The sequence below is a fragment of the Microbispora sp. H10949 genome (assembly GCF_014161435.1).
In the GTDB taxonomy this organism is placed as follows: Bacteria; Actinomycetota; Actinomycetes; order Streptosporangiales; family Streptosporangiaceae; genus Microbispora; species Microbispora triticiradicis.
Window position 1 is genome coordinate 114,697 of sequence record NZ_JABBWZ010000005.1, and the last position, 56,165, is coordinate 170,861.

General features: G+C 71.0%; 54 protein-coding genes (2 of these 54 only partly in view). 30 read left to right on the top strand and 24 right to left on the bottom strand.

Annotation, left to right across the window (positions count from 1 at the left end):
• A protein-coding gene (locus tag HHX40_RS13980; protein ID WP_182880934.1) for an SDR family NAD(P)-dependent oxidoreductase crosses the window boundary here: on the top strand, positions 1–35 show its 3' end. 694 nt of this gene lie to the left of the window's left edge; the window shows 35 of its 729 coding nt (coding positions 695–729); its start codon lies beyond the left edge, outside the window; the stop codon is at positions 33–35.
• Positions 36–231: 196 nt separating this feature from the next.
• Here the strand turns inward: HHX40_RS13980 and HHX40_RS13985 are convergent, their stop codons facing one another.
• The gene (locus HHX40_RS13985) at positions 232–522 is read right to left on the bottom strand and encodes a hypothetical protein (RefSeq protein ID WP_182880935.1); all 291 of its coding nucleotides are present in this window, start codon (positions 520–522) and stop codon (positions 232–234) included.
• A 733-nt stretch (positions 523–1,255) separates the two neighbouring features.
• On the opposite strand from HHX40_RS13985, the gene HHX40_RS13990 reads away from it, so the two are divergent.
• Entirely contained in the window at positions 1,256–1,741 is a 486-nt protein-coding gene (locus HHX40_RS13990) for a hypothetical protein (RefSeq protein ID WP_182880936.1), read from the top strand.
• 916 nt (positions 1,742–2,657) lie between these two features.
• Here the strand turns inward: HHX40_RS13990 and HHX40_RS13995 are convergent.
• Together HHX40_RS13995 and HHX40_RS14000 are read right to left on the bottom strand one after the other, a co-directional pair.
• Positions 2,658–3,743, bottom strand: a complete 1,086-nt coding sequence (locus HHX40_RS13995; protein WP_182880937.1) for a diacylglycerol/lipid kinase family protein — start codon at positions 3,741–3,743, stop codon at positions 2,658–2,660.
• A gap of 29 nt (positions 3,744–3,772) precedes the next feature.
• The gene (locus HHX40_RS14000; RefSeq protein ID WP_182880938.1) at positions 3,773–4,168 is read right to left on the bottom strand and encodes a DUF3224 domain-containing protein; all 396 of its coding nucleotides are present in this window, start codon (positions 4,166–4,168) and stop codon (positions 3,773–3,775) included.
• Positions 4,169–4,393: 225 nt separating this feature from the next.
• Between HHX40_RS14000 and HHX40_RS14005 the strand changes: the two genes are divergently transcribed.
• Positions 4,394–5,131: an ATP-binding protein gene (locus HHX40_RS14005; RefSeq protein WP_182880939.1), complete on the top strand. Its 738-nt coding sequence runs from the start codon at positions 4,394–4,396 to the stop codon at positions 5,129–5,131.
• A gap of 30 nt (positions 5,132–5,161) precedes the next feature.
• Here HHX40_RS14005 and HHX40_RS14010 read toward each other — a convergent pair whose 3' ends face one another.
• A complete protein-coding gene (locus HHX40_RS14010; protein ID WP_117409627.1) occupies positions 5,162–5,611 on the bottom strand; it encodes a universal stress protein in 450 nt (149 codons plus the stop codon).
• Positions 5,612–5,765: 154 nt separating this feature from the next.
• Here HHX40_RS14010 and HHX40_RS37675 point away from each other — a divergent pair, with 154 nt between their 5' ends.
• From HHX40_RS37675 to HHX40_RS14025, 3 genes are read left to right on the top strand one after another with little or no spacing between them, the layout of a single operon-like run.
• A complete protein-coding gene (locus HHX40_RS37675; RefSeq protein ID WP_310738092.1) occupies positions 5,766–6,701 on the top strand; it encodes an ABC transporter ATP-binding protein in 936 nt (311 codons plus the stop codon).
• Between the two features lies 1 nt (position 6,702).
• Positions 6,703–7,476 carry an ABC transporter permease gene (locus HHX40_RS14020; RefSeq protein ID WP_182880940.1) on the top strand — a complete coding sequence of 258 codons (774 nt, stop codon included), beginning with the start codon at positions 6,703–6,705 and terminating at the stop codon, positions 7,474–7,476.
• Positions 7,476–8,276, top strand: a complete 801-nt coding sequence (locus HHX40_RS14025; protein WP_117409625.1) for an ABC transporter permease — start codon at positions 7,476–7,478, stop codon at positions 8,274–8,276. The genes HHX40_RS14020 and HHX40_RS14025 overlap by 1 nt, the downstream gene beginning before the upstream one ends.
• Positions 8,277–8,349: 73 nt before the next feature.
• Here HHX40_RS14025 and HHX40_RS14030 read toward each other — a convergent pair whose 3' ends face one another.
• Entirely contained in the window at positions 8,350–8,820 is a 471-nt protein-coding gene (locus HHX40_RS14030; RefSeq protein ID WP_310738093.1) for a MarR family transcriptional regulator, read from the bottom strand.
• A 93-nt stretch (positions 8,821–8,913) separates the two neighbouring features.
• Here HHX40_RS14030 and HHX40_RS14035 point away from each other — a divergent pair, with 93 nt between their 5' ends.
• From HHX40_RS14035 to HHX40_RS14045, 3 genes are all read left to right on the top strand, one after another.
• Positions 8,914–9,933 carry an NAD-dependent epimerase/dehydratase family protein gene (locus tag HHX40_RS14035; RefSeq protein ID WP_220499108.1) on the top strand — a complete coding sequence of 340 codons (1,020 nt, stop codon included), beginning with the start codon at positions 8,914–8,916 and terminating at the stop codon, positions 9,931–9,933.
• A 155-nt stretch (positions 9,934–10,088) separates the two neighbouring features.
• Entirely contained in the window at positions 10,089–11,537 is a 1,449-nt protein-coding gene (argG, locus tag HHX40_RS14040; protein ID WP_117409622.1) for an argininosuccinate synthase, read from the top strand.
• A 96-nt stretch (positions 11,538–11,633) separates the two neighbouring features.
• Positions 11,634–12,344, top strand: a complete 711-nt coding sequence (locus HHX40_RS14045; protein WP_220499109.1) for a helix-turn-helix domain-containing protein — start codon at positions 11,634–11,636, stop codon at positions 12,342–12,344.
• A 96-nt stretch (positions 12,345–12,440) separates the two neighbouring features.
• Here the strand turns inward: HHX40_RS14045 and HHX40_RS14050 are convergent, their stop codons facing one another.
• The 5 genes from HHX40_RS14050 to HHX40_RS14070 all read right to left on the bottom strand — a co-directional run bounded on the left by HHX40_RS14050 (position 12,441) and on the right by HHX40_RS14070 (position 15,740).
• Positions 12,441–12,839, bottom strand: coding sequence for a VOC family protein (locus tag HHX40_RS14050; protein WP_117409620.1), 399 nt, complete (start codon positions 12,837–12,839; stop codon positions 12,441–12,443).
• A 205-nt stretch (positions 12,840–13,044) separates the two neighbouring features.
• Complete coding sequence (locus HHX40_RS14055; protein ID WP_182880943.1) at positions 13,045–13,362, bottom strand: DUF952 domain-containing protein; 318 nt, start codon at positions 13,360–13,362, stop codon at positions 13,045–13,047.
• Complete coding sequence (locus tag HHX40_RS14060) at positions 13,359–13,967, bottom strand: TetR/AcrR family transcriptional regulator (RefSeq protein WP_182880944.1); 609 nt, start codon at positions 13,965–13,967, stop codon at positions 13,359–13,361. The genes HHX40_RS14055 and HHX40_RS14060 overlap by 4 nt, the downstream gene beginning before the upstream one ends.
• Positions 13,968–14,098: 131 nt before the next feature.
• The gene (locus HHX40_RS14065) at positions 14,099–14,422 is read right to left on the bottom strand and encodes a DMT family transporter (RefSeq protein WP_138460682.1); all 324 of its coding nucleotides are present in this window, start codon (positions 14,420–14,422) and stop codon (positions 14,099–14,101) included.
• Between the two features lie 91 nt (positions 14,423–14,513).
• Positions 14,514–15,740 carry a cytochrome P450 family protein gene (locus HHX40_RS14070; RefSeq protein ID WP_182880945.1) on the bottom strand — a complete coding sequence of 409 codons (1,227 nt, stop codon included), beginning with the start codon at positions 15,738–15,740 and terminating at the stop codon, positions 14,514–14,516.
• A 105-nt stretch (positions 15,741–15,845) separates the two neighbouring features.
• Between HHX40_RS14070 and HHX40_RS14075 the strand changes: the two genes are divergently transcribed.
• On the top strand, positions 15,846–17,003 hold the full coding sequence (locus tag HHX40_RS14075; RefSeq protein WP_182881260.1) for a TetR/AcrR family transcriptional regulator: 1,158 nt from the start codon (positions 15,846–15,848) through the stop codon (positions 17,001–17,003).
• A gap of 238 nt (positions 17,004–17,241) precedes the next feature.
• On the opposite strand, the gene HHX40_RS14080 is transcribed toward HHX40_RS14075, so the two are convergent.
• Positions 17,242–18,270 (bottom strand): LacI family DNA-binding transcriptional regulator, encoded by a 1,029-nt coding sequence (locus tag HHX40_RS14080; RefSeq protein WP_182876804.1) that lies wholly within the window; start codon positions 18,268–18,270, stop codon positions 17,242–17,244.
• A 442-nt stretch (positions 18,271–18,712) separates the two neighbouring features.
• Between HHX40_RS14080 and HHX40_RS14085 the strand changes: the two genes are divergently transcribed.
• The 5 genes from HHX40_RS14085 to HHX40_RS37680 all read left to right on the top strand — a co-directional run bounded on the left by HHX40_RS14085 (position 18,713) and on the right by HHX40_RS37680 (position 27,052).
• Positions 18,713–20,785, top strand: a complete 2,073-nt coding sequence (locus tag HHX40_RS14085) for an alpha-galactosidase (RefSeq protein WP_310738136.1) — start codon at positions 18,713–18,715, stop codon at positions 20,783–20,785.
• Between the two features lie 5 nt (positions 20,786–20,790).
• Entirely contained in the window at positions 20,791–21,753 is a 963-nt protein-coding gene (locus tag HHX40_RS14090; RefSeq protein WP_220499110.1) for a carbohydrate ABC transporter permease, read from the top strand.
• 10 nt (positions 21,754–21,763) lie between these two features.
• Positions 21,764–22,654 (top strand): carbohydrate ABC transporter permease, encoded by an 891-nt coding sequence (locus HHX40_RS14095; RefSeq protein ID WP_182880946.1) that lies wholly within the window; start codon positions 21,764–21,766, stop codon positions 22,652–22,654.
• A gap of 49 nt (positions 22,655–22,703) precedes the next feature.
• Positions 22,704–24,071: an ABC transporter substrate-binding protein gene (locus HHX40_RS14100; RefSeq protein ID WP_182880947.1), complete on the top strand. Its 1,368-nt coding sequence runs from the start codon at positions 22,704–22,706 to the stop codon at positions 24,069–24,071.
• Between the two features lie 260 nt (positions 24,072–24,331).
• On the top strand, positions 24,332–27,052 hold the full coding sequence (locus tag HHX40_RS37680; protein ID WP_182880948.1) for a CBM35 domain-containing protein: 2,721 nt from the start codon (positions 24,332–24,334) through the stop codon (positions 27,050–27,052).
• A 52-nt stretch (positions 27,053–27,104) separates the two neighbouring features.
• On the opposite strand, the gene HHX40_RS14110 is transcribed toward HHX40_RS37680, so the two are convergent.
• The 3 genes from HHX40_RS14110 to HHX40_RS14120 are packed head-to-tail and all read right to left on the bottom strand — an operon-like array spanning position 27,105 to position 29,896.
• On the bottom strand, positions 27,105–28,433 hold the full coding sequence (locus HHX40_RS14110; protein ID WP_182880949.1) for a hypothetical protein: 1,329 nt from the start codon (positions 28,431–28,433) through the stop codon (positions 27,105–27,107).
• Positions 28,434–28,442: 9 nt separating this feature from the next.
• Positions 28,443–28,946, bottom strand: coding sequence for a hypothetical protein (locus tag HHX40_RS14115; RefSeq protein ID WP_182880950.1), 504 nt, complete (start codon positions 28,944–28,946; stop codon positions 28,443–28,445).
• A 26-nt stretch (positions 28,947–28,972) separates the two neighbouring features.
• Positions 28,973–29,896, bottom strand: coding sequence for a copper resistance CopC family protein (locus HHX40_RS14120; protein ID WP_259403622.1), 924 nt, complete (start codon positions 29,894–29,896; stop codon positions 28,973–28,975).
• Positions 29,897–30,095: 199 nt separating this feature from the next.
• Here HHX40_RS14120 and HHX40_RS14125 point away from each other — a divergent pair, with 199 nt between their 5' ends.
• Entirely contained in the window at positions 30,096–31,184 is a 1,089-nt protein-coding gene (locus HHX40_RS14125; protein ID WP_182880952.1) for a radical SAM protein, read from the top strand.
• Between the two features lie 117 nt (positions 31,185–31,301).
• On the opposite strand, the gene HHX40_RS14130 is transcribed toward HHX40_RS14125, so the two are convergent.
• Positions 31,302–32,537, bottom strand: a complete 1,236-nt coding sequence (locus HHX40_RS14130) for an iron-containing alcohol dehydrogenase (protein ID WP_182876811.1) — start codon at positions 32,535–32,537, stop codon at positions 31,302–31,304.
• On the opposite strand from HHX40_RS14130, the gene HHX40_RS14135 reads away from it, so the two are divergent.
• Entirely contained in the window at positions 32,536–32,700 is a 165-nt protein-coding gene (locus tag HHX40_RS14135) for a hypothetical protein (protein WP_182880953.1), read from the top strand. The two genes, HHX40_RS14130 and HHX40_RS14135, sit on opposite strands and share 2 nt — an antisense overlap.
• Here HHX40_RS14135 and HHX40_RS14140 read toward each other — a convergent pair.
• From HHX40_RS14140 to HHX40_RS14165, 6 genes are all read right to left on the bottom strand, one after another.
• Positions 32,676–34,136, bottom strand: coding sequence for an NAD-dependent succinate-semialdehyde dehydrogenase (locus HHX40_RS14140; protein ID WP_182880954.1), 1,461 nt, complete (start codon positions 34,134–34,136; stop codon positions 32,676–32,678). The two genes, HHX40_RS14135 and HHX40_RS14140, sit on opposite strands and share 25 nt — an antisense overlap.
• A gap of 286 nt (positions 34,137–34,422) precedes the next feature.
• Positions 34,423–35,499, bottom strand: coding sequence for an ABC transporter ATP-binding protein (locus tag HHX40_RS14145; protein ID WP_182876814.1), 1,077 nt, complete (start codon positions 35,497–35,499; stop codon positions 34,423–34,425).
• Positions 35,499–36,566 (bottom strand): ABC transporter ATP-binding protein, encoded by a 1,068-nt coding sequence (locus HHX40_RS14150; protein WP_111697793.1) that lies wholly within the window; start codon positions 36,564–36,566, stop codon positions 35,499–35,501. Before HHX40_RS14150 ends, HHX40_RS14145 begins: the two co-directional genes overlap by 1 nt.
• Positions 36,566–37,477, bottom strand: a complete 912-nt coding sequence (locus HHX40_RS14155; RefSeq protein WP_182880955.1) for a carbohydrate ABC transporter permease — start codon at positions 37,475–37,477, stop codon at positions 36,566–36,568. The genes HHX40_RS14150 and HHX40_RS14155 overlap by 1 nt, the downstream gene beginning before the upstream one ends.
• Positions 37,477–38,427: a carbohydrate ABC transporter permease gene (locus tag HHX40_RS14160; RefSeq protein WP_111697791.1), complete on the bottom strand. Its 951-nt coding sequence runs from the start codon at positions 38,425–38,427 to the stop codon at positions 37,477–37,479. Before HHX40_RS14160 ends, HHX40_RS14155 begins: the two co-directional genes overlap by 1 nt.
• Complete coding sequence (locus tag HHX40_RS14165; protein ID WP_208758935.1) at positions 38,424–39,821, bottom strand: sugar ABC transporter substrate-binding protein; 1,398 nt, start codon at positions 39,819–39,821, stop codon at positions 38,424–38,426. Before HHX40_RS14165 ends, HHX40_RS14160 begins: the two co-directional genes overlap by 4 nt.
• A gap of 425 nt (positions 39,822–40,246) precedes the next feature.
• On the opposite strand from HHX40_RS14165, the gene HHX40_RS14170 reads away from it, so the two are divergent.
• From HHX40_RS14170 to HHX40_RS14195, 6 genes are all read left to right on the top strand, one after another.
• Entirely contained in the window at positions 40,247–40,993 is a 747-nt protein-coding gene (locus HHX40_RS14170) for a GntR family transcriptional regulator (RefSeq protein WP_138460689.1), read from the top strand.
• An 88-nt stretch (positions 40,994–41,081) separates the two neighbouring features.
• Positions 41,082–41,651 carry a DJ-1/PfpI family protein gene (locus HHX40_RS14175; protein ID WP_138460690.1) on the top strand — a complete coding sequence of 190 codons (570 nt, stop codon included), beginning with the start codon at positions 41,082–41,084 and terminating at the stop codon, positions 41,649–41,651.
• Positions 41,652–41,670: 19 nt separating this feature from the next.
• Positions 41,671–42,492, top strand: a complete 822-nt coding sequence (locus HHX40_RS14180; RefSeq protein WP_182880956.1) for an alpha/beta fold hydrolase — start codon at positions 41,671–41,673, stop codon at positions 42,490–42,492.
• 227 nt (positions 42,493–42,719) lie between these two features.
• A complete protein-coding gene (locus tag HHX40_RS14185) occupies positions 42,720–43,481 on the top strand; it encodes an ABC transporter ATP-binding protein (protein ID WP_182880957.1) in 762 nt (253 codons plus the stop codon).
• Positions 43,469–45,313 (top strand): FtsX-like permease family protein, encoded by a 1,845-nt coding sequence (locus HHX40_RS14190; RefSeq protein WP_310738094.1) that lies wholly within the window; start codon positions 43,469–43,471, stop codon positions 45,311–45,313. Before HHX40_RS14185 ends, HHX40_RS14190 begins: the two co-directional genes overlap by 13 nt.
• A gap of 120 nt (positions 45,314–45,433) precedes the next feature.
• On the top strand, positions 45,434–46,189 hold the full coding sequence (locus HHX40_RS14195) for a phytanoyl-CoA dioxygenase family protein (RefSeq protein ID WP_182880958.1): 756 nt from the start codon (positions 45,434–45,436) through the stop codon (positions 46,187–46,189).
• 116 nt (positions 46,190–46,305) lie between these two features.
• Here the strand turns inward: HHX40_RS14195 and HHX40_RS14200 are convergent, their stop codons facing one another.
• A complete protein-coding gene (locus tag HHX40_RS14200) occupies positions 46,306–46,761 on the bottom strand; it encodes a helix-turn-helix domain-containing protein (RefSeq protein WP_182873347.1) in 456 nt (151 codons plus the stop codon).
• 124 nt (positions 46,762–46,885) lie between these two features.
• Between HHX40_RS14200 and HHX40_RS14205 the strand changes: the two genes are divergently transcribed.
• The gene (locus tag HHX40_RS14205; protein WP_111697786.1) at positions 46,886–47,065 is read left to right on the top strand and encodes a hypothetical protein; all 180 of its coding nucleotides are present in this window, start codon (positions 46,886–46,888) and stop codon (positions 47,063–47,065) included.
• Positions 47,066–47,082: 17 nt separating this feature from the next.
• On the opposite strand, the gene HHX40_RS14210 is transcribed toward HHX40_RS14205, so the two are convergent.
• Positions 47,083–48,306, bottom strand: coding sequence for a L,D-transpeptidase (locus tag HHX40_RS14210; protein WP_310738095.1), 1,224 nt, complete (start codon positions 48,304–48,306; stop codon positions 47,083–47,085).
• 541 nt (positions 48,307–48,847) lie between these two features.
• Here HHX40_RS14210 and HHX40_RS14215 point away from each other — a divergent pair.
• Positions 48,848–49,942 (top strand): hypothetical protein, encoded by a 1,095-nt coding sequence (locus HHX40_RS14215; protein ID WP_182880959.1) that lies wholly within the window; start codon positions 48,848–48,850, stop codon positions 49,940–49,942.
• Between the two features lie 16 nt (positions 49,943–49,958).
• On the opposite strand, the gene HHX40_RS14220 is transcribed toward HHX40_RS14215, so the two are convergent.
• Complete coding sequence (locus tag HHX40_RS14220; protein ID WP_182880960.1) at positions 49,959–52,205, bottom strand: ATP-dependent RecD-like DNA helicase; 2,247 nt, start codon at positions 52,203–52,205, stop codon at positions 49,959–49,961.
• A gap of 77 nt (positions 52,206–52,282) precedes the next feature.
• Here HHX40_RS14220 and HHX40_RS14225 point away from each other — a divergent pair, with 77 nt between their 5' ends.
• The 5 genes from HHX40_RS14225 to HHX40_RS14245 form a co-directional block, all read left to right on the top strand.
• On the top strand, positions 52,283–52,507 hold the full coding sequence (locus tag HHX40_RS14225) for a hypothetical protein (RefSeq protein WP_182880961.1): 225 nt from the start codon (positions 52,283–52,285) through the stop codon (positions 52,505–52,507).
• Positions 52,491–53,357, top strand: coding sequence for an MEDS domain-containing protein (locus tag HHX40_RS14230; protein ID WP_182880962.1), 867 nt, complete (start codon positions 52,491–52,493; stop codon positions 53,355–53,357). The genes HHX40_RS14225 and HHX40_RS14230 overlap by 17 nt, the downstream gene beginning before the upstream one ends.
• Positions 53,350–54,153: an STAS domain-containing protein gene (locus HHX40_RS14235; RefSeq protein WP_182880963.1), complete on the top strand. Its 804-nt coding sequence runs from the start codon at positions 53,350–53,352 to the stop codon at positions 54,151–54,153. Before HHX40_RS14230 ends, HHX40_RS14235 begins: the two co-directional genes overlap by 8 nt.
• Positions 54,154–54,370: 217 nt before the next feature.
• Positions 54,371–55,057 (top strand): ArsR/SmtB family transcription factor, encoded by a 687-nt coding sequence (locus tag HHX40_RS14240; protein WP_182880964.1) that lies wholly within the window; start codon positions 54,371–54,373, stop codon positions 55,055–55,057.
• Positions 55,054–56,165, top strand: partial view of an MFS transporter gene (locus tag HHX40_RS14245; RefSeq protein WP_182880965.1) — the 5' portion only. The gene runs 274 nt beyond the window's last position; only the first 1,112 of its 1,386 coding nucleotides appear in the window; it begins with the start codon at positions 55,054–55,056; its stop codon lies off the right edge, out of view. The genes HHX40_RS14240 and HHX40_RS14245 overlap by 4 nt, the downstream gene beginning before the upstream one ends.

The window sequence follows — 56,165 nt, forward strand, 5'->3', positions numbered from 1 at the left end:
GCGACCGCCCCGAGGCGACGTTCAGCGCCTTCTAGTAGGACGGGGAGCTGCCAGGGGTGCAGGTGATGGCCGAGGGCGGCTCGGCAGCGCGCCGGGCAGGGCGGCCGACGTCAACGACTGACCCGGCACCAGGAGAGCGACGAATGCCGCCATAGCCCGGCGGCCTCAGCTCTTCCTGGCCTTCCAAGGAGGTTTCTTATACCCAACAGAATCCACCTTCTGTCCGGTATGTCATTCTTCATCCGCTTTGTCTCTGACGGCTGACTCCATGGAGACGATCAGCAACGCATTGCCCAGCTCGGCGACCAACGCGATCGTTTCCTCATCCGGCTCATATCCGAGGTTGATGCGGATCCCGACCTTGTCCGGCAACGTGACGCCGCGTTCCTTCAGCCAGGCCTGCCAGGCATATCCGTCGATGAGCTGCTGGATGACCGAGGCGACCTTTTCTCGGCCGGTCCGTTCGGCGAGTCTATTTTCCGCGTCGAGGATGCGCGGGTCGACGTCGGGCTGGTCGTGCATGCGTTCTTCCTTGCCCTGGTGCTCCCGTCCAGGTCGCCCGCCCCGCCGGGCTCCCGGTTCTCGGACGGTATCCCGAGAAAGCCTGTTAGGGAGCTATTTGTGCCTTTTACACGGCTTCGCCATCGTCCCCTTCGTGCCTCATCCGCATGGTGGTCAGCTCCATCAGCGACATGGCGAGGAAACTCACCGCCCGATCCAGGGCACGGTGCGCCCGCTCCCAGTCAGGCTCTTGCACGTGCGCACCGCCCGACCCTGCACGAGATGGCCGACGCGGTCGAGCAGGGCTGGGACGGGTGGGGCCAGGCATGCGGGTCGTCGGCCGGCTCCCGCGGAGGCCCCGGGCGCGTACTCGTCCTCCGGCCTCGCCGCCAGGCGTCCCCGTGTTGAAAGTTTCACCAACACCGTCGCGCGAACGACTGTGATGACGCGGATGCGACCGCCACATCGCACGGCGTCCCATGGCCTGCGACCGGCCTGTTGATCCGCGGGGCGAGGTCGCCGCCTCTTTACGGGCTGTGCGGAAACCGCGATGCACCGCTTGTTTCGGAGGGCGGTGCTCCATAGAGGTCTGTCCGGTCCATTGCCACTGTGTGATCCTCCCCTCGAGAAGACTTACCCTGCGGCGTCTCCGGCGCCTGGCCCGCGCTCCGGATTGCCACCGGCGGGAGGGAGAGATGGCGGGCTGGCACTCCGGTGAGATCTCCACAGTCAACGGCGCGAAGAAAGGGACCCCATGATTGCTGGCAACCTGATCCGCCGGGCGCTGGCGGTCGGCACGATGCTGGCCACCACCGCCGCGATGGTCGTGACCACGCAGCAGCCCGCCGCCGCCTCAGCCCTGACGCTCAACGGCACGGTGGACTGCCTCAACGTCAACTACTCCGGCGACACCCGGGACTGGTACGCCTCGTACGTCGCGGTCAGCTCCTCGCCTCCTTCATACAGCGTGACTGTGCCCTACAGCTCGATGGTCGCGAACCCGGCGAACCACTCGTGGTCGTTCACGATCAGCCTGCCCGGCGGCAGCACCTCGGTGAGCGTGTCGGCCATCTGCAGCGGCGGTCACCAGGCCGACCAGGTCGGCTGGACCAACGGACCGGCGATCAGCATCCCCTCCTCGGCCACGACTTTGAACGCCACCTGGGGCTGCTACACCCAGCAGGTTTACCCCGGGCCCTACATCACCGGCTGCAGCGCGCAGTCCTACTCGTACAGCTGAGCTCCTGCCGCCCCGAAGGCCATCCGCTTTCACCGCGGGTGGCCTTCTCGCATGCGGCCAAGCGGGCCGATCGTAGATCATGTCGCGGCGGCAGGGGTGGCCGGGTACGAACGGGCGGTGGCAGACCGGGCAGTGGGAAACGTCGTTCTTGTCGCCGGTGAGGATCGCTATGGCGATCCCGGTGGCCTCGGCGTTGTGCCGGCGCTGCCGTGCCTCGGCTGCGCGGCAGGCCGTCCGGCAGTAGATCGATGAGTTCCTGTGGCGGGCCGAACCCGAACGCAGCGGCGACTGGCGCACCGTCAAGTTCGTCTCCTACACCCAGAAGCGCCGCGCGAGCGGGCGGGCCGCCGGTCCCGCGTCGAGCCCCGTTTTTCCACGAGTCCAGGGCTCCGCGGGACCGCAGCGCGTGCGGGCGTGTGCTGGGCAGTCGGCTGATCCGGTGCCCCTTTCGCCAGCCCATCGGAATGGCCGATAATGAACATTATGTCAAGTAAGCGAGATCGGGCCGTCCCCCGAGAGGGACGACGACGATCAGGCGGCTCCCTTTGCCCGTTGCCGCCTGGGTTAAGAGTCCGCCGCGTCGCCGCTGAGGTACGGACTGGAGATTCGGGCCGGGGTCGGTCGTTGCGTGCGGTGCGAGGTGTCCAAGAGCGAGTCGCTCCGCTGAGATGTCCGCAGCGTGCAAAGTGTGGCGCGGAGTGTTCCCGGCTCGCCGCGGAAGACCTGCCTCCCTGTGGAGACTCGGCTGAATCCCGGTGATCGAGCCGGGCCCGGGCCGGTCACCTGCGGTGAGCCGCCCTCTCCCCCGGCTCGCGTGCCGAGCCGGGGCGCGGGTGACAGGGCTGTGCCGTCCCGGCCGTACGGGAAAGGTTGTGCGTGGTGACGGCCGGGACGGCGACCTGGTCGAAGCGCCGGGTCAGCCGGTGGTGTCGGGCAGGCAGAGGGTGACGGCCTCGGGCACCACCTTGACCGTGATCCGCTTGACCCGCTCGCGCGCTCCCCCATCGAGTTCGTACGCCATGGGGGTCTGCAGCTTGACCGACACCTTCCTGGCGCGGGTGATGCGGACGAAGGGCGATTTCTCGGCGTTGCCGGCGCTCATCCGGCCGAGCGTGCGCGCCCACTGGATGGGCCCTTCGGCCGTGGAGACGCCGACCTCCAGCCAGCCGTCGTCGTAGCGGGCGTCCTCGAAGACGTCGATGCCTCCGGTGACGGTGCCGACGTTGCCGACGAGCACGCAGCTGGCGTCTCCCTCGAACCAGTCGTTGCCGTCGACCTTGACCTTCATCGGGGTCACGGAGCCGCCGACGTGCCGCAGGCCGGTCCAGATGTAGGCGAGGCGGCCGAGGCGGTCCTTGAGGCCCCGGTCGGCGTCGGCGATCATCTCGGCGTCCAGGCCGACTCCCGCCATGACCGCGAAGTGCTCACCGTTGATCTTGCCGAGGTCGAGCCTGGCGCGGCGGCCCTCGAAGCCGATCCGTACGGCCTCGGCCAGGTCCTCGGGGATTTCGAGGTTGCGGGCCAGCAGGTTGGCGGTCCCGGCGGGAACGATGGCGACGGCGGCGTCGCTGCCGGCCAGGGCGTCGACGCAGCGTTGCACGGTGCCGTCGCCGCCCCAGACGAAGAACAGCTCGGCGCCTTCCTTGAGCGCCTGGCGGACCTTCTTGGGGGCCTTCTTGCTCTTGGGGACCTCGTACCACAGCAGGTCCTCGACCTCGTAGCCCGTGATGAGCTTGCGCAGTTCGTCGAGGCCGCCGCCGATGGTCTTCTTGCGGTGTGCGATGACCGCGACGCGCGGGGCCTTGGTACGTGAGGCTTTGGTATCGAGGTCCTTGGTCGCGGGGGCCTCGGTTGCGGGGGCCTCGGTGCGGGCGGCGCCCGGCTGCTCGGCGCGGGAGGCGTCTGTGCGGCGCGCCACGGTTCGGGGGGCGGCGGGCGCGGGGGCGGCCGGGTCCGGCGCGGCGACCGCGCCCGCGGGCTGCCGATCAGCGGATTTCACCATGGGTCCACGGCTACCCAGCCGGGGACCGATTAGGCCTCGGGCAGGGCGTAGTCGAGGATGTAGTGGTGGCCGTTCTCGACGCGGATGGTGCCCTCCCCCGTGAGGCCGGTCAGTTCGCCGGTGCCGGTCGCGGGGACGATCTGCCACCTCATCCACTGTTCGCCGTCGTGGCTGGCGGCGCTGTGCTGCAGGACGAAGGTGCCCTTGCGTCCGTGCAGGGTGCCCTCGAAGTGTTCGACGCCGACGTAGGCGGCTGGGCCGTCGGGGGTGACGACGGTCAGGATCTCGGTGGTGCTGGTGCCGGTGAGGTCGCCCTGGAAGGTCTTGGTGAGGCGGTTGCGGCCGAACGTGGCGCTCTGCTTCTCCTCGGTGGCCAGGTCGTTCCAGCTGGTGACGTCGAATGTGCCGGTGGCGTGCGCGTGCATGGGACCAGGGTGGCGGTTGTTCCTGTCATCTTCTGTCAGGTACGCGGCGGGTTCCTGGGGTGGCTGTCCGGGATGACTTTTCAGTGAGGAGTCGGAGAAAGTTCGACGAATGCGGTCAAGGCTCCCGCTTTACCGCCGGGCATGACGGATGATCGGAGACATGCCTACTCCCCCAGTGGCCGCGCCGTCCGCCGCAGACCGGTCCGTCCAGGGCCGCTCCGCGGGATGCTGACCTCCCCCTTCCCCGCGCGGGAAGGCCGCAGGGTCGCGTACCGGGTGTTCGGGTCGGTCGCGACCGCGCCGCGGCGGGCCCGCGCGTTCGTACGGTGCCAGCTGCGGGGGTGGCAGCTCGGGCATCTGGCGGACACGGCGGAGCTGGTCGTCTCGGAGCTGGTGACGAACGCGGTGCGGGCGACGGACGCCGTGGTTAGCCCGCCCGTGGCGTCGTCGATGTTCCCGGTCGCGCTGCGTACGGTGGCGTTGCGGGTGCGGGAGGCTCCCGGGCCGCGCAGCCTGTTCATCGAGGTGTGGGACGGCAGCGAGCACGAGCCGGTGCCCGGCGGTGACGCGGGGGGCGAGCCGGGCGAGAGCGGCCGGGGGCTGGTGCTGGTGGGGAGCCTGGCGCGGCGCTGGGGGCACTACACGGCGCCGGACCGGGGGAAGATCGTGTGGTGTGAGCTGGCGATCGCGGCGGCGGATGCGGTGGCCTTCGGCCTGCCGGAGGACACTCCCCCGGCCGTGGTGCGGGGGCCGTCGTCCGGGATGTTCTCGGCGGTCGTGGCGGGCCTCGCGTCCGGCGTGTCGTCGGCGCTGGCGCCGGTGGCGGGGCCAGCCGGGGCGCTGCCGCGGCGGGAGCGGCGTCATCCCGTGGGAGTGCTCGCGGACGGCCCGGACGAGGCGACGCTGCTGCGGGTGTTGGAGGGATTGCGCGCCCTCGACGTGTCAGGCCCGGATCACCGCTGAACGGTGCGGAAATGCCGGCTGCCGGGGCGGTCAGGGCACGACGGTGACGGGCCATCGGCCGGCGCGGACCAGGCGGAGCGCGACCGACCCGATGAAGCGGTGCCCGGCCTGGGTCGAGGCGCCCACGACGACCGCGTCCGCCCTGATCTCGTCGGCGATCTTGGCGAGGGCTCCGGCGGCGTCGCCGTATTCGGTGCGGAAGGTGTAGCCGACGTGGGAGTGGAGGGTCCGGGCGTAGTGCTCCACCTGTTCGCGGAGCTCGGCGGCGACCTGCTCGCCCGCCTCGACGACGGACGCGGAGGCGGTGGGCATCATCGTGCTGATCACGCCGGGGTCGGTCACGTGGACGAGCACGACGTGGGAGCCCTGGCGGCGGGCCAGTCCCCAGGCGTAGGCGGCGGCGCGGAGCGAGGTGTCGGAGCCGTCGATGCCGACGAGGATGACCCGCGGGCCGTCGGTGCCCAGTTCGAACGTGCTCACGCACGTCAGCGTACGACCTGCGCGGAGTACGCGTGCGGGGGCCTGCGTCCCGGCTGGGGAGACCGCTTGGGAGACGGGGACGGCACGGGGTCGTGGCGGGGGCGCCGATAACCTGTTGCGGAAATGTCGGGGCCGTTGGTTAGGGTCTCGGATCGTGGCTGACCAACCTCTGATCGTGGCGCGTGGCCTGGTCAAACGCTTCGGAGACTTCACCGCCGTCGACGGGATCGACCTGGAGGTGGCGCCGGGCGAGGCGTTCGGGTTCCTGGGTCCCAACGGGGCCGGGAAGTCCTCGACGATGCGCATGATCGGGTGCGTGTCGGTGCCGACCGCCGGGGAGTTGCGCATCCTGGGGATGGACGCGGTGCGGGACGGGCCGCGGATCCGGGCGCGGCTGGGGGTGTGCCCGCAGCTCGACAACCTCGATCCCGATCTGACGGTGCGGGAGAACCTGGTGACGTACGCCAGGTATTTCGGGTTGTCGCGGGCGGAGAGCCGCAGGCGGGCGGACGAGCTTCTGGAGTTCGTGCAGCTCTCGGATCGCGCGAACGGGAAGGTCGAGCCGCTGTCGGGGGGAATGAAGCGGCGGCTGACCATCGCGCGGGCGATGGTGAACGAGCCCGACCTGGTGTTGCTGGACGAGCCGACGACGGGGCTGGACCCGCAGGCGCGTCATCTGCTGTGGGAGCGGTTGTTCCGGTTGAAGCAGCGGGGCGCGACGCTGGTGCTCACCACGCACTACATGGACGAGGCCGAGCAGTTGTGCGACCGGCTGGTGGTGATGGACGGCGGGAGGATCGTGGCCGAGGGGTCGCCGCGGTCGCTGATCGAGACGTACTCGACCGCGGAGGTGGTGGAGCTGCGTTTCCCCGACGGGCTGGAGGGCGTCGCGGGGCATGCCGCCGCGCTTGAGGGGGTCGGCAAGCGGGTGGATCCGCTGCCGGATCGGGTGCTGGTGTACGTGGACGACGGGGACGCGGCGCTGGCGGAGGTGCAGCGGCGCGGGCTGGAGCCGTCCAGCGTGCTGGTGCGGAGGTCGACGCTGGAGGATGTGTTCCTCCACCTGACGGGCCGGACGCTGGTGGACTGAGATGGCGCTCACGCGTTCCGTTCATCCGACCTTCGCGGTGCTGGAGCGGCACCTGACCCTGTATCGGCGGCTGTGGCAGGCGTCGGTGTTCTCGTCGTTCGTCATGCCGGTGCTGTTCCTGCTGAGCATCGGCATCGGGGTGGGCGGCTACGTCGGTTCCGTGCAGGGGGTCGACTACCTGTCGTGGATCGTGCCGGGTGTGCTCGCGTCGACGGCCTTCCAGATCGCGGTGGGCGAGTCGACCTACGCGGTGCTCGGGGACTTCAAGTGGGTCCGGGCGTACCACGCGATGCGGGCGACTCCGGTGAACGTGGCGGACATGGTCCGTGGTCACCTGCTCTACCTGGTCTTCCGGGTGACGGTGACGGTGCTGGCGTTCCTGGTCGTGGTGGTGTTCTTCGGGGGGCTGCACTCCCCGTGGGCGCCGGTGACCGTGCTGGTGTGCGCCCTGGTGACGGTGGCCGTGGCGGCGCCGGTGACCGCGTTCGCCGCCTCGATCGATCAGGACAGCTACTTCGCCCTGCTGTTCCGGTTGATCGTGCTGCCGGCGGCGTTGTTCTCGGGAGTGTTCTTCCCGGTGGGGCAGCTCGTGGTGGGGTTTCGGTTGCTGGCGTACGCCTCTCCCCTGTGGCATGCGGTGGAGCTGTGCCGGGCGGCGACGCTGGGGCGGGCCCCGGCCTGGCCGGTCTGGGCGCACGCGGGTTATCTGCTGGTGTGGGCGGTGGTGGGGATCGTGCTGGCGGTGCGGGCGTTCCGCGGGAGGCTGGAGGACTGATGGTGACGACTCTGGTGGTCTCCCGGCTCTCCCCCGGCCGGGTGGGCGCTGTTATCAACCGCAACGTGGGGGCGCTGCGCTCGGGTCCGTCGTACTGGGTCGTGCTGCTGTCGGGTTTCTTCGAGCCGTTGCTGTATCTGCTGTCGATCGGTGTCGGTGTGGGGGCGCTGATAGGTGAGCTGACGGTGGACGGCCGGACCATGTCGTACGCGTCGTTCGTCGCCCCGGCGATGCTGGCGGTGTCGGCGATGTCGGGCGCGCTGGCCGAGACGACGTTCAACTTCTTCTTCAAGTTGAAGTACATGAAGACGTTCGAGGCGGTGCTGGCGACGCCGGTCCGGCCGGTGGAGGTCGCGGTCGGTGAGCTGGTGTGGGCGATCGTGCGGGGTTCGCTCTACACGGCGATCTTCCTCGTCGTGATGGTCGCGATGGGGCTGACCGAGGCGGGCTGGGCGGTGGCCGCCTTCCCGGCGACGGTGCTGGTGGGGCTGGCCTTCGGCGGGCTGGGGATGGCGGTCAGCACGCTGATGCGCGGCTGGCAGGACTTCGACCTGCTGAGCACGGGTCAGTTCGCCTTGTTCCTGTTCTCCGGGACGTTCTCCCCTGTGCGGGATTATCCCGTGGGTGTGGAGGTGCTGATCCAGGTCACTCCCCTGTATCACGCGGTCGAGCTGGTGCGCGGCCTGTGCATGGGGGTGCCGGGGTGGGGCCTGCTCGGTCATGCCCTGTATCTGGCGGTGCTGGCGGCCGTGGGGGTCTGGTTCGCGTCGCGGCGTCTGGAGCGCACGCTGTGCGCGTGAACAACGGGTCGGGGCCGGGGAACTCCCCCGGCCGTTGACGGGGCAGGTGTGCTCGCCGTACGAGGGGTGCGGGTCAGGGGCCGCCTTGGTCGGTGGAGCGGGTGTGCTCGCCGGGATCGAGGGGCGGGGTGGGGCCGGTCATCTGGTCGATGATTTTTTGCAGTGCGCTGTGCAGGTGACGCCGTTCCTCATCGGTGAGGGTCGCGGTCGCGTGTTCGGCTAGCCGCCGTCTCGCTTCGGCTATCGGGCGTTCGGCCGCGCGGGCCCTGGGGGTCAGATGCAGTCGCACGAGGCGGCCGTCGGCGGGGTCACGGCGGCGTACCAGCAGGCCGGCGGCTTCCATCCGGGTCGCGGTGTTGACGACGGTCGGTGTGGTGACCTGCAGGCGGGCGGCCAGCTCCCCCGGTGTGAGGCCGTCGGTCTGCCAGAGGACCTCCAGCACGAGGTTCTGGCCGATCCGTACGCCGTGGGGGCTCATCGCCTCGTCGGCCGCGGCACGCAGCAGCTTCTGGGCTCGCGTGAGCAGCCTCAGCACTTCGGTCACGGGTCGATCCTACGATCCGTTTGCAGGCTAACGACTTCGCCGCTACATTGATCGATAGCCTGCTAATGAGATTGGGGGATCAGCGTGATCCTGGTGACGGGGGGTCGGGGGTTCATCGGCGCGCACGCCGTGCGAGCCCTGCTCGACCTTGGCGAACGGTGCGTGCTCGGGCAGCGGTCGGCGGGGCCGCGGCCCGCCCTGCTGCGAGGGGTGCCGGACGGGCACGCCGTGATGGAGCCGCTCGACTGCGCCGACCCCGGCAGTGTGCTGGCGGTGGGCCGGCGGCACCGCATCACGGGTGTCGTGCACCTCGCCGCCTCGGGGCTGGGGGCGTCGCCGCCGCTGGAGGAGGTTCGGACGAACACCGCGGGGCTGTTCGCCGTGCTGCGTGCCGCGCTGGAGTGGGGCGTGGCCCGCGTCGTGGTCGCCAGCACGATCGGCGTGTACGCCGGGGCCGACGGCCCTTCCTACCGGGAGGGCGCGCCGTTGCCGGTCGCGAGTCCGCATCCGATTCCGGCGAGCAAGAAGATCGCCGAGATCGTGGCCGACGTCGCCGCCTCGTCCGGGCAGGAGGTGGTCAGCGTGCGGATCGGCGCGATCTGGGGTCCGCTGGGCAGGCCGTCCTCTCCCTTCTTCGCCGCGCCCGGTCTCGTCCATGCGGCCGTGCGCGCCGGGGCGAGGCCCGGCGCAGGAGACGCCGGGGCCGTGCGGGGCGGCCTCGCCCCGGCCTCCCCCGCCGGCGCCACTCCTGGAGGCTCGGCGGTTGACGGGGTGCCACCGGTTTACGCCGAGGACTCCGTCGACATGTGCTACGCCCGTGACTGCGGGCGGGCGATCGCGCTGTTGCAGACGACCCCGGCGTTGCGCCACCGCACCTACAACGTGGGCGGCGGCCGGGCCGTCGCCAACCACGAGGTGGCCGCCGCCGTCGGCAGGGTCGTACCGGGGGGCGTGCCCGCCCTGCTGCCCGGGCGCTCCCCGGGATCACCCGCCCTCGACGCTCATCTGGATGTCACGCGGTTGCGGGAGGACACCGGATTCGTCCCCGAATACGGTCTGGACCGGGCCGTGGCCGACTACGTCGGCTGGCTGCGGGCCGGTCACCCCCGCTGACGGCGCAAACCGGACGGCGGCGGCGCGGCGGTTCCGCACGCGACGCCGCGCCGCAGCCGGTGCGGGGCGCGGGAGGCACATGGCCTGGTGGTTTTGCTCGGCATGGCCCCGATCCACATTGCATGTCCATGCACTGGGGTGTATATATTCTACTCATGTCCAAGGTCCTCACCTCCCTGCCTGCCGGCGAACGTGTCGGCATCGCCTTCTCCGGTGGTCTCGACACGTCGGTAGCGGTCGCGTGGATGCGCGAGAAGGGCGCGGTGCCCTGCACGTACACCGCCGACGTCGGCCAGTACGACGAGCCCGACATCGCCTCGGTGCCGGGGCGCGCCACCGCGTACGGCGCGGAGGTCGCCCGGCTGGTCGACTGCCGGGCCGCCCTCGTGGAGGAGGGGCTTGCGGCCCTGGCCTGCGGGGCGTTCCACATCCGCTCCGGCGGGCGCACCTACTTCAACACCACCCCGCTCGGGCGGGCGGTCACGGGCACCCTGCTGGTGCGGGCGATGCTCGAAGACGGGGTGCAGATCTGGGGTGACGGGTCCACCTTCAAGGGCAACGACATCGAGCGGTTCTACCGGTACGGTCTGCTCGCCAACCCGTCCCTGCGCATCTACAAGCCCTGGCTGGACGCCGACTTCGTCAACGAGCTCGGTGGCCGCAAGGAGATGTCCGAGTGGCTGGTGGCCCACGGGCTGCCCTACCGCGACAGCGTGGAGAAGGCCTACTCGACCGACGCCAACATCTGGGGCGCGACCCACGAGGCCAAGTCGCTGGAGCACCTGGACACGGGCGTCGAGATCGTCGAGCCCATCATGGGAGTGCGGTTCTGGGACCCGGACGTCGACATCGCTCCCGAGGACGTCACGATCGGCTTCGAGCAGGGGCGGCCGGTGACGATCAACGGCAAGGAGTTCACCTCCGCCGTCGATCTGGTGCTGGAGGCCAACGCCATCGGCGGCCGGCACGGCCTGGGCATGTCCGACCAGATAGAGAACCGGATCATCGAGGCCAAGAGCCGGGGCATCTACGAGGCGCCGGGCATGGCGCTGCTGCACGCGGCGTACGAGCGGCTGGTCAACGCGATCCACAACGAGGACACCCTGGCCAGCTACCACGTCGAGGGGCGGCGGCTGGGCAGGCTGCTGTACGAGGGCCGCTGGCTGGACCCGCAGGGGCTGATGCTGCGCGAGTCGCTGCAGCGCTGGGTCGGGACCGCGATCACCGGCGAGGTGACCCTGCGGTTGCGCCGTGGTGAGGACTACTCCGTCCTGGACACCTCCGGGCCGGCCTTCAGCTACCACCCGGACAAGCTGTCCATGGAGCGCACCGAGGACTCCGCGTTCGGCCCGGTCGACCGCATCGGCCAGCTGACCATGCGCAACCTGGACATCGCCGACTCGCGGGCGAAGCTGGAGCAGTACGCCAGGGTCGGCATGGTGGGCACCCCGCACCCGATGCTGACCGGCGCCACCCTCGTGGCCTCGACCGAGCTGATCGGTGCGATGCCGGAGGGCGGGGCCGAGGTCATCGCCTCGCGCGGCGAGGTCTCGGCCGACGAGGAACTGCTCGACCACGCCGCCATGGAGGCCGGCACCGACTGACCCTTCTCCGTCCCTGTCGCCCTCCCACTCCGCCCGGCCCTGCTGGCAGCGCCGGGCGGGGTGAGGGGGATGATTACGGGGGGATGGAGGAGGCGGGTGTACGAGGAGAGGTGGGCGCGGGTTCCGGAGGCGGTGCTGTGGTGGCAGGACGCCCCCGGCCCAGCTCCGGGATCAGGTCCCCCGCCGGTGCGGCGGGTGCTGCCCGACGGCTGCATGGATCTGATCTGGATGGACGGCGCGTTGGTGGTGGCCGGTCCGGACACGGCGGCGCACCTGGTGCGTGATCGTGCGGGCAGCCGATACGTGGGGTTGCGTTTCGGTCCCGGCACCGCACCGGGGATTCTCGGCGTGGCCGCCTGCGAGTTGCGTGACCGGCGGGTTCCGCTGGCCGAGGTGTGGCCGGAGGCCGATGCGCGGCGGTTGTCGGAGCGGGCGGCCGAGGCCGCCGACCCCGGCGCGGTGCTCGAAGAGGCGGCGCTGGGCCGGATCCGCGCGGCCGGGGGCCCGGCCGACACCGCGCTCATCTCTGCCGTGGTGGGCGGCGTCCGCGCGGGCCTGCCGGTCGCGGAGCTCGCGGCCGGTGCGGGGCTCGGGGTGCGGCAACTGCACCGCCGGTGCCTGGACGCCTTCGGATACGGCCCGAAGACGCTGGGCCGGATCCTCCGGATGAACCACGCGCTGGCCCTGGCCCGCCGGGGGATGCCCTACGTCGCCGTGGCCGGTGCGGCCGGATACGCGGATCAGGCCCATCTCGCCCGGGAAGTGAAGTCGCTGACCGGTGCCACCCTGGGCGAGCTGACCCGCTGAGCCGCGCCGCCGGGCCGGGACGATGGTCGCGTCGGTAACTCGTTCTCAGGGGGCGTCTGGGCGGACGGGTGGTCAGGCGCCGGGCGCGGCGCGTCGTCAGGTGCCGGGAAGCGGCGCGAAGAGATCCACCCCGTTGCCGTCAGGGTCGTGGACGACGGCGTAACGCTGCCCCCAGAAGGCGTCCCACGGCGGCAGGTGCCCCGGGTAGCCCGCCTGGACCAGGTCGCCGTACAGGCGGTCGACCTCCTCGGGCCCGTCGCATCGAAAGGCGAGGGACATCCGGGGGCCGCCCGTGGCGGGATTCCACGCGGGGTCGAAGGAGCGGATGGTGTCGACCGTGTCCCAGGCGAGGCGGAGTCCTCCATCGAGGGTCACTTCGACATGGGGCTCGGTGTCCGCCGAGAGCGGGATGTTCAGGCCCAGCCGGCGGTAGAAGGCCAGGGACGCGGCCATGTCGGCCACGACGAGGCCGATGAGGTCGAACGAGGGTGTCATGGCGGTCACGTTAGGCGGCGGGCGGGTACGGCGTCTTGAACGAATCGGACACGCCGCCCCGGGAACCGCCACCGCTTCAAGTGATCACGTCGCTTCGAGGCATGCCGCGCCGTAGCGGGGTGAGGCCGGGCACGTCGGCGCGGACGTCGACCTGGCCTGGCCTACCGCGCGGATCGCGGTGCTGGGGGCGCGGGGAGAGGCGGGCTTATCGGGTGAAGGGCGTGACGGTGGTCACGGCGGTCACCGGGACCGGCCCGTAGATGTGGGGGAACGCCTCCTCCGCGCCTTCGGGCACCTCCAGCCTGACCGGGCAGCCGAGCCGGTCCTCGTCGATCTCCAGCACCACCAGCGGTTCGGTGACCGCGCCGTAGTAGCGGCCGGCGACGCCACGCAGCTGGGTCAGGTCCGAGCAGGCGTGGACGAAACCCTCCTCCTCCAGGGTCAGGCCGAGGGTGGAGACGCGGTATTCGCCGGAGGCGACGGCCGCGTCCCAGTCGGCGGCCAGCGCGAGGTGAAGGATCATGGGTGGCTTTCGGGTGGTTCGAGTGTGGTCAGTGCGCGGGTGACGGCGTCCCGGGCGCGTTCCCGTGAGTCGGGGCGGGCCTCGACGACGTCCTCCACCCACAGGCCCGACAGCAGCCCGGCGACGAATCGGACCTCGGAACGACCGCAGGGATAGCCCGCGCCGCGGAGCGCGGAGGCGACGATCTCGTCGCAGCCGTCGGTCCAGGTGCGGGCGATGGCCTGCAACGCCGGGTCGCGGCCGGCCTGGAGGTACAGCTCCCACAGGCCGAGCTCGCGCAGCCGGTCCGCGGCGTACACGTCGGTGAGGGCCTCGGCCACCGCGGCGGCCGAACCGCCCGCCGGACGCCGTACGGCGGCGCGCATGCGGGTGAGTTCGCGCCGGACGAGCAGCGCGAACGCCTCGGCCAGCAACTGGTCGCGGGAGGAGAAGTAGTAGGAGGTGGCGGCGAGCGGGAGGCCGGCCCGTCCGGCCACCGCGCGGTGGGTGACCGCGGCGAAGCCGCCCTCGCCGAGCAGGTCGACTGCCGCGTCGAGCAGCGCCTCCCGGCGGCGTACGGCCCGCAGTTGCGGTCGCCGGGGCGCGACCTGGCGGGATTCGGGCACGCCGTGGTCCTCCCCTGGCTTGTCGATGCGCGCATCGTCGGTGTGCGAGGCTCGCCGGAATGTACGGGCTCCGAGGAGCCCGGAACCCGTCCGGACCACCCTTACCGGCCCCCGGCGCCGGGGTCAAACGATCAGTGTGCGCCGGAGAGGTTGAGCACGGCCACCCCGGCGATGATCAGAGTGATTCCCGCGACCTTGACCAGGTTCATGTGCTCGCCGAGGAACAGCGCGCCGATCAGCGCGATCGCCGCGGTTCCGGTGCCCGCCCACACCGCGTACGCGATGCCGACGGGCATGCGGAGCTTGAGCGCCCAGGCGAGCAGGATGAACGACGCGAGGTATCCGGCGGCGACGACGATGGTCCAGCCCCAGCGGGTGAGGCCGTCGCTGAGTTTGAGCGCGGAGGTGGCCAGGACCTCCGAGGCGATCGCGGCGGCGAGCAGGAGCCAGGCCATGGAGGAACCTCACAGACAAAGCGGTACGCTTGTCCCAATTTTAGATGCGAGGGCTCTTCCTGGCCATGGGGTTGCCGGGCAGGTGCTCCAGCTATGACGGCCGAGGCCCGCTGTCCGCCCACAGGGTCACCGGCAGCGCGGTCAGGCGGCGGGTGCCGGGATCGACGGCCTGCAGCTCCTCCGCCGGGGCGGCCAGAGCCATGCGGGGGAACCGGCGCAGCAGCGCGGTGAGCGCGACCTGCGTCTGCACCCGGGCGATGGAGGCGCCGAGACAGAAGTGCGGGCCGTGGGAGAAGCCCAGATGACCGGTGGCCGGCACCCGGGCGAGGTCGAGCCGGTCGGGGTCGTCGAACGCCCGCGGGTCGCGGTTGGCCGCGGAGATCAGGACGGTGACCTTCGCGCCGTGGGGCACCGTCGTGCCGTACAGCTCGACGTCGCCGCGGGCCTGACGCGGGACCGCCAGCTGCGCGGGGCCGCACCAGCGGGTGAGCTCCTCGACGGCGCGGGGCATGAGGGCGGGGTCGGCGCGCAGGGCGGCGAGCTGGTCGGGGTGGGACAGCAGGGCGGCCACGGCGTTGGCGATGAGGTTGGTCGGGGTCTGTCCCGCGATGACCAGGTGCCAGACCAGGGTGACGATCTCGGTGTCGCTCAGCCGGTCGCCGTCCTCGTCCTGGGCGCGGACGAGGTCGCCCACCAGATCGCCCCCTACGGAGTGGGGGTGGTCGCGGCGGGCGGCGACGGCTGCCTTGGCGCCGGCCATGATGCCCGGGATGGCCCGCGCGAAGTCCGCGCCGGCGGCTCCGGCGACGGTGGCGCCGTACTCGCGCCAGCGGGGGCGGTCCTCCTCGGGGATGCCGACGAGGGCGCAGATGACGTCCATCGGCAGCGGGCGGGCGAAGTGGGGCAGCAGGTCGGTCTGCCCGCCGTCGGCGTGCGCGGGAAGCTCGTCGAGCAGCGCGTCGACGATCGCGGCGATCCGCGGCCGGAACTCGGCGGCCCGGCGCGGGGTGAAGGCCGGGGCGACCAGCTTGCGCAGCCGGGCGTGCTCCGCGCCGTTCATCTCGCTCATGGTCCGCATGTACGGCAGGCAGTCCTCGGGGACCTCGGGGCGCATGTAGCTGGTGGCGTCGAGCTCGAACCGGGCGTCGCCGAGCATCGCCCTGGCACCGTCGTACCTGGTCAGGGCGTAGGTGGGGCCGAAGCCGGGGATCAGCAGCCGCGCGAGCGGGCCGCTTTCGCGGGCCTGCCCGTACGCCGTGAGGGGGTCGCGGAGGACCTCGGGCCGGGACAGGTCGATTTCGGGCAGGGTGCCGGTCATCGTCTACTCCAGATGCTTATTCCACATGTTCACATCATCTGGATGGTGACGGTATCTTGGTGGGCGGCGGCCGGCAAGCGTGAGGCCGTCGCGGCGAGGAGGGTGATGGAACGCCTGTCCAGGGTGGAGCTTCAGGCGCGCAACCGGGCCAGGGTGCTGACCGCCGCGCGGGACGAGTTCGCCGAACGGGGATTCCGCGACGCCAAGATCGACGCCATCGCCGAGCGTGCCGGGCTGACGCGGGGCGCGGTCTACTCGAACTTCCCGGGCAAGCGGGCGCTGTACTTCGCGGTGCTGGCCGAACTCGCCGAGGGCGCCGCTCCCCCGGCCGCCGGGCCACCTGGCGGGGCCTTGGCCGGGGAGGGCGCTCCCCCGGACGGCGGGGCGCCCGGAGGGGTCTTCGGCGCCGGAGGCCCGGCCCGGGACGGCGCGCCGCAGGCCGCCGGGGCCCGCGAGGCTCTCGCCGCGTTCGCCCGGGCCTGGGTGTCGCGGCTCCCCCTGGCGACCGACGGCCCGGGCAGGATCGGCATGGACCTGATGCCGGAGATCATGGCCGACGAGCGGATCAGGAAGCCGTTCGCACAGCTCATGAAGCTGAGCGGGGTGTTGCTCGGGCTCGCCCTGGAGGAGGTGGCCGCCGGAAGCGGGCGCATGGTGCGGGTCGCGGAGGTCGCGCTGACGACGCTGCACGGCATGAGCCAGATGGCCGACGCCGCTCCCGGTTTCGTGGAGGAGTTCGACGTCGTCAGCGCGTGCGAGCGGCTGGCCGATCTCGACCTCGGCGACCGGTGGGACCCGCCGCATCTGCCCTGGGCGGCCCCTGCCCGGCCCGCGGACGCGCCGTGGGCGCCGCCGGCGGCGGCCGACGCGCTGCGCGGCGGCCCCGCGCCGCTCTCCGGCGACGGGGTGGTGGCGGTCGTCGGGCTGCACCGCCTGGGTGCGGTGGAGGAGGCGGTGCGGGCCGCGCGGGCCGGGGACGAGGTGACCGCCGTGCTGGTGACCGGTGACCCCGGTGAGCTGGGGCCGCTGGTGCGGCTGGTCGTCGCCGGCCTGCGCGGCTGCCTGCGGGAGGCCTTCCCCCGGACGGCCTGGCCACGTCTCGGGGTGGTGTTCGACGAGCGGGGGGCCGTGGCGGCGGCGGCCGGGGTGCCCGCGGTGAGCGACGGGACCGAGACGGCGGTGCGGGTGCGGGCCGGGCGGGTGGTGGCCCGCGCCGACGGCCACGGCGCCTGCCACTCCGCCGCCTCCGCCGCAGGTCCCTGACGACGGCCCTGACGACGGCCTCGTCGCCGCGATCCCGTGCGCTCACCCGCGATCGTCCGACATCGAATTGCGTTCGGGCGGAGGGAAAGTCGCGGCCGTCGGTCCTCCGCAACGAGGCGCCGGGTTCGCGATGGCCGCTGCCATTGTCCGCGCGTGGAAGACCGTCCTTCCGGAGGTTTTCCTCGCCTGGGGGTAGAGCCGCGGCCGGTCCGTGAGAATCGAAAAGCGGGGCGATTCCTCAGGCGCTTCCGCCCTGGAATATCTCGGTCGGCACCAGCACTCCCGGGCGTCCGGTGGGCCCCGCGTCGATTTCGGCCTGGCATCGGTCGATCAGTTCGGCGGCGACCTTCTCCAGCGGAATCCGTACGCTCGTGATGGTCGGTTCGGTGATCAGTCCCATCGCCCCGCCGTCGAAGCCGGTGACCGCGATGTCGCGGCCGGCCCGCAGGCCGAGGGAATGACCGATGTTCACCACGACGGCGGCGATTGAGTCGCTGCTGGTGACGATGGCGTCGGGCCGCTGCCGCCGGCTCAGCATGCGGCGCACGTGGTCGCGGATCGCGTCGCCGGAGCCCTCGAAGACGTCGTCGTCGCTCACCTTGAGCCCATGGCGGTCGAGGCCCCGCCGGAAGCCGTGGAGCCGCTCGCGCTTCCAGTACTCGTCGCCCTCGGCCCCCACGTAGGCGAACCGGCCGTATGCCTTCGCGACCAGGTGGTCCATGAGCATGGCCATGCCGTGGGCGTTGTCGATGTCGACCCACTGCTGAGGAAGGCCGGGGGCGAGGCGGCCGAAGGACACGAAGGGCAGCGTGCCTCGCGCCAGCAGCCGGACGCGGGGGTCGTCCACCTGTGACTCGGAGATGATCAGCGCGTCGATGTTGCCCCGGGTGGTCAGCTCGGTGAACACGGACAAGGGGTCCTCGTCGGTATGGGTGAACACCAGAATCTGGTAACCGCGACGGGCCGCGGCCTTTATCAGCGCCTGGAGGAAACTCAGGGTGAAGCCTTTGACCGTCTCCAGTTCCTCACCGGACATGTGGTAACCGATTTGCATGCTCCGCCGGGAGCGCAGGGTCTGGGCCGCGCGGTTCGGCTTGTATGAAAGCGCTTCCATCGCGGCCACGACGCGGGTCTGCGTCTGTGTCGAGAAGTAATCCTTGCGGCCGTTCAGCACGTTGGAGACCGTCTGCCGGGATACGCCGGCGAGTTTTGCGACATCGTCGATGCTGGGGCGGCGGACTGAGTGACGATCGTTCGCGCCGGCCATTTTCCCCCGATCGGCTGTGTCTGACATTCGCACCACTCATGGTGTCACGGGCGCCCGGACCATCGAATGCCTCCGGACTCTAACACGCACCGCACGCCCCGGAGAGGGTCGCGCGGACCGGTGCGCGCGCCGCCCCGTAAGCACCCGAACGGGCCGCGGACGGACACCTTGACGTAACACGGACGGCGTGTCACTCTCGGCTCCATTGAACGATACATGTGAGCGCAAACACACTCCACCACCCCATCGAGACATGTAGCCGGGCCCCAGGCTCTCGGCGGCTGATGCACGCCTGATTCGGGATGAAAAGGACGTAAGTGTGGCAATCGTGGAAGCTGTCGCTGAGGGGGGAGATCCGCACTCCCCCGGTGCGGGCGACGAGGTCACGGCGCGGCCGGCCGGGCGCGGAGCCGACGGCTTCGTCCACCTTCAGGCGTCCGGGGTGAGCCTCGTGCTCGACTGCCGCGGCCCCCGGCTGCCACGGGTGCTGCACTGGGGACGCCCGTTGCCGCACGCGTCGGACGCCGACCTTTCGGCGCTGGCGCTGGCCTCGCTGCCGGCGACGGTGCCGAACTCGCTCGACACGCCCGCTTCGGTGGCGGTGGTGCCGGAGCCGGCGACGGGGTGGTTCGGCCTTCCCGGTGTCCTGGGCCACCGCGACGGCCGGCACTGGTCGCCGCTGTTCGAGACGGAGCACGTCGGCGTCCACGACCGCGGCGCCGGTGAGGGCGGTGAGGTGGCCGTCCTGGCGTCGGACGCCGGCTGCGGGCTGTCCCTCGAACTCCGCCTCGACCTGACGGCCGTCGGCGTGCTCCGCATGCGAGCCGTGCTCCGCAACACCGCGTCCGGCTGGTACACGCTCGACGGCCTGGTGATGGCTCTGCCGGTGCCGGCGGAGGCGACCGAGCTGCTCGACTTCACCGGCCGCTGGAGCCGGGAGCGGGACCCCCAGCGACGCGCGTTCTCGGCCGGCGCCCATGTTCGCGACGGGCGGCGCGGGCGCACCGGTTCGGACGCGTCGTTCGTCCTGGTCGCGGGCGAGAAGGGGTTCGGGTTCCGGTCCGGCCAGGTGTGGGGCGTCCACGTCGGATGGAGCGGCAACCACCGGACGTACGCCGAGCGGCTGCCCACCGGGGATTCGGTCGTCGGGGGTGGCGAGCTGCTGCAGAGCGGCGAGGTCCGGCTCGCGCCCGGTGCGTCGTACGAGACCCCGTGGGTGTACGCCGCCCACGGCGACGGCCTCGACGAGATGGCCGCCCGATTCCATCGCCTGGTGCGGAGCCGGCGGGGCGGCCGGCGACCGGTGATCGTCAACACCTGGGAGGCGGTCTACTTCGACCACGACCTGGGCCGGCTCACGGCGCTGGTCGACGCGGCCGCCGAGGTCGGGGCCGAGCGGTTCGTGCTCGACGACGGCTGGTTCCGGGGCCGCCGCGACGATCGGGCCGGGCTGGGCGACTGGTTCGTCGACGAGGCGCGCTGGCCGGAGGGGCTGCACCCGCTCGTCGAGCGCGTACGGGCGCGGGGCATGGACTTCGGCCTGTGGGTCGAGCCCGAGATGGTCAACCCCGACTCGGACCTGGCCCGCGCGCACCCCGACTGGATCATGGCGACCGAATGCCGGCAGCCCCCGCCGTCCCGTCATCAGCAGGTGCTCGACCTGCGCCGGCGGGAGGCCTACGAGTACATCCTGGAGCGGCTGGACGCGCTCGTGCGCGAGTACCGGATCGCGTTCCTGAAGTGGGACCACAACCGCGATCTCGTCGACGCGGGTGTGCACGAGCAGACCAGGGCGGTCTACCGCCTCATGGACGAGCTGCGGGCGCGCCACCCCGGCCTGGAGATCGAGTCGTGCTCGTCGGGCGGCGCCCGGGTGGACCTCGGCATCCTCGAGCGCACCGATCGCGTCTGGGCCAGCGACTGCATCGACGGCATAGAGCGGCAGGCGATCCAGCGGTGGACCGCGTTGCTCCTGCCGCCCGAGCTGATCGGTTCCCACGTGGGGTCGGCGCGCGCGCACACCACCGGACGTACGCAGAGCCTCGCGCTGCGGGCCGGCACCGCGCTGTTCGGCCACTTCGGCATCGAGTGGGACCTGACCGCGGCCTCCGGGGAGGAACGCGCGGAGCTGCGGCGGTGGGTGCAGCTCTACAAGCGGATGCGCGGCTGGCTGCACCGCGGGCTCGTCGTACGGGCCGACCATCCCGACCCGGCGCTGTGGCTGCACGGAATCGTGTCGGCGGACCGCGACCAGGCGCTGTTCTCGGTGGTGGCGATGACGACCGGCGCCCGCACCCAGCCCGGACGGGTCCGCATCCCCGGACTCGACCCGCATCGGCGTTACCGCGTGCGTCCGCTGGCCCCGGGCGACAGGCCGGGCACCACCGCGGTGGCCCCGAACCCGTGGCTGGCCGAGGGCGTCGTGGTCACCGGCCGGATGCTGGCGGAGGTCGGCCTGTCCGCCCCGCCGCTCCACCCCGAGCAACTGCTCCTGCTGCACGTCACGAAGGCGTGACCGTCATGAGGACCGGCATCGGACGGCAGAGCGGCACGGCGGAGCCGCGGCCCGACACATCCCCGCCGCGGTCCGGCGCGCCCGCGCCGCGGTCCCGGCGCCGCGCGGGCGACCTGCCCGTCGCGATGGTCTTCCTCCTGCCCGCGGCGGTCGGCTTCGTGGCCTTCTACCTGTGGCCGGCGCTGCGGACCGCGTACCTCAGCTTCACCGACTACAGCCTGCTCGCGCCACCCGAATGGGCCGGGCTCGACAACTACCGGCGCCTGCTCGGCGACCGCCTGTTCTGGAACGCGCTCAAGGTCACGGTCGAGTACGTCGTCGTCAACATCGGGGTGCAGACGATCGCCGCCCTCGGCCTGGCCGTGCTGATGCACCGGCTGACCCGCTCCGGGCTGATCCGGGGCGTGCTGCTGCTGCCGTATCTAGTCGCCAACGTGGTGGTCGCACTGGTCTGGTACACGATGCTCGACGCTCAGCTCGGGATCGTGAACCAGGCGCTGGAGTGGATCGGCCTCGACCCGGTGGCCTTCTTCGGGGAGACGAGCACGGCGATCCCGACCATCGCGCTGGTCAACGTCTGGCGGCACGTGGGCTACACCGCGCTGCTGATCTTCGCGGGCCTGCAGGCCATCCCGAAGACCGTGTACGAGGCGGCGGCGACCGACGGCGCCTCCGAGGCGACGATGTTCTGGCGGATCACGCTGCCGCTGCTGCGTCCCGTCCTGGCGCTGGTGCTCGTGCTGACGGTCATCGGATCGTTCCAGATCTTCGACACGGTGGCGGTCACCACCAAGGGCGGGCCGATCAACGCGACCCGGGTCATCTACTACTACATCTACGAGCAGGCGTTCCAGCGCTTCAACTTCGGTTACGCCGCCGCCGTCTGCGTCGCCCTGTTCGCGATTCTCGCCGGCCTCGCGCTGCTCCAGCTCAAGCTGCTCCGCGCCGGCGACTCGGACCTGGACTGAGAGGCGGGCCATGAGCCACACACTGAGACGGCTGAGCCTGCGGCGGACGGCGGCCTGGGCGATCCTCGTGCTGTTCATCCTGATCACGCTGCTGCCGTTCTACTGGATGCTGCGCATCTCCCTGTCCAACAACCGGACCCTCTTCGCGAACCCGGGTTCGCTCATGCCGACGGACTTCACGTTCGGCGCGTTCAGGCGGGTCCTGGGCATCGCGACGCTGGCGGAGGCCACCGCGGAGGGCGGCTCCGGCGCGAAGATCGACTTCTGGCGGTACCTGGCGAACTCGGTGGTCACCTCGGCCGTCATCACGGTCTGCCAGGTGTTCTTCAGCGCCATGGCGGCGTACGCGTTCGCCCGGCTGCGCTGGCCCGGACGGGAGAAGGTCTTCTTCGTCTTCCTTACCGCGCTGATGATCCCGCCGATCTTCACCGCGCTGCCCAACTTCGTGACCGTCAAGCAGCTCGGGCTGCTCAACACGTACGCGGGGATCGTGCTGCCGTACCTGTTCATGACGCCCTTCGCGGTGTTCTTCCTGCGGCAGTTCTTCCTCAACATCAGCAGGGAGGTGGAGGAGGCGGCGATCGTGGACGGCGCGGGACACGCGCACATCTTCTTCCGGCTGATCGTGCCGATGAGTTCGGCGCCGATCGCCACCATCTCCCTGCTGGTCTACATCGGAGCCTGGAACGAGTACTTCTGGCCACTGCTCGTGGGGCAGGAGGACGACGTCCGGGTGCTCACCGTGGCCCTGGGCATCTTCCGCGCCCAGAGCCCGCAGGCCGGGCCGGACTGGTCCGGGCTCATGGCCGCGACGCTTCTGGCCGCGTTGCCGGTCATCGCGCTCTTCACCGTTTTCGGACGATGGATCGTCAACTCCATCCAGTTCTCCGGGATCAAGTGATCCCTCCCTGAACCACCCTCATCCCCCCACCGCAGCAAGGAGATCTGGCATGAGACGGATAACGCGCCTCGCCGCTGTCGCGACGATACTTCCGCTGGCCCTGGCCGGGTGCGGCAGCGGGGACGACAGCGGCGGCGGGAGCGGGAGCGCCCAGGCCCCGGAGAAGACCGAGATCAGCTACTGGCTGTGGGACTCCAACCAGTTGCCGGCCTACCAGGCCTGCGCCGACGCGTTCCACGCCGCGAACCCCGAGATCACCGTGAAGATCTCACAGTTCGGCTGGGCCGACTACTGGACCGGCCTCACGACCAACCTCGTGTCCGGCAACGCGCCGGACGTCTTCACCAACCACCTGAACTACTATCCCGAGTTCGCGGCGAAGCAGCAGATCCTGCCGCTGGACGAGTTCGTCGCGGCCGACGGCACCAAGACCGACGTCTACGCTCCCGGCCTCGCCGACCTGTGGGTGTCGGCCGACGGCAAGCGGTACGGCCTGCCGAAGGACTTCGACACGGTGGCGATCTTCTACAACAAGAAGATGCTCGACGACGCCGGCATCACCGAGGACCAGATGAAGTCGCTCACCTGGAACCCCGACGACGGCGGCACCTACGAGAAGGTCATCGCCCACCTCACCGTCGACAAGAACGGCAAACGCGGCGACGAGGCGGGCTTCGACAAGAAGAACGTCAAGGTCTACGGCCTGGGCCTGGACGAGAACAACGGCGCCGGTGTCGGCCAGCAGATGTGGAGCATGTACGCGCTGTCCACCGGCTGGCAGTTCACCGACAAGAACCCGTGGGGCACGAAGTTCCAGTACGACGACCCGCGTTTCCAGAAGACCATCGCGTGGTGGCGCGGGCTGATCGACAAGGGGTACATGCCGAGCCTGGCCATCGCCCGGTCCGGCACCAGCGTCAACGACGGCTTCGGCGCCGGCAAGTACGCGCTGTCCACGAACGGCTCGTGGATGATCAACACCTACTACGGCTACGACAAGGTCGAGGTGGGCACCGCGCCGACGCCCGTCGGCCCCTCCGGGAAGCGCGCCACCATCTACAACGGCCTGGCCGACTCCATCTACGCCGGGACCAAGCACAAGGACCAGGCCTGGCGGTGGGTCAAGTACCTGGCGTCCGCGGACTGCCAGAAGACGGTCGGCGACAAGGCCGTCGTCTTCCCGGCGATCCCTGAGGCGCTCACCGTCGCCGAGGAGAAGTTCAAGGCCAAGGGCATCGACATCAGCGCCTTCACCGTGCAGATCCACGAGAACACGACGTCGCTGTTCCCGATCACCGACCACGCCAGCGACATCGGTGCGGTGATGGGCCCGGCGATGGACGCGGTGCTGAGCTTCGAGGCGGAGCCGTCCTCGCTCAGCAAGGCCAACGACGAGGTCAACGCCCTGTTCCAGTAGCCCCGGCGTTCCAGTAGTCCCGGCGCGCCACATGCCGGCACGGACGCCCGTGGGCGGTAGATCTCCGCCCGCGGCGGAGCCGATACGCCGGACCACATCGGAAATCGCGGTGAACCGGCCGAGAAACGCCTGTGCAAGGGCTCGGCCGGCCACCTTCGATCCGTGAATCCCCCCTACCCCATCGGCCATCGACTGAGAGCCAGAGGAGAGGCATGTCCAAATTACCAACTGATCGGCGAGCACGGCGAATCATCGCCGCGGTGACAACCACGTTCGCGCTCGTGACGGCAGGGGTGACGGCGGCGGTCCCCGCACAGGGAGACGGCCCGGCGGCCACGCAGCTGGTCGTCGACCTCGGCACGAGGACCGGCGCGTTCCGCGGCGCCGCCGGCGGAGCGCTGTACGGGCTGAGCGACGAGGGTGTGCCCAGCGACAACACGCTGGAGCCGCTGCGGCTGACCACCGTCAACCAGAAGCCGCCCGCGGGCGCCCAGCACCCCAACGGCGACGCGTTGTCGGTGGCGCCCTCGTTCTTCCGCAACGGCGGCAAGTACATCCAGGTCAACGTCCAGGACATGTACGCGCAGTGGACGTACGAGAACGCGGGCGGCGCGATCCCCTGCAACCAGGTCTGCTTCGACAACTACATGCAGAAGCTCGCCTGGGTCGTCGACCAGGTCAAGAACAGCCCGTACGCCGACCGCATCGTCTACGTGCCGTTCAATGAGCCCGACGGCATCTGGTACAACACCTCCACCGGCAACGCCGCGCAGTACCAGACCCGGATGGCGGCCCTGATGGCGCACTGGAAGGCGGCGGTGGAGTACATCCGCGCCAACCACCCGGGCGCGCGGGTCATGGGCCTCAACGACGCCACCTTCCGGGCCCGCAACTACGGTGACTTCCTCACCTACGCCCGCGACAACAACGTGCTGCCCGACTTCGTGTCCTGGCACCAGTTGGAGTCCGGCAGCCTCAACCCCGCGGGCGGCAACTACTACCGCACCAACTACCGGACCTACCGGAACCTGGAGCAGGAACGGGGCATCTCCCCCATCCCGATCAACATCAACGAGTACGGCGGCAACCGCGACCTGACGGTTCCCGGCCAGCTCATCCAGTATGTCGCCATGTTCGAGGACACCAAGGTCGACGCGGGCGGCAAGGCGTACTGGACCGCGGCCGGTCTGCTCGGCGGCGACGTCGTGGAGACCAACAAGCCCGGCGGCGGCTGGTGGTTCTACAAGATGTACGCCGACATGGCCGGCGGTGACACGGTCAAGGTCACTCCCCCGGCCCCGGCCACCCTCGACAAGCTCGAAGGCATCGCGGTCATCGACGACGACCGCAGGCAGGCGCGCATCCTGGCCGGCGGCGGCCCCTCGGCCGACTTCGACGTGGTCGTCGGCAACGTCGACGGCGAGCTGTTCGGCGACAAGGTCAACGTGACCGTGTCGGCGACCACGTGGAGCGGCCAGAACTCCGACGCCCCGCCGCCGGTCGTGCTGCGCGACGTCGACCTCGTCCCCGAGAACGGGTCGCTGACGATCCCGATCCGCGGGCTGGGCGTCGAAGGCGACGGCGGGCCGAACGTCGACCAGATGTCGGTGTACGAGATCGTGCTGTCGCCCGGCGGCGCCGGCACCCGCCAGTCCGTGGACCTGCCCTGGCGGGCCTCGTACGAGGCGGAGCTGGCCACCGTCACGGCCGGGACGGTTCAGACCTTCGGCACCCCGTCGAACTGGAACGCGGCCGCCACCTCCGGCACGCGCCACGTCGGCAACCTCACCCAGAACACCAGCGCGGTGACGTTCGACGTGAATGTGCCGAAGGCCGGCGCCTACAAGCTGGGCATCCTGTACGCCAACCAGACCGGTCAGCCCGCCCAGCAGGTGCTCACGGTCAACGGCGCTCAGGCGCAGATTGTCGACTACCAGGCCACGCTCAACTTCCAGTGGCGCACCCGCAAGGACGTGGTGGTCCAGCTCCAGGCGGGCGCGAACCAGATCCGGCTGGCCAAGTCCCACCCCGAGCTGGGCGCCGCTGTCGGTCAGGCGACGCTGGACCGCATCGACCTCGAACCGGCCTCCACCGGCCCGGTCACCCGGGACTACGAGGCCGAGCGGTCGCAGACCAAGGGCGACGTGACCTACGAGTACGACCAGCCGAAGCAGTCGGAGGCGGGCTTCCTCACCCTCAAGCGCGGCGGCGAGGCCATGTTCACCGTGTACGCCGAGGAGGACGGGTACTACGACCTGGAGTTCCGGCACAACAGCCCCGGCAAGCCGGGGTCGGTCACCGCGAACATCGGGCTCGACCGGCGCGCGGTCGACGGTGCGGTGCTCCGCGCCAACCCGGGCGGCGGCACCTTCTGGAAGACCGACCGGCACCGGCTGTTCCTGTCGGCGGGCGTCAACCGGGTGACGGTGGAGCCCTCCGGCCCCACCCCGGTGCGCCTCGACAAGGTGAGCGTGACCCGGGCGACGTCCGGGCCCCGCCCGGTGCAGGTGATCGAGGCCGAGTCCGCCGCCCGGTCCGGCTCGGCCGCGGTCGACAACCACGGCTACGCCTCCGGAGGCAAGTTCGTCGGCTGGATCGGACAGGGGCCGCAGAACCGGCTGACCCTCCAGGTCGACGCGGACAAGGCGGGTGACTACCTGCTCGTCGTGCGCTACGCCAACGACGAGCGGAAGTCCGGCCACGTCTACAACGCCGACATCATCTCGCGGCCCCTCGACATCTCCGTCAACGACGGGGACGCGAAGCGGTACTGGTTCAAGAACACCTGGTCCTGGGGCAACTGGTGGGCGCGCGGCGTGCCGGTGACCCTGAAGGCCGGCACCAACACGATCAGCGTGTACAACGATCCCGCCAACGGCGCGAAGGCCCAGGGATGCCCGGCACCGTGCATCTCCGAGCTCGACAGCCAGTGGGCGCCCAACCTCGACAGGTTCGACATCGTGCCGATCAAGGTCGGCTGACGCGGTGACCCGGGGCGGGAACGGCGGCAGGACAGCCGCTCCCGCCCCGGGTTCAGGCGGCGAACAGCAGGAGCAGGCCCACCACGGTGTAGACCACCATCAGCACGAGCAGGGGGACCTGCCCGATGACGGCGGTCCGCCGGGGGAACAGGGCGAGCGCGCGGTCGTGGGCCAGCACGGTGCCCAGCACGTGACCGATGACGATCACCGTCACCTGGAGGGTGGCGACTCCGGCGGGGGTGGTGCCGAGCGCCTGGATCTTCCAGCCGGCGGTGCCCAGCCAGTTGGCGCCGGTGTCCAGCGGGTCGGACAGCAGCGCGATGGTCCGCTGTCCCTCCAGGAGGAACAGCGTGTAGTAGTGGGCGATCACGTACCCGACGGCGATCGGCACGATCGAGTGGGCGATCTCCCCCGCCGTCCCCCCGGCCGTCGCTCCGGGAACGGCCGCGCCCCATCGGCCGGCGAGCGCGGTCGCGATCCGGTACGCCGCGAGCACCAGGCCGATGACGGCCAGCAGCCCGGCGGTGCCGGTGACCGCCGCCGGAATCGGGCTCTCCTGGGTGAACCGCACCCAGATCGGCGCGTTGGACAGGCTGTCGTACATGGTGGAGCCGAGGAGGACGACCACCAGCGTCGTCAGTCCCGGCGCCGGCCGCAGCCCGGCCATGCCGTCGAGCGAGTTGCGCCAGGCGACGACGCCGTCGTCGCGCCGGTGCACCGGGGCGAGCCTGCCCACGAGGCCGCTGTAGGCCTCGAACGGGTCGGCGTGGCCGAACCACCGGGCGCCGAAGACGACCGCTCCACCGAGCATGATCACGGCGTACGCCGCGAGCCAGGCGCCGATCACCGGCAGGGTGGCCCGTTCGGGGGCGACGAGTTCCAGCCAGACGAAGGCGAACAGCCCGGCGCAGGCCGGCCAGTAGCCGACGCCCGGGGGCAGCGGGCGCAGGCCGGCATCCGGGTCGCGCCGCAGAGCCGCGCAGGCCAGCAGGTGCAGCGTCCGCAGCGGGTTCAGGGCGCGCCACACCGGGCCGAACAGCAGCGACAGCGGCACCAGGCCGACCCAGAACAGGACGTAGAACGCGCCCGCCGTGGGGTTGTCGGCCTTGTCGGGGCCGAAGACCAGTCCGACGCAGAAGTAGGCGGCGGCGAGGAGCCCGGCGATCCGCCAGGCCCAGCCCCAGGCCGGTGTGGCCATGGCCCGCTGGAGCGCGCCGGGCAGGGTGCGGGCGTGCGGGTTGCCGCCGCCCAGCCGCGGCTCCTTCCACAGCGCGCCGAGTGCCACGAACGACACCAGCAACGCCAGCGCCGCGCCGGTCAGCGCGGCCGGGAACGGGATCGGCAGGTCCTGGCGTCCGCCGACCCCGTGCGCGAGGAGCATGAGACGGGCCTACCGCACCACGAGCTGGAACAGCTGAAGTCCCGACTCGTGGGTCTCCATCTCGAACAGGCCGGTCTCGTCGGCCGTGAACTCGATGGTGGCGGGGGTGCCGGGCTTCAGCTCCGCCTCCTTGTCGTACCCGTGCAGGTGCGCCTCGTCGGCCGCGTCGCCGGTGACGGTGATGCGCACCCGCTGCCCCTTGTCCACCTCGATGCGTCCCGGGGGCGGCGTCACCTTGCGGCCGCTGATCGTGACGTCGATCTCCTTCACGTCCGCGTCGGCGGGCGCGTCGGTGGCGGACCCGGCCGGCTCCGTCGCCGCGTCGGTCGCCGCGTCCGTGGCAGCCGGGGCGGGCACTTCGGTGGACGACGCGGTGGTGGGTGCGGCGGCGGGCTCGGCGGTGCCCGACTCGCCGCAGGCCGACACCGTCATCGGCAGCGTCACGCCGATCAGGAGCGCGGCGAGCAGCGGGCGTCGCCGGGCGCGGTGGTGCCGGGCAGGGGTGAACGTCACGACATTTCTCCGGGGGTGTGGGTGGTTCAGCGCCGCTTGGCGGACCTGGGGCGGTTCGCCGTCCGCGACTGGGACGAACTCGTGGGGGTCTTCGGCCGGGGGCGCCCGGAAGGCCGCTTGGCCGCCGGGCCCTTCGCGGCCGCCGTACGCGCGGGGGCGGCGCCGGTGGACGGGGCGGACCGCCGCGCCGCGCGCAGCACCAGGGCGCCCGCTCCCACGACGAGGAGCGCGGGCACCAGCCACACCGACAGGCCGGTGCCGGAGTCGTCCTGGCCCGCCGCCGTCCGCGCGGCGGGGGCCGTGGCGGCGCCGGTCTCGGGTACGGCGGCAGGGCCCGCGGCGGAGCCGGTGCTCGCCTGGGAGGGGGCCACGGGGCCCAGCGCGCCGTCGCCGCTCTGGGGCGTCGCGTCGGCGGTGGTGGCGCTTCCGGGCTCGGCCGAGGCGAGCAGGATGGCGTCGGGCTCGTTGGTGGGGGCCCGCCAGCCCTTGGGCGGCGCCGAGGTCCTGCCCTTGTAGGTGAAGCGCAGTTCTCCCTTGACGGGCTCCCCGTCGGAGGCGATCGAGAGGTAGTGGACGACGTACTCGCCCTGCTCGGGCCAGTAGGCGACGGGGATCACCGCCGGGAATCCGGTGTTGTAGACGCTCGGCTCCCACACGCCGTTGACGAGGTTGTACTCCTGGACCGGCTTGTCGAGCCGTTCCGGCTGCCCGTGTGTCCAGGTCTGGTCGACGCGGGCGCCGTTGGGCGCGGTGACGGTGAAGTAGGCGTTCGGGGCGGGCGCCTCGGTGAAGTAGAGCCGCAGCGACTCCAGCGGCGTCTTCACCGTGCTGTCCTTGGCCGGGGTGGACATCGCGAGCTGGCCGTGGGCCGAGGCGGGAACGGCCAGGGCGGCGAAGGTGAGCACGCCGACGACGACCGGCAGGAGCAACCGGCCCAACCACCGTGCCATCGTCACGTCCGCTCTCCATGGGTGTGGCCCCCGGGCTGGGGCGATGCGACGAGATTAGCCACTTATGACGTGGATGAACAGAACTTCATGCGTTCGCAACGAAAGTGGATCGATGCGCTCCCGGCCCTCCCCCGATGCCGCGCCTGGGCCGGGCGTGGGTACTTGGCGTGAGGGTCGAATGCGTGTTCTACTGATCCTCATGCGTCGCGACGCCACTTCCCGCCCCGGCGCCGGCTCCGGGGACCAGGGCACGGTGCGGCCCGCCGAGCGGCATGCGACCGTCAGCGCCGAGCAGCAGGCGATCACCGGCGCCGAGCAGCAGGCGATCGTCGGCGCGGGCCCCGCCCGCCCGCGCATCGAGCGGCAGGCCGTCACACGTGTGTTCGACGGCATCACCTGCTACGAGGTGCCCGCGCGCGCCGCGCTGGAGCGTGTGCCCGACGCCGCCGAGCTGCCCTTCACCTGGGCCGCGAGCCCCTACCGCGGGTGCGAGGCGGGCTGCGGCTACTGCGCGGCCCGGCGCGGGCACCGCTACCTCGGCCTGGATCCGGGCCGGGACTTCTCCACCCGCATCGTCGTCAAGACCGACCTGGCCCGCCGGCTGCGCCGTGAGCTCGCCTCCCCGCGCTGGAGCGGCGAGCCGGTCGCGCTCGGCCTCACCGGCGACTGCTACCAGCCGGCTGAGGAGATCTACCGCCTGATGCCGGGCGTCGTGCGGGCCCTGGCCGACGCGGCCAACCCGTTCACCGTACTGACCAAGAGCCCTCTGATCCTGCGCGACCTGGACCTGTTACGCGACGCCGCGAAGGTGACCCAGGTCGGTGTGATGGTGTCGGTCGGCTTCGTCGACGACCGGGTGCGGCGGGCCGTGGAGCCCGGGGCCGCGACGCCGCAGCGGCGGCTGGAGGTCTGCGCCGCGCTGAACGACGCCGGCATCCCCTGCGGGGTGCTGATGGCGCCGATCCTGCCGCTCGTGACCGACTCCAGCGATCATCTGCTGGCCACGGTCAGGCGCGCGGCGGAGGCGGGGGCGGTCAGCGTGACGCCGGTCGTGCTGCGCCTGCCGTCCGGGGTGCGTGAGGGATACCTGGGCTGGCTGGAGCGCGAGCACCCCGGCCTGGTGCCGCGCTACCAGGCGTTGTACGGCAAGGGCCAGGTCGCCGAGGAGGGCTACCGCCGCCGGATCGCCGAGCAGGTGCGGGCGCTGGCCGAGACCTACGGCGTCGGCGGCCAGGCCCGGCGCTGGCGCCGGCGCCGGTCTCCCGACCGCCAGCTCGCCCTCGTCTGAGCACGCGTCACTCCGCGCCTCGCCGCCGGCTGGTCCCCGTCCGCCCCTGCCCTTGCCTCGGCGCGGCCCGGCCTCGGGCCGCGCTCCTCCCCGGCGGTCGTCGGCGCCGGCTCCCCCTTATCTCTGCTCCGGAGTCAGGACGTGTCGGGTCCGGTCCCCGGTCCAGGCCGCTTCGAGGATCGCGGTCAGGCTGGCGGTGTCGGTCGGGCCTGGATGGTTCTGGATCAGGCGGGTGACGCCGGTGGCCATCTCCGCGAAGCGCGGGAGGTCGGCGCGTGCCACGCCGATGTCCGCCAGGGTGGCAGGGATGCCGATGTCGGCGAGGAGCCCGTGGAGCCAGGTGAGGAACATGTCTGCGGCCTCGGCATCCGAGGCGTCGGTCACGTCGAGCCCGCACACCCTGGCGAGGACGGCCAACCGGTCGCTGATGGCATCCCTGGCCGCGTCCAGCGCGTAGGGCAGCAGCAGTCCGACGCCCAGGCCGTGCGGCGTGTGGGTGGCTGCGCCGATGGGGTACTGGAGAGCGTGCGGAGCCGCGTTGCCCGCGTGGGAGAACGCGATCCCGGCGAGCATGGACGCATAGGACATGTCCGCGCGCGCGTCCTTGTCGCCTCCGTCTTTGACGGCACGGGGCAAGCTGCGGGCGATCCGCTCCGCGGCCAGGAGCGCGTAGTGATCGGTGATCGGGTTGCGGCCGAGGAAGACCTGTTCCACCGGGTCGCGCGGTCCGTGGGGCCGGGGTCGCGCGGTGTAGCTCTCCACCGCGTGGCAGAACGCGTCGATGCCGGAGTGGGCGGTGACGGTCGCAGGGCAGGTGTAGGTGAGCTCGGGGTCGACGATGGCGAAGTCGGGCACGATGTGGACGCTGGAGACCCCCACCTTCAGCTCGCGGTCCGGGTCGGTCAACACCGAGACGGGGGTGAGCTCGGAGCCGGTGCCTGACGTCGTCGGGACCGCGACGAGAGGAATCGTCGGCCCCGGCACCTTCGACTCGCCGTAGAAGTCGCGCGGAGTCCCACCGTGGCGCCGGATGACGCCGACGATTTTGGCGAGGTCGATCACCGTGCCACCCCCGATGGCGAGGATCACGTCGGCGTCCACCTCTGCGGCGGCCGAGACGCCCAGGGCGACGTCGGTGAGTGGCACGTCCGGAGTCGCGTCGGCGAATACCCCGACGACTGCGACTTTCTCCCGCACGGCGGCCACGATCTCGGCCACGCCCGGCTGCCCCAGAAGAACCCGGTCGGTCACGATGAGGACCCGCGAGCCACACTCGGCCACCACTCGTGGGATGTTCTGCGCGACCCCTTCGCCCACTATCAGCTGGCGTGGTCCGCGGACGGTCTCAAGCATGTCAGTGCCTCTCTGGAACGTCGGCGGTGATGTGCTGGGCGGACGTCCAGGTCACCTGCGAGACCGGGACGGCGTCGGCAGGGCTGGCTGCCGGGTGGCGCGGGCGCGGGCCTGGCTCCCGGGCTCGGACGGGGCCGGTCACGGCAGGTCGATCGCCGCGTAGGTGACGTCGAGGTACTCGAGGATGCCCTCGTGCGACCCCTCCTTGCCGATCCCCGACTGCTTCACGCCTCCGAACGGAGCTGACGGGTCCGAGATGAGGCCACGGTTGATGCCGATCATCCCCGTCTCCAGCCCCTCGGTGAACCGGAGCGCCCGCTGGAGGTCACGGGTGAAGACGTATCCGACCAGGCCGTGCTCGGTGTCGTTGGCCTTCGCGATCACTTCGTCGTCGGACGTGAACGAGATGATCGGCGCCACCGGGCCGAAGATCTCCTCCTCCAGGATCCGCGCGTCTTCGGGCACGTCGACGAGGACCGTGGGCGGGTAGAAGTGGCCCGGCCCGTCCGGACGCTCGCCGCCCAGCAGGACACGGGCGCCGCGGTCGACCGCGTCGGCGACGAGCTCGTCGATCTTGGTGACCGAGGCGTCGTCGATCAACGCCCCGACGTCCACGCCGTCGTCGAGGCCATGGCCCACCGAGAGCGCGCCCATCCGCTCGGCGAAGCGCGCCGTGAACTCCTCGCGCACCGGCTCCTCGACGTAGATTCGGTTGGCCGCGATGCAGGACTCCCCGATGTTGCGCATCTTGGCCACCATGGCACCGTCGACCGCGACGTCCAGGTCGGCGTCGGCGCACACGATCAAGGCCGCGTTGCCGCCCAGTTCCATGGAGGTGCGCAGCACGTTGTCCGCCGCCTGTCGTAGCAGCACGCGCCCGACCTCGGTCGACCCGGTGAACGAAAGCTTGCGGGTCCGGCGGTCGGCCAGCAGTGCCGAGACCACCTGGCCGGAACGCTTGGTCGTCACGACGTTGACGACGCCCGGGGGAACGCCGACCTCCTCCATGATGCGGGCGAGGAACAGCATGGTGAGTGGCGTCTGGGCGGCCGGCTTGGTGATCGTCGTGCAGCCCGCCGCCAGCGCAGGAGCGATCTTGCGGGCGCCCATCGCCAACGGGAAGTTCCAGGGCGTCACGAAGACGCACGGTCCGACCGGCTTCGGGACGGTGAGGATGCGATATCCACCATTGGGAGCGGTGTTGTAGCGCCCCTCGACGCGCACCGCCTCCTCGGCGAACCAACGGAAGAACTCGGCGCCGTAGGCCACCTCTGCCCGAGCCTCGGCGAGCGGCTTGCCCATCTCGAGCGTTATCAGCCGGGCGACCTCCTCGGATCGCTCGGTCAGCGCCCGGTACGTCGCGGTCAGCAACTCTGACCGTTTTCGCGGCGGGGTCGCCGCCCACTCCGCCATCGCCTTGCTCGCCGCGTCCAGAGCGGCGAGCCCGTCGGCGACGCCGGCGTCCGCCACCTCGGCGATGGTCTTGCCGGTGGCCGGGTCCTCGACGGCAAAGGTGGCGCCGCCGGCGGCGTCGCGCCAGGCGTCGCCGATCCGGAGCCGCCGGTGCTCGGGGGCCAGGACGTTCATCGGGTCACTCATTGCGTCGCCTCCTGTGATGTTCTTGGTGATGTCCGGTGTGACCTGGGCGATCGCGCCACGCGCGTTGACGATCGGGTCACCCGGCCTCGTCGGGGCCGGGGCTGCCGGGCGGGTCGAACATGGCCCTGGCCCCGGCCGCAGGGCGACGCCCCGCGCCACCGATCGCCTTCTCGGGCCATGGCCGCTTCGGCGTCGTCAGGCCGTGCTCATCCGTGGCGCCGAGGCTCGATCGCCACGTGCGGGCGCATGGTGACGTCGCCGCCCTGTGCTGTTACCTCCCGGGCGGTTACCTCCCGGTCTCGGACAGCGCCAGCCCGGTGCCCGCGTCGAACAGGTGCGCACGGTCCAGGTCGACCGTGACATGCAGCCGCTCGCCCGGCGTGGCGGTGAAGGTGGGTCGTGCCTTGACCTTGAGCATCTCCGTCCCCACCTGGACGTCGACCACCGTTCGGTCACCGAGCGGCTCAAGGCCGTAGAGCTCACCCGGCAACGACGTGTCCCCACGCCGCTCGACGGACAGGTCCTCCGCACGCAGGCCCAGCAGCAGCGGACGACGGTCCTCGGCCGTGGTCCAGCGGGGCCGCGGCAGCGTCCAGCCTTCCGCCCCGACCAGACGATCTCCCTCGGCGTGGCAGGCGAGCAGACTGATCGACGGGCTCCCGACGAAGCCCGCGACCCACTGGTTGGCCGGGCGCTCGTACACCTCGGTCGGCGTTCCGACCTGTTGCACCTTCCCCTCCTTGAGGACCGCGACCTGGTCGGCCATGGACAGGGCCTCGACCTGGTCGTTGGTCACGTAGACGAAGGTTCCGCCGAGGCTCCGGTGGATGCGGGTGAGCTCGGTGCGCATCTCGACGCGGAGCTTGAGGTCGAGGTTCGTCAGCGGCTCGTCCATGAGGAACGCGCGCGGGCGACGGACCAGCGCCCGGGCCAGGGCGACACGCTGCATCTCACCGCCCGACATCTGCGCGGGACGACGCTGCAGCAGACGTTCGATGTGCAGCAGGCTCGACATCTGCTCGACGGCAGCGGCGATCTCGCTCGAAGAACAGCGGCGGGCCCGCAGCGGCGAAGCGATGTTCTCGTACGCCGTGCGTCGCGGGTAGAGGGCGTAGCTCTGGAAGACCATGGCCAGGTCGCGTGCGGCCGGGGTGTCACCGGTCGCGTCCCTCCCGTCCAGGTGCACCGACCCGGCGTCAAGCTTCTCAAGGCCGGCGATCGCTCGCAGGGTCGTCGTCTTGCCTGCCCCGGAGGGCCCGAGCACGACGAAGAACGAGCCGTCCGGCACGTCCAGCGTCACCCCGTCCAGGGCCTGGACTTTGCCGAAGGACTTGCGCAGCCCGTGTACTGCCACGGTTCCCATCAGGCCACCAGCTCTTCCGTGTCCACGTCGTAGACCGGCGGGGGCCCGCCGGTGTGCCGCAGCCCGACCGGTGCGTCAGCAGCGAAACGGACGGTCGGTGCCATCCGAACTCGTACGTCGCGCTGGCCGCCGTGGTCGACCACGTAGATGATTTCGTCGCCCAGCCACTCCGCCGAGACCACGCGGGCCGGGACCGAACCTTCCGCCCCTGGTTCTGTGACTTCCAGCGCCTCCGGACGGACGCCTGCGACCAGGCGACGGTCGCGCGGCAGGCCTGGCGGTGGCGTGAGGACCAGTCCGCCCTGACTGCGCAGCTTCCCGTCGGCCACCTCCACCTCGATCAGGTTCATCGGAGGGGAGCCGATGAACGCGGCGCAGAAAAGACTCGCCGGACGGTCGTAGACCTCCAGCGGCGTGCCGATCTGCTCGACGCGGCCCTTGTTGAGGATGGCGATTCTGTGACCGAGCGACATCGCCTCGACCTGGTCGTGGGTGACGTAGACCATCGTCGTCCCCAGTTCCCCCTGCAGGTGCTTGATCTCCGTGCGCATGTCCGCCCTCAGCTCCGCGTCCAGATTGGTGAGGGGTTCGTCCATGAGGAACGCGCGCGGTCGTCGCACCAGGGCGCGAGCAAGCGCGACGCGCTGCTGCTCCCCGCCGGACAGCCGGTGCGGTCGCCGGTCCAGGAGCGGACCGAGCCGCATCAGCCGGGCGGCCTCGTCGACCCGCTCCTGCACCTCCGCCTTGGGCAGTCCCTCGGCCCGCAGTGGGAACGCCAGGTTGTCGCGGGTTCTCAGATGCGGGTAGAGAGCGTAGAACTGGAACACCATGGCGATGTCGCGCTCGGCGGGCGGCAGGTCGTTGACCAGCGTGTCGCCGATGCGGATGTCGCCCGACGTCTGCCTCTCCAGGCCGGCTATGGCCCGCAGCGTGGTCGTCTTGCCGCAACCCGAAGGGCCGAGCATCACGAACAGCTCGCCGTCGCCGATGGAAAGGTCCACGTGCTCTACCGCGACCGTCCCATCCGGGTAGCGCTTGTGCAGGGTGGTCACCTCGATGCCCGCCATCAGCGTCGCACCGCCCCGAGCGTCACACCGGCGACGAGGTGCTTGCGCACCAGGTAGGCGAACACGAGCACCGGTAGGGCGAACACCACGGAGGCGGCGGCCACGAGACCCCAGTCCACAGTGGTTCCACCGATGAGGCCGGCGATGGCGGGTGGGGCCGTCCGCACGCTGTCGCTGGAGGTGAGGAAGATGGCGAACACGAACTCGTTCCACGAGAAGATGAGGGCGAAGACCGCCGTCGCGGCGATGCCGGGCAGGAGCAGGGGAAGGGTGAATTTCCAGAACGCCTGCAGGCGGGTGTAGCCGTCGAGCATGGCGGCATCCTCGTACTCTGCGGGCACCTCGTCGACGAACCCCTTCATCATCCAGATCGTGAACGGGACGTTGAACGCGGTGTAGATGAGGATCAGGCCGAGCTTGTTGTCGATGAGCCCGAGTTGGCGGTACATGAGGAAGATCGGGATCACGACCACGACGGGCGGCATGAAGCGGGTGGACAGGATGAAGAACAGTTGGTCCTTCTTGGCCTTCACGGAGAAGCGTGAGTAGGCCCAGGCCGCCGGGACCCCCAGCACGGTGGCCAGCGCCGTGGAGACCCCGGCGACCACGACGGAGTTGAGGAACGAGACGGACAAGGCCGAGCGACCGCCGCCGGAGCCGGCGAACACGTCCTTGAAATGGTCCAGAGTGACCTTGAAGTCGAAGAACTTGGCCGGGATGGCGTAGACGTCCCGGTTCTCCTTGATGGACGTCTCGATCATCCACAGCACCGGAAAGAGCATCACGACGGCCAGCACGGTCAGCAGCGCGACCTCCAGCACGGAGCGGCCCCGGCCGCCACGGCGCCGCGTGGGGGGCGTGTCATCCCGGTCAGGACCTGCCGACACGGCCTCGTCAACGGAGACGGCCATCAGTCCTCCTTGAGCTTGTTCAAGTAGCGCAGGTAGAGCTGCGTGAGGACGAGGACGATGAGGACCATGAGGATCCCGTACGCCGAGGCGGTTCCGGTGTTGAAGCCCAGGAACGCGACCTTGTAGACGTGGAACGACAACGTCTCGGTGGAGACCCCCGGACCTCCGCTGGTGAGGATGTAGACGAGGTCGAACAGCCGGAAGGCCTCGATGGCCCTGAACAACACGGCGATGAGGAGCAGCGGCCACACCAGCGGAAGAGTGATGGTGCGGAACCGGAACCACTCGGACGCCCGGTCGATCGAGGCGGCCTCGTACAGGTACTTGGGGACCGCGGTAAGGCCCGCAAGTGCGATGAGCATGATGAACGGCGTCCATTGCCAGGTGTCGACCACGATCAGGGAAAGCAGTGCCGTGCCCTGCTGGGTGAGCCACTCCACCTGCCCCAGGCCGAGCGAGCCGAGCATGCTGTTGATCACGCCGAACTGCGCGTCGAGCATGAATCGCCAGAACAGCCCGACCACGACCGGCGACAGCATCATCGGAACCAGGAACAGAGTGGTCAGCAGTCCCCGCCCGTGCGTGCGCCGCGAGATCAGGTAGGCGATGGTGAAACCGAGCGTGGTCTGCAGGGCGACCGCGCCGACCACGTAGATCAACGTCGTGAAGGCCCTCAGGTGGACCTGCGCCGACGTCAGGATGGCGGTGTAGTTCTCGAACCAGACGAAATGGGCGGGCCCCCCGCGGGTGGCCGAGTAGTCGGTGAAAGACAGGTACAACGCCCACAGCAACGGGAACACCGACATCGCGAGCAACAGCAGCAACGCGGGGGAGATGAAGGCCCCGGCGAGCCAGCGGTCGCTTAGGCGGCGGGACCGGCCCGGTGCAGGCGGCGTAGCGGACGCCGCCTGCCCGGGCTGGTCGATCGTCAGAGGAGCGGACTCACTCACAGTCCGCCGCCGCCCTTGCGGCCGCTGGAGTCGAGCACGGCCTGCTGCTCCTTGGCGATGTCGTCGAGCGCGTCCTTGGGCTTCTTCGCGCCGTTGAGAGCCGCGTTCACGTTGGTGTTCTCGATGTCGATGAGGCGCGCGTACTCGGGCACATTCCACATGTCCCGCATCCGCGAAACCGAGTCGGTGTACACCTTGTTGAACGGCCCGGCGTTGAGGAACTCGGGCGACTCCAGGGCGTCCGTACGCGACGGAACGCCGCCGGCGGCGGCCCACTTCTTCTGGATGTCAGCCCGCTCGAACCACTTCATGAAGTTCAGGGCCTCCGCCTGGTTCGCCTTCGGGGAGTAGGCCGACACGTGCATCCCCATGCCGCCGAGAGGCACCAGGTTCGTCTTCTGGCTCGGCAGGGGGGCGAAACCCAGCTTGTCGAGAATCTGCTCCCGCGTGGTGCCGAGCGTCGACTGCTTCGGGTCGAGCAGGCCGCCGCTCGCGGCGATCCAGTTGAACGCGATGCATGCCTTGCCCTGGGCGACCGCCGCGTTCACCTCGTCGATGAACCAGTTGCCGGAGCCCTTGGCGGTCAGCGGCTTCATCTTGTTGACCAGGACGTCCATCGCCTCCTGGCCCGCGGCGTCGTTGACGACGCCGTCGATCTTGCGCGACTTGGCGTCCCAGAGGTTGCCGCCGTAGACGCCGTTGACCGTGTTGTAGGTCACGGCCGCGGCGTCGGAGCCGTTGGCCTGGTGGAAAGCCAGCCCGCTGACGCCGGGGTTGTCCGCCTGGCACTTCTCGGCGACTGAGATCATCTCGTCCCAGGTCTGCGGCGGCTTGTCGCCGATCAGGTCCTTGCGGTAGATCATCGTCCAGGTGTCGCCGAGCAACGGCAGTCCGTACAGGCTGGCGTTCTCGTCGCGCTTCCCGGTCTCCGCCTGGGGGTACTGGCCGTAGGCCGCCAGGAGGTACGGGTTGTAGGCCTTGACATCGATGTTCTTCTTGACGAAGTCGGTGATGTCGAGGATGTTGCCGTTCGTCACGGCCTCGCCGATGTGCTGCGAGTCCAGGATCGGGATGTCGAAGTCGGTCTTGCGCGCGGCGAACTGGGTGAACATCGCGTCGTGCCAGTTCGCGTTCGGCACGGTCTTGACCTTGATGGTCACGTTCGACCGCTCCTTGGTGTACTCCGCGTTCGCGAAGTCCTCCAGCGCGTGGGCGGGGGGCCAGTCGAACCAGATGAAGCTGAGCGTCAGCGGGTCCTTGGTGAGCTCCGGGATGGTCGCCGGCGCCTTGGGGGCGCTCGCGTTCGCGCCGTCGTCCTCGCCGCCGCCGCAGGCCGCCATGGTCGTGACCACCAACATGGCCGCCGTCGCCAGCCGCGCCGTTCGACCGGGCACGGACAGTCGTCCTATTCGCCTTGGATACCGCATCTTCTTGCCTGCTTTCTGGGTGGGGAGGTTCTGGAGCCCTGCTGCGTGGTTCGCCGAGCAGTTGCTGGGGGGTGTTCAGGCGTGTTGCCGGCTGTCGCAGGGCTGACCCGCAGACCGGCGTCACGGGTACGCCGCGACGTAATGGGGCTTCAAGCAGTCGAGAAGTCCTCTGGTCCTTATCGGCCTGGGGGCGAACCGAGCAGGACGTCGAACATGCTCATTGGAGCTCCAACTGATCGAAGCGGAGCGATGACGGGGGGATTTCGTGAGGGTGAAGGATGGCTGGCATCCGCCACCTTTCCTATACGATCCGAGTGGGGGCGTCAACATCCCGCAGCGTTGCGACCGAATTCAACAGGTTTCCGAAAACGTAAGAAAGGCCTCACGTCACGATGGACGACGAAGTGATGACCGCGCGGCGCCGTGGGGCCATGACGGGCGGAACGCCGCCGCGAAGATCTCGCGGCCGGCTTGCCGACGAGGTGTACGACACGCTGCTCGGACAGCTGATGTCGCTACGGATCGAGCCTGGCTCCCGCGTCACGATCGACGTCCTGGCGAGAGAGCTGGGGGTCTCGCAGACGCCGATCCGAGACGCTCTGAACCGCATGGAGGCCGAGGGCCTGGTCGTGCGTGTGCCCCACGCCGGCTATCGCATTCCCCCCCAGATCACCCGTCAGCGATTCGAGGACATGCTTGAGGTCCGCCTTCTCCTCGAGCCGGCGGCGGCGCGCAGATCCGCCGAGCGCGCATCCTCCAAGCAGGTGGCCGGCCTGCGACGAATGCTGGAGGAGATGGCGGAGCTGGAGGGGGGTGGCGACGGGCTCATGGCCTATGGCGCCTTCGGGCTGCGCGACGCCGCTTTTCACGATCTCGTCGCCCTGAGCGCGGAGAACCAGGTCATCCGCGAGGCGCTCGCTCGCCTGCACACGCACGTGCACCTGTTCCGGCTTCTCCACGACACCCAGGTCACTCACCTGGCCATGGCCGAGCACGAAGAGGTTCTGGCCGCGATCGCCGCGCGTGACCCCGACGCCGCCGCCTACGCCATGCGCCGGCACATCCTGCTGTCCGGCGAGCGGTTCCGGCGGTTGTTCGACGAAGTCAAGGGTTCGGACGGAATGGCGGTAAAGGCTTGACGGGCGGGCCGGGCCAGGGAATGCTGACTCCGGATCAGATCGGATCGGATCTGATCTCCTCACCCGCCTCAGATGCGAGGAGAAGCAGGTGCCTAGAGCACTGCTCCTTACCGGCGACGCCGCCGAGGAGCTCGACACCATGTATCCCTACTATCGCGTGCAGGAGGGCGGCTGGGACGTCGACGTCTCGTCACGGACGCTGCGTGACGTTCAGCTGGTCATCCACGAGTTCGACCCGAACTCCGACGCCTACGTGGAGAAGAACGGCCGGAAGCTGCCGGTCGACGTGCCCTGGGCCGAGGTCGACGTCGAGCGCTACGACGCCCTCATCATCCCCGGGGGACGCGCCCCCGAGTGGATCCGGGTCGACGCCGACGTCCGGCGCATCACCGAGCACTTCTTCGCCCGCAACCTCCCGATCGCGCTGGTGTGCCACGGCGCACAGGTGCCGGCGGTGTACGGGCTGCTGAAGGGCCGGAAGACGGCGTGCTTCCCCCCCATCACCGGTGACATGGAGAACGCGGGCGCGACGGTCATCGACGCTCCCGACGTCGTGGACGGAAACCTCGTCTCCTGCCGCGGCTGGCCCGACATGCCGCAGTTCGGCCGGGTGATGATGGAGGTCTTCTCGAAGTCCGTCAACTCCGCCTCGGCATGAGCACACCGGACGTGTCTCGGTGACGGCACTTCGGACCGTCACAGTCGACGGCTCACCCGTCCACGTCCTGGAGAGCGGCACCGGGCCCGCGGTGCTGATGCTGCACGGCTCCGGACCCGGTACGACCGGATCCGGAGCCTGGGCGGCGACGGCAGAGGCGCTGGCCACGTCCTTGCACCTGGTGGCTCCCGACCAGGCGGGGTTCGGCCGTACGCCGATCCCGGCGGGCTCCAGGGGCGGGCTCCGGCTGTGGACGGAGCAGGCCGCGGGCCTGATGGACGCTCTCGGTGCCGAGCGCTACGCCGTGGTGGGCCACTCCATGGGCGGTGCCGTGGCGCTGGCGTTGGCGGCCGCGCGTCCCCAGCAGGTCACCCGTGTCGTGGCGGTCTCGACGATGGGCGCCCCCGGGGCGCCGCTGTCCGCCGACCTCGACGCGCTCTGGGCCGCCCCCGCCGGCCCGACCGGGGCACGGGACATGTTGAGTCGCCTCGTCTTCGACCAGGCGCTCGTGACCGAGTCGGCCGTCGCTGCCCGTGCGGCCGCGATGGAAGCGGGGGCGGCCGCGTACGCGTCGTTGTTCCCTCCACCCAGGGCACGTTGGGCCGACGACCTCACCCTCTCGGCGCAGACGCTGGCAGGGATCCGCGCGCCCGTGCTGCTCGTCCACGGCGCCCAGGACCGAGTCACCCCGCTCGGGACGGCGGCCCTGCCCCTGCTCGAACACCTGGCCGATGTCCGTCTGCACGTGTTCGGCCGATGCGGGCACGTGCCGGCGCTCGAGCACCCGCACGACTTCAGGCGACTCCTGTCGTGCTTCCTCGGCCGGGAACAAGGTCACTGATCGCTGCGACAGGTCCGCAGCCCGTGCTCAGGCGGATCAGCTGGTCAGGGATTTCCGCCCGATTCCCGGCGAGTACTACGTCGGCCCGCTGGGCGAGTCGATGAACCACGGCCAGATCTACGTGACGCCGGCCCGGCTGGAAAAAGCGGGCTCATGGTCTGCGAGCGGGCCTGGTCCACGGGCGGCGACGCGACGGCCGGTGACGAGGACGACGAAGTCGAGGGCGGATGAACGTGCCGAGTGTGCCCGATCCGGTGGCGGGTCCGGTGGCGGAGATCCGCGGCCTGGTGAAGGTGCACGGACAGGGGCAGGGCAGGGTCCGCGCGGTGGACGAGGTCGACCTGGAGGTGCCCCGGGGGCAGACGCTGGCGGTGATGGGGCCCAGCGGCTGCGGGAAGTCCACCCTGCTGCACCTGCTGGGCGGGCTGGAGCGGCCCACCCGTGGGGAGGTGTGGCTGGCCGGCCGGCGCGTCGACACCCTGAGCGAGCGGGCTCTGGCCCGGCTGCGACGCCGGTCGGTGGGATTCGTCTTCCAGGCCTTCCACCTCGTGGAGGAGCTGACGGCCGCCGAGAACGTGGAACTGCCCGTGCTGCTGGCCGGGCGCTCGCGGCGCGAGGCCAGGCGCCGCGCGAGCCTCCTGCTGGAACGGGTCGGGCTCGCCGCGCGGGCCCGGCATCTGCCGTCGCGGCTGTCGGGCGGGCAGCGTCAGCGGGTCGCCATCGCCCGCGCGCTCGCCAACGAGCCGCCGATCGTGCTGGCCGACGAGCCGACCGGCAACCTCGACACCGCGGCGACGCTCGACGTGCTGAGGATATTCGAGGACCTGCGTACGGCGGGGCAGACCCTTGTGATCGTCACCCACGACGAACGGGTCGCGGCCACCGCGGACCGGCTGGTGTCGATGCGCGACGGCATGTTCGTCGACGACACCCGGCTGGCGGGCTCCTCCCCGCGTGGACTCGACGGCCTGATCGAGTGGGAGGGCTGACCGGCGTGGGCTCGCTCGTGCTCGTCGTCCGCCTCGTCCTCGCCGATGTCCGCCGGCACCGGGCCCAGGCCGCGATGCTGCTGCTCGCGGTGACCGTGGCCACCGCCACGATGGCGCTGGGCCTGTCCCTGCGCGGCGCGAGCGAGGCGCTGTACGAGCAGACCCGCGCGGCCACCGCCGGGCCGGACGTGGTGGCGCTCTCCGGCGACACGGGCCCCGCCGTGACCTCGGCCCTGGCCTCGCTGGCGGACGATCCCGAGGTGATCGCCCACCACGGCCCCTACCGCATCGTCTACGCCGACCTCACCACGCGCGGTTCGGACAGGTCTCCCGCGGGGCCGGCCCCGGTGTCGTCCGGAGTGGTGGTGCAGGGCTTCGCCGAGACGCCCGGCACGGTCAACCGGCCGCTGGTGACCTCGGGCCGCTGGGTACGGCCCGGCGGCGCGGTCGTCGAACGGGGCTTCGCCACCGCGCTGGGCATCGGCGTCGGCGACCGCGTCACCATCGCCGGCCGGCCGTACCCCGTCGTCGGGATCGCGGTGACGGCGGCCACCTCCATCTACCCCTGGGCGGCGCAGATCGGCCCGTACGGCGGCCCCAGCGACTCCAGCGGCCTGGTCTGGCTCACCCGGTCGGACGCCCGGACCCTCGCGGGCCGGGATCTGCCGGTGACCACGGCCATCGACCTCAAGCTGCGCGACCCCGCCGCCGCCGAGGCCTACGCCGAGACCTTCAAGGAAGCCAACCACGACTCCACCGCCAGGATGAACCTGCACACCTGGCAGTTCATCGCGAGGCAGGACGCGGTCATCCTCAGCAACAGCCAGCCGATCCTGGTCGTCGGGAGCTGGCTGCTCGGCCTCCTGGCCGTCACCGGGGCGGCGGCGCTGGCCGCGGGACGAGCGGTTGAACAGACCCGCCGGGCCGGGCTGCTCAAGGCCGTCGGCGCGACCCCGGGCCTGATCGCGGCCGTCCTGCTCACCGAGTACCTGGCGCTGGCGCTGATCGGCGACGCGCTGGGGCTGGTGATCGCCCGGCTGACCGTGCCCGGCATCGCCGGCCCCACCGACAGCCGGATCGGCGACGCGGCCGGGCCCGGCGGCGCCGCCGTCGCCATGGCGACCGTCCTCGCCGTGGCGGTGGCGGTGCTGTCCACGCTGCGTCCCACGCTGCGGGCCATGCGTACGGCGACCGTAACGGCGCTGGCCGCCGCCGCGCACCAGCCCCGTCACCGGCCGCTGCTCACCGCGCTGTCCGCGCTGCTGCCCACCCCGCTGCTGCTCGGGCTGCGGCTGACCGCCCGCCGGCCGGGCCGCGCAGTGCTGCAGGCCTGGTCCACCGCCACCACGGTGATCGCGATCGTCGCCCTGCTGACCCTCGACTCCCAGGAGGAGAGGGGCTATGGCCTGAACGGCTCCTCCGCCCTGCCCAACCTGCGGGGCGAGCTCGACCGCCGGCTGATGCTCGCCGTCGTCGTCCTGCTGATCACTCTCGCCGTCGTGAACACCCTCACGATCACCTGGACCACGGCCATGGAGACCCGGGCGAGCATGGCCGTCGCCCGCACGCTCGGCGCCACCCCCGGGCAGATCTCCGCGGGACTGTCGGCCGCCCAGGTCCTGCCCGCCCTGCCCGGCGCCCTGGCCGGCGTTCCCCTGGGCATCGGAGTCTGCGGGGTCTTCGGCGCCCGGAACGTGATCATGCCGCCCGTCTCCTGGATGCTCGCCGCCGCACTCGTGACCCTGCTGGTGACGGCGGCCTTCACCGCCCTGCCGGCGCGCATGGCGGCCCGGCACCCGGTGGCGCGGGCCCTCAGCGCCGAGTCGGCCTGACCTGCCGGAGACGGCGCCCCGGCTGACGGCGGCAGCAGACGACGCCCGAAGCGGGGGTGGCGAAAGCGGGTGGCGGAAAATCGATCGACGCGTACGGCCGTGATCGCTACCGTCCACGGCATGGTCACCAACACCGACGCCGATCGTTTCGTCGCCGAGGGCTTCCTCAAGCTGGAGGAGGCCTTCCCCCGGGAGACCGGCGACCGGATCAGGGAAGTGCTGTGGCAGCAGGTCGGGCTGTCGCCCGACCGGCCCGGCGACTGGACGCAGCCGGTGGTGTGGGCGGCCCCCGACCCGATGGGACGCGGCCCGTTCGGGGAGGCGGTGCGCGGTCCCGCGCTGGCCGAGGCGCTCGACCTGCTCGCCGGGAAGGGCGGCTGGGAGCCTCGCGGAACCATCGGCAACACGCCGATCCGTTTCCCCCATCCCTCCGACGCCGGGGACACCGGCTGGCACATCGACCAGAACGACCCCGGGCCCGGCGGCGCGTGGGGAACCGTCACCGCCAGGTCCCGCACGCTGCTCGTGCTGATGCTGTTCTCGGAGGTCGGCCCCGACGACGCGCCGACCCGCATCAGGGTCGGCTCCCATCTCGACACCGCGCGCGTGCTCGAACCGCACGGCGAGAGGGGGCTGGACTTCTTCGCCGCCGCGCCGCTGATCGACGAGGCGAGCGCCCACCGGCCCGTGGCCCTGGCCACCGGGCTGCCGGGAGACGCCTACGTGTGCCACCCCTACCTGGTGCACGCCGCGCAGCCCCACCACGGCACCCGGCCGCGGTTCATGTCCCAGATGCCGTTCATGCTGACCGAGCCGCTCGTCCCGGGCGCCGCCACCCCCCTGGCCCGCGCGGCGGGGCTCGGCCTCGCCGGCTGACCCGGAAGCAGGCGGCCGGAGGAAGGCGGCGGCGTCAGACGGCCCGGCCGCGGCCAGGTAGGACGCGGACGCCTCCGGCGTGGCCGCGCCGCGCGTCCCGGGCTACCGGCCGGCGCTCACGCGGGGCCTCCGGCCGGCGTGGTCTCCTCGGTCAGCGTGGTGACGAACCGCAGCAGCTCCGCGGTGTCGGCCACGCCGCCCACGATGATGATCTTCAGGCTCGCCCGCTCCTCGTCGTAGATCGTCTCGACGCGCAGGGGCCGCCCGCCGGGGGTGCGCCCGTTGACGGCGGCGATCAGCGTGTTGCCCACGGTCATCGCCGCGTCGGGGGTGATCGCGTCCACCTGCACGATGCTGGACGCCTCGGCGTGGCGCCTCCGGCCGGTGGTCCCGGTGGCCGGAGCCGTCACGGGGTGTCCCAGGAAGGCGTCGAGGTCCTCGGGGGCGATGCGGTACTGCTTGCCGATGCGCACCGCCTTGAGGCGCCCGTCGCGCACGTAGGTGCGCACGGTCTTGACGTGCAGGCCCAGCAGTTCGGCCACCTGCTCGACCGAGTACGGCTGCCGCGGCATCGTGGCACCCCTCTCCCCGTGATTCCCTAACCTACCCTAACACTGGTGACCTCAGGGAAGTTTGGGGAGCGAGGCGGCCGCGCCCGGCTGGTGGGGCGGAGACAGGGGGCGATAGCCTGGAGGCATGTTCCACCGCAAACCCCTGGAAGAGCGCATCGCCGAGCGCGTCGCCAAGCGTCCCCCTCTCAAGGAGGGCAAGCACTTCGAGCACCGTCCCGCGCTGATCGTCTTCTGCGTGATCATGGTGCTCGTCGCGCTGAAGATCGTGGGCGCCTTCGTTCTCATGAAGTGGGGCATCACCTAGGAGTGGCCCTCCGGGGGTCAGGACTCCAGGGCGCTGCCCTGCCTCCACTTGCCGAACGGCATCTGCCAGAAGCCCCAGCCGTTGTTCCACTCCAGCGCCCGGTTCGTGCCGACGATCTTCACGACGTCGCCGCGGTGGAAGTTGTCGTAGAACCACTTGGCCTGCGAGGGGCTGGCGTTGACGCAGCCGTGGCTGACGTTGGCGCGGCCCTGCGAGCCGACCGACCACGGCGCGCTGTGGACGTACTCGCCGCTGTTCGAGATGCGCACCGCGTGGTTCACGATCTCCTTGTAGTAGCCGGGGTCGCCCTCCTTCTTCCCCGGGGAGATCATGGTGACCGGGTTGCCGCGTTCCATGGTCAGGTGGACACCGCTGGTGGTGGTGTACTCGCGCGTGGTCGCCTTGCCCGCGCTGATCTTCATGGACTGCACGACCTTGCCGTCGCGCCGGACCACCATCATGTGGGTCCTGGTGTTGACCGTGCTGACCCAGGCGGCGCCGATCTTGATGGTCGTCGACTGGTCCTTCACACCGTAGGTGTCGCGTCCGGCCTTCACCCCGGTGAGGTGCGCGGTGAACTTCACCTTCTGGTGGGCGGGCCAGTACTTGGCCGGCCGGTAGATCGCGTACGTGTCGTCGATCCACCGCCAGGCGCCCTTGACCGGCTTCTGGGCCTCCACTTCGAGCGCCTGCTCGACGGCGGCCTTGTCCTGCACGGCCCGGTTGAACCTCACCATGATCGGCATGCCGACCCCGACGGTCTCCCCCTTGACGCCGGGGGTGACGTCGGCGATCTGCAGGGGGAACTTGGGCTTGAGGGTGGAGAAGCTGCTGGACGCGTTGGCGGGGCCGCCCTCGCCGCCGGCGGTGGCCGAGACGGTGTACTTGCTGGAGGGCTTGAGCGGCTGCTTGGACGTCCACTTGGTGTGGGTGGGGTCGAACTCGCCCTCGACCGTCGTGCCACCCGCCCTCACGGTGACCTCCTGCAACTGGCCGCCCGTGGCCGTGACGACCACGGTCTTGTCGGGGCGCACACCGGCACTGCCCGTGGCGGGGCTGATCTTGATCGTGGGAGCCGGAACGGCGGGTGCGCTGTTCCCGGATCCTCCGGACCCTCCGGAACCTCCGCCTCCGGTCGAGCCCGGTCCGCCCGAGCCACCGGAGCATGCCGACAGGGTCGCGGTCAGGACCACGGCGACACCGGCGATCGGCGCCATCGAACGACGTGCAGTGCTCAGCACAACTACTCCCCCATGAGCGCGAAGGGCACCATCAGACCTTATTCGGGGTTGCCTCTTATGTTGGCATTTTCTCTGGCCCTGAGGTCACATTTCGGTCGCTCTTCGCTGGTCTCACCTCTGTAAACGGTAAGGTGCAGGTCAAGACTGATCAAGTGTTCAGTCAGGCGTGTCCGGCCCGCAGGGCCCGCGCCGCCCCTCGTTCACCCCGCCGCCGTCGGCCGCCGTCGGCCGCCGGGCCGGGCCCGGCGATCAGGGCTCGGGGGAATTCGGCGCCGCCCGAACACGCGCCGCGGGCGTGCCCTTTCGGCCAGGGGGTGAACGGCGCCCGCCGGACCGTCTTCCGGCAGGTGGATTGGGCCTTTTCAAAGATCGCCGCACGGGTTATCACAAAGCGGAAAGGTGAAAGTGAACCTTCCGCCTTCACCGTGATGGCCGCTTCACCCCCGATCACCGCTCCACCCGAAGCAGGGCACGACGCGCCGGGGCCGCCCGGCGTCGACATCTCGCACGCCCACTGGGCACCACCGCGATGGAGGACGGCATGCGCCTGTTACGTACCGTGGTCACTCGATTACTTCTGTTGTGTGCGATGGTCGCCGCGGGCGCCGCCGCCGGTGCGGGGGCCGCGAACGCGGCGGTTCCGGACGTATGGGGGTTCGCCTACGTCGACGTCACCTCCGGGGTGCCGAACCTGGCCTACCAGGCGGGCAGTTGGGCGCCCGGGCCGACGGTCAGCGTCACGCCCGGCGGCACCGGCGAGTACTTCGTGCGGTTCCCGAAGATCGGCATCCCGAAGGGCGGGATCGCGCACGTGACCGCGGTCTCGCAGTCGGCCGAGTGGTGCCAGATCGAGAAGTGGGGGCAGGCCGGCTCCGACGAGATCGTGGCGGTGCGGTGCTACCGGTTCGGCGGAGTCCCCGTCTGGGCGCGCTTCTCGATCGTCTTCGCCGGCAGCAGCGGGGCGCTGGCCTCGGCGACGCAGGCGTACGGCTACGTCTACTGGGACGGCTCGTCCATCGCCTCCGACTACAACTCCTCGCTCGGCGTGAACGCCGTCTTCCCCAACACGACCGGCGACTGGACCGTCTGGCTGCCCGGGCTCGGCTCCGCCGTGCAGGCGGGGAACATCCAGGTCACCGCGGTCGACTCGAGCAAGCCGGCGCGGTGCAAGGTGGGCGCCTGGAGCTGGGCGGCGTCGGGGCAGAAGATCCAGGTGCTGTGCCACGACGTCGCCGACAAGCCGTACAACACCGGCTGGACCCTCACCTACCAGCGTGAGCGGGCGATCACCGGGGCCTTCGCGCCGCCGAAGCTGTTCGCCTACACCTTCGACAACGTCCCGGCCAACCCCGGGCCGTACGCGCCGGTCCCCACCGGGATCAACTACAACTCCCAGAGCGGGGTCAACACGGTGCGGACGGCCGGGACCGGCATGCGCCTGGTGTACTTCCCCAGGGTCGGGTCGCCGCCCAACAACGTGCAGGTGACGGCGTACGGTCCAGGGCCGGAATACTGCAACCTGCTCACACTGTGGACGACCTCCGGCGCCGACGTCTACGTGCGTGACGTGGTCTGCTACAAGGGCACCACCCAGGTCGACCAGCCGTCGTTCGTGACCTACACCTCGAAGTACTGACAGAACCGGGGGCGGGTCACGGCACGCGGAGGCGGTGCGTGAGCCCCGTGTGCCGGCGGCCCGCCCCCCGCGTGCGGACGGCCTGACCGAGCGCCCGCCGCGACCCCACGACGACCACGAGCTTCTTGGCCCGGGTGATGGCGGTGTAGAGCAGGTTGCGCTGCAGCATCATCCAGGCGCTGGTGGCCAGCGGGATTACCACGGCGGGATACTCGCTGCCCTGGGAACGGTGGATGCTGACCGCGTAGGCGTGCGCGAGCTCGTCCAGTTCGTCGAAGGAGTAGTCGACGCTCTCGTCCTCGTCGGTGAGTACGGTCAGCTTGCTCTCCTCGGGGGTGATGGCGGTGACCACGCCGACGGTGCCGTTGAACACCCCGGCCGCGCCCTTGTCGTAGTTGTTGCGCAGCTGGGTGACCTTGTCGCCGACGCGGAAGACGCGTCCGCCGTACCGGCGCTCGGGCATGCCCTCCCGGGCGGGGGTCAGCGCCTCCTGCAGGGCGATGTTGAGCGCGCCCGCGCCGGCCGCGCCGCGGTGCATCGGCGCCAGGACCTGCACGTCCCTGCGGGGGTTGAGCCCGAACTTCCGCGGGATGCGGCGGGCGACCACGTCCACGGTCAGCGCGGCGATCTCCTCGGGCTCCTCGCAGGGGAACAGGAAGAAGTCGGGGAACTCCCGCACGAGAGGGTGCTGGCCGGTGTTGACGCGGTGGGCGTTGACGACCACGCCGGACTCCTGCGCCTGGCGGAAGATCTGCGTCAGCCGCACCCGGGGGACGTCCGGGGCGGCGAGCAGGTCGCGCAGCACCTCGCCGGCGCCGACGGAGGGAAGCTGGTCGACGTCGCCGACGAACAGCAGGTGCGCGCCCGGGGCGACCGCCTTGGCCAGCTTGTTGGCCAGCAGCAGGTCGAGCATCGACGCCTCGTCCACCACGACCAGGTCGGCGTCGAGGGGGTTGTCGCGGTCGAAGGTGGCGTCCCCGCCGGGCCGCAACTGGAGCAGCCGGTGCACGGTGGTGGCCTCGTGCCCGGTCAGCTCCGCCAGCCGCTTGGCCGCCCGCCCCGTCGGGGCGGCGAGGATGACCTTGGCGCGTTTGGCCCGCGCGAGGGTCACCACCGAGCGGACGGTGAAGCTCTTGCCGCAGCCGGGGCCGCCGGTCAGCACCGCGACCTTCTCGGTCAGCGCGAGCCGTACGGCCTGGGCCTGCTCGGGGGCGAGGTCGGCGCCGGTGCGGCCGCGCAGCCAGTCGAGGGCGGCGGGCCAGTCGACGTCCGCGAACGCCTTGAGCCGGTCGTGGGACGAGGCCAGCAGGCCGCGCAGCGTTCCGGCCAGCGACAGCTCGGCCCGGTGGAAGGGCACGAGGTAGACCGCCGGGACGGTGACGTCACCGTCCTCGCCCGCCTCGCCGTTGCCTCGCGCCGGGATCTCCTCGCGGACCACCCCCTCCTCGGCGACCAGTTCCTCCAGGCAGGCGCCGGCCAGGGCGGCCGGCACCTCCAGGATCTTCACGGCGTCGGCGACGAGGTTGGGCGCGGGCAGGAAGCAGTGGCCGTCGTCGGCGCCCTGCGACAACGTGTAACGCAGCCCGGCCTTGACCCGCTCGGGGCTGTCGTGAGGGATGCCGACGGCCTGGGCGATCGTGTCGGCCGTCTTGAACCCGATGCCCCACACGTCGTCGGCGAGCCGGTAGGGCTCCTTGCGGACCACCTCGATGGAGTCCTCGCCGTACTGCTTGAAGATGCGCACCGCGATGGAGGTGGACACCCCGACGCCCTGCAAGAAGATCATCACCTCTTTGATGATCTTCTGTTCCTCCCAGGCGGCGGCGATCATCTTGGTGCGCTTGGGGCCGAGCCCGGGCACCTCGACCAGCCGCTTGGGCTCCTCCTCGATCACCCGCAGCGTGTCGGTGCCGAAGTGGTCCACGATCCGCTCGGCCATCTTCGGGCCGATGCCCTTGATCAGGCCCGAGCCCAGGTAGCGCTGGATGCCCTGGATGGTCGCCGGGAGCACCGTGGTGTACGACCAGACCTCGAACTGCCTGCCGTACCTGGGGTGGGAGCCCCAGCGGCCGGTGAGCCGCAGCGACTCGCCCACCTGCGCCCCGAGCAGCGGCCCGACCACCGTCAGCAGCTCGGTGCCCGACCGCTCGGTGGCGACCCTGGCGATCGTGTACCCGGTCTCCTCGTTGGCATAGGTGATCCGCTCCAGCACGGCGTCGAGCTGGACGCCGGGCGGCCTGCCTTCGGGACCCGCGGTGGTCATGCGTGGCATTCTCCCCCACGCCCTGGGTGCCGTTGACCAACGTGTCCTGCCAGCCGCCGAATACGGATGACCCCTATGTGACCTCGTGTGACGTCGGCGGCTCCGGCGTATCGGCCGCCCAGCCCGTCGTCGCACTCGGCGCGGGCCTGCACCCCTTCGTGCTGGTCTCCTCCGGCACCCCCGGCATCGGCCCGCGGCTCGCGGAGGCGATGGTCGCGGCGGAGGTGGCCACCCTGCGGCTTCTGGCGGGCTTCGCACTAGGGTGGACGGTGAGGTGGTGGCGCGGTGACAGTCAGTGCTGAGGTGCAGATCACGGATCTGGCGATCGACGATCACGCGTGCCTGACCTTCGGCGAGCCGGAAGAGCTGCTCGACCTCACCGCCGCGTTCGTACGGGACGGGCTGGCGGGAGGGCTGCGCGTCGTCTGGCTCTGCGAGGAGCCGCAGGGAGCGCTGGCCGAGCTGAACCGCCGCGGGATCGCCGTGCAGTCCGCCACCGCGAGCGGCCGGATGGACGTCGTCGCCTCTCAGGAGGGCCTGCTGTCCGGGCAGGTCTTCACCGTGGATCACGCGATGGGGTGGCTGAGCGCCCAGATGGAGCGGACCGCCCACGAGGGCTACTCGGGACTGCGGGTGGCCCTCGACATGGGCTGGGCGCTGCGGCCGGTCCATGGTGTGGAGCAACTGCCCGCCTTCGAGGAGAAGATCGCGACGATCCTGGCGGACAGCAGCGTGTCGGTGTTGTGCCAGTACGACCGGGAACGCTTCGACCCGGTCACCCTCGCGTCGGTCTCCCCGTTCCACACGCGGGCGGTCGCCGCGGCCACCTACTACGACGACCCGCTACTGCGGATTTGCCGCCAGTACGCGCCACCCGGCATCCGGATGGCGGGACAGATCGACCGGGCGGCCGAGGACGCCCTGGCCCTGGCGCTGAGCGAGGCTATCAGGACGGACGGCCCCGTCACGATCAACATGGCTGAGCTGTCCTTCATCGACCTCTCCTGCACCCGGATGATCATCGACGTGGCACGGAGCCTGGTGCCGGCCCGCAGGGTCGTCCTGCGGTGCAATCCCGCCATCGTGCCGCGGTTCGTGCTGCTCGGCGCTCAGGGCATTGCCGGGGTCAGCCTGGTGACCGCGCATGAGTGATGCCAGAACCAACGACGCCGCCCACGTCGCCCCGGCCTCCGGCGGTGGGAAGCGGAGCGCCGCGACGCCGGTGCTGATCCTCGACCAGCCGTTCGACCGCGGCTCGCTCTACCCCCTGCGGGAGACGCTGGAAGCCCACGTCGTCCACGCCGGGCTCCCCCACGGGCGGTCGGTGGACCTGGTGCTCACCGTCCACGAACTCGCCACCAATGCGGTCTTCCACGGCTCGGGAACCGGACGGGCGAGGATCTGGCAGCTCGACGGCGTGCTGCGGTGTGAGGTCGCCGACCCCGACTCGCCGGGGCACGACGCCGCCGGATGGCCGGTCCAGTACGGACACGGGCTGTGGCTCGCCCACTACCTGTCGGACCGGTTCACGATCGACTCAGGCCCGGAGGGCACACTCGCCACGGCCCATTTCACCCTCCCCGGGCCCGGGTCGCGCCGGTCCGCCACGCCGCGGCTGCGCCGTCTCGAGTCGCACACCGTCCTCGAGCTGGACGGCGCCCTCGACGAGCAGGCGGCCCCCGCGATCATCGCGACGGTCGGCGAGCTCGTCTCCGGCACACCGGTGCCGGGGCTGGTGATCGACCTTTCCGCGGTGACCTACTGGGACAGCACCGGCATCACCGCCCTCATCGTGGCGCAGCAGCGCGTATCGGAAACGAAGGCGGGGATGCTGGTCCTCACCGGCCTCGCGGCCGAGTTCGCCGAGCGCCTAGACGCGCTCAGCCCGGTTCCGTTCACGACCCGCGAGACACCCGCCAAGGCGGTCCCCCTGTTTCCGCCCTCCTGAAGCGCTGTTCGTGTGCGACGTCGGCCTCCAGCCAGTCGGTCAGCCTGTCGGCGTCGGCCACCGAGCACTCCCGAAAACGCAGGTGCTTGCGGATCTCGCGGCGATGCATCCCTGACGGCGGACTCCATCACCCACCCCATGTGCGCCGATCCGGACCGCAAAGAGATGTTCGCGAAGAAGCCTTTGCGAAGAACTCTTTGCGGTTTAGGATGGGGGCATGTCCGACTCACCGTCCTCGCCTTACACCCCGGGCAACCCCGATGTGATCGTCCTGGATGCCAAGGGCCTGCGTGCCCTGGCGCATCCCGTACGCGTGCAGCTTGTCGGCCTGCTGCGCAAGCACGGTCCGTCGACCGCCACCCGGCTCGCCGAGCGGCTGGGCGTCAACTCCGGCACCGCGAGCTACCACCTGCGGCAACTGGCCGCCGCGGGCTTCGTCGAGGAGGACACCGGACGCGGCAACGCGCGCGAGCGCTGGTGGCGCTCGATCCACCGGTCGACGTATTTCGAGGGCATCGACCTGGTCGAGCGGGAACCCGAAGTCGCGCTGGCCTACCTGCAGTCGGTCGCCGCCGTTCACACCCTGCGCGTGCAGCGGGCGGTGAACGAGTTCCAGACGATGCCCCGGCCGTGGCGGAGCGCCGCCGACATGAGCGACTGGGCGCTGCGGCTCACCCCCGAGGAGACCGTGCGGCTGCGGGACGAACTGCACGACGTCCTCGCCCGGTACCGCCGCGACGTCCCCGAGGAGGCGGCCGCCGCACCGGAGGGCGCCGAGCGGGTGGGGCTGATCACCTACATCCTGCCCGAACTGGACGCCCCCGTCCCCGGCGCGGACCCAGCCGGCGACCCGGACGATGATCCGGACGGCGGCGGGGGCACGGCGGGGACGGGCCCGTCATGACGGCCGCGGCGAGCGGCCCCACGACCGGACCTGCGGCCAAACCTGTGGCCGACGCGGGCGGGTCCTCCCGGGAGCGGGGAGCGCGGGCGCTGACCGGGCTGCTCGCGGCCACGGCGGTGGCGCTCACCGGCACCCGGGTCTCGACCGTCGCGCTGCCGTGGTTCGTGCTCGTCACCACGGGCAGCGCCACCCAGACGGGCCTGGTGGCGTTCTGCGAGATGACCCCCTACGTGGTGGTCAAAGCACTGGCCGGGCCGCTGGTGGACCGGGCCGGGCCGCGACGGATCTCCTCGAGCACCGACCTGGTCAGCGCGGCCGCCGTCGGCGCCGTACCCCTGCTGCACGCCCTCGGCCTGCTGTCCTTCCCGCTGCTGCTGGCCGTGGTCGCGGTGGTCGGCGCGGCGCGCGGCCCCGGCGACCTCGCCAAGCACGTGATGGTGCCGGAGGCGGCCGAGCGCGGCCGGGTGCCGCTGGAGCGGGCCACGGGACTGTCGGGGGTGACCGAGCGGCTGTCGTCGACCCTCGGCCTGCCGGCCGGCGGGATCCTGGTGGCGCTGCTGGGCCCCCTGACCGGTCTCGTCGTCAACGCGGCGTGTTTCGCGCTCGCCGCGCTGCTCGTCGCGCTGGCGCTGCCGCGCGGCATGGGACGGCCGGCCCCGCCCGAGAGCCCGGGACGTCCGCCGGTGGAGGCGCCGTCCGGCGCGGAGCCGGGTTACTGGCGGCGCCTCGGCGAGGGCTTCGTCTTCCTGCGCGGCGAACCGCTGCTGCTGGCCGTCATCGTCATGGTGGGCATCACCAACCTGCTCGACGCGGCGCTGAACACGGTGCTCCTGCCCGTGTGGGCCGACCGGTCCGGCAACGGTCCGGCCGCCATCGGCCTGAGCAACGGCGTGCTGGGCGCCGCGGCGATCGCGGGGAGCCTGCTCGCGGCGGGTGCCGCGCACCGGCTGCCGCGCCGGGCGGTGTTCTTCACCGGGTTCCTGCTGGTCGGGGCGCCGCGGTTTCTCGTCCTCGCCGCGGACGCGCCGATGTGGGCGGTGGTCGCGGTGTTCGCCGTGGGCGGCTTCGGGTCCGGGTTCCTCAACCCGATCCTGGGTGCGATCGCCTT

What these genes read in the sequence shown, in the direction of transcription:
- HHX40_RS13985 (WP_182880935.1), bottom strand. Translation starts at nt 522, where the DNA reads ATGCACGACCAGCCCGACGTCGACCCGCGCATCCTCGACGCGGAAAAT.
- HHX40_RS14050 (WP_117409620.1), bottom strand. Translation starts at nt 12,839, where the DNA reads ATGACACCCTCGTTCGACCTCATCGGCCTCGTCGTGGCCGACATGGCC.
- HHX40_RS14095 (WP_182880946.1), top strand. Translation starts at nt 21,764, where the DNA reads ATGAGCCACACACTGAGACGGCTGAGCCTGCGGCGGACGGCGGCCTGG.
- HHX40_RS14075 (WP_182881260.1), top strand. Translation starts at nt 15,846, where the DNA reads ATGGAACGCCTGTCCAGGGTGGAGCTTCAGGCGCGCAACCGGGCCAGG.
- HHX40_RS14000 (WP_182880938.1), bottom strand. Translation starts at nt 4,168, where the DNA reads ATGCACGCGCACGCCACCGGCACATTCGACGTCACCAGCTGGAACGAC.
- HHX40_RS14205 (WP_111697786.1), top strand. Translation starts at nt 46,886, where the DNA reads ATGTTCCACCGCAAACCCCTGGAAGAGCGCATCGCCGAGCGCGTCGCC.
- HHX40_RS14100 (WP_182880947.1), top strand. Translation starts at nt 22,704, where the DNA reads ATGAGACGGATAACGCGCCTCGCCGCTGTCGCGACGATACTTCCGCTG.
- HHX40_RS14090 (WP_220499110.1), top strand. Translation starts at nt 20,791, where the DNA reads ATGAGGACCGGCATCGGACGGCAGAGCGGCACGGCGGAGCCGCGGCCC.
- HHX40_RS14235 (WP_182880963.1), top strand. Translation starts at nt 53,350, where the DNA reads ATGAGTGATGCCAGAACCAACGACGCCGCCCACGTCGCCCCGGCCTCC.
- HHX40_RS13995 (WP_182880937.1), bottom strand. Translation starts at nt 3,743, where the DNA reads ATGGTGAAATCCGCTGATCGGCAGCCCGCGGGCGCGGTCGCCGCGCCG.
- HHX40_RS14220 (WP_182880960.1), bottom strand. Translation starts at nt 52,205, where the DNA reads ATGACCACCGCGGGTCCCGAAGGCAGGCCGCCCGGCGTCCAGCTCGAC.
- HHX40_RS14080 (WP_182876804.1), bottom strand. Translation starts at nt 18,270, where the DNA reads ATGGCCGGCGCGAACGATCGTCACTCAGTCCGCCGCCCCAGCATCGAC.
- HHX40_RS14150 (WP_111697793.1), bottom strand. Translation starts at nt 36,566, where the DNA reads ATGGCGGGCATCGAGGTGACCACCCTGCACAAGCGCTACCCGGATGGG.
- HHX40_RS14125 (WP_182880952.1), top strand. Translation starts at nt 30,096, where the DNA reads ATGCGTCGCGACGCCACTTCCCGCCCCGGCGCCGGCTCCGGGGACCAG.
- HHX40_RS14065 (WP_138460682.1), bottom strand. Translation starts at nt 14,422, where the DNA reads ATGGCCTGGCTCCTGCTCGCCGCCGCGATCGCCTCGGAGGTCCTGGCC.
- HHX40_RS14195 (WP_182880958.1), top strand. Translation starts at nt 45,434, where the DNA reads ATGGTCACCAACACCGACGCCGATCGTTTCGTCGCCGAGGGCTTCCTC.
- HHX40_RS14130 (WP_182876811.1), bottom strand. Translation starts at nt 32,537, where the DNA reads ATGCTTGAGACCGTCCGCGGACCACGCCAGCTGATAGTGGGCGAAGGG.
- HHX40_RS14200 (WP_182873347.1), bottom strand. Translation starts at nt 46,761, where the DNA reads ATGCCGCGGCAGCCGTACTCGGTCGAGCAGGTGGCCGAACTGCTGGGC.
- HHX40_RS13990 (WP_182880936.1), top strand. Translation starts at nt 1,256, where the DNA reads ATGATTGCTGGCAACCTGATCCGCCGGGCGCTGGCGGTCGGCACGATG.
- HHX40_RS14215 (WP_182880959.1), top strand. Translation starts at nt 48,848, where the DNA reads ATGCGCCTGTTACGTACCGTGGTCACTCGATTACTTCTGTTGTGTGCG.
- HHX40_RS14140 (WP_182880954.1), bottom strand. Translation starts at nt 34,136, where the DNA reads ATGAGTGACCCGATGAACGTCCTGGCCCCCGAGCACCGGCGGCTCCGG.
- argG (WP_117409622.1), top strand. Translation starts at nt 10,089, where the DNA reads ATGTCCAAGGTCCTCACCTCCCTGCCTGCCGGCGAACGTGTCGGCATC.
- HHX40_RS14240 (WP_182880964.1), top strand. Translation starts at nt 54,371, where the DNA reads ATGTCCGACTCACCGTCCTCGCCTTACACCCCGGGCAACCCCGATGTG.
- HHX40_RS14120 (WP_259403622.1), bottom strand. Translation starts at nt 29,896, where the DNA reads ATGGCACGGTGGTTGGGCCGGTTGCTCCTGCCGGTCGTCGTCGGCGTG.
- HHX40_RS14170 (WP_138460689.1), top strand. Translation starts at nt 40,247, where the DNA reads ATGGACGACGAAGTGATGACCGCGCGGCGCCGTGGGGCCATGACGGGC.
- HHX40_RS14185 (WP_182880957.1), top strand. Translation starts at nt 42,720, where the DNA reads ATGAACGTGCCGAGTGTGCCCGATCCGGTGGCGGGTCCGGTGGCGGAG.
- HHX40_RS14025 (WP_117409625.1), top strand. Translation starts at nt 7,476, where the DNA reads ATGGTGACGACTCTGGTGGTCTCCCGGCTCTCCCCCGGCCGGGTGGGC.
- HHX40_RS14070 (WP_182880945.1), bottom strand. Translation starts at nt 15,740, where the DNA reads ATGACCGGCACCCTGCCCGAAATCGACCTGTCCCGGCCCGAGGTCCTC.
- HHX40_RS14005 (WP_182880939.1), top strand. Translation starts at nt 4,394, where the DNA reads ATGCTGACCTCCCCCTTCCCCGCGCGGGAAGGCCGCAGGGTCGCGTAC.
- HHX40_RS14110 (WP_182880949.1), bottom strand. Translation starts at nt 28,433, where the DNA reads ATGCTCCTCGCGCACGGGGTCGGCGGACGCCAGGACCTGCCGATCCCG.
- HHX40_RS14145 (WP_182876814.1), bottom strand. Translation starts at nt 35,499, where the DNA reads ATGGGAACCGTGGCAGTACACGGGCTGCGCAAGTCCTTCGGCAAAGTC.
- HHX40_RS14020 (WP_182880940.1), top strand. Translation starts at nt 6,703, where the DNA reads ATGGCGCTCACGCGTTCCGTTCATCCGACCTTCGCGGTGCTGGAGCGG.
- HHX40_RS14155 (WP_182880955.1), bottom strand. Translation starts at nt 37,477, where the DNA reads ATGGCCGTCTCCGTTGACGAGGCCGTGTCGGCAGGTCCTGACCGGGAT.
- HHX40_RS14055 (WP_182880943.1), bottom strand. Translation starts at nt 13,362, where the DNA reads ATGATCCTTCACCTCGCGCTGGCCGCCGACTGGGACGCGGCCGTCGCC.
- HHX40_RS14135 (WP_182880953.1), top strand. Translation starts at nt 32,536, where the DNA reads ATGTCAGTGCCTCTCTGGAACGTCGGCGGTGATGTGCTGGGCGGACGT.